Origin of the sequence: Achromobacter sp. LC458 (assembly GCF_001005835.2) — a bacterium.
Lineage (GTDB): Bacteria > Pseudomonadota > Gammaproteobacteria > Burkholderiales > Burkholderiaceae_B > Achromobacter > Achromobacter spanius_B.
The window spans coordinates 1-41,029 of sequence record NZ_LBHW02000046.1 but is presented as its reverse complement, the minus strand read 5'-3'; the positions used below and the strand labels follow the sequence as shown (position 1 = coordinate 41,029).

The following is a 41,029-nucleotide window of genomic DNA, read 5'->3' as shown; positions in this document are numbered from 1 at the left end:
TGTATAAGTGAGAACGCGGTCAAGCGTGATGACAGCTACTAGGCGTCACATCACGAATGTGATTAGATGTTCACGCAGTGCCAGGCAGTACACAAAGATTCGAGAGGTTGACGCTCAAGGCAACCACTCAAGCAGTTACGCTTGACGACCATAGCAAGGTGGTACCACTCCTTCCCATCCCGAACAGGACAGTGAAACGCCTTCGCGCCGATGATAGTGGACGGACGTCTGTGAAAGTAGGTCATCGTCAAGCTCTTATTCCTCAAAGCCCCGCCGTTTACGGTGGGGCTTTGTCTTTGGCGATAACAGTTCGAACTCAGGCTCAAAATGAGCTCGCAAATGAACGTCCAATTGACGCCGCAAGGGCGCTATCAATCACGCTGCAAGCCGCGCCAATGCTGAATGTGCCGAAATAACAACGCCCGTGGATGGGTGGGTATTGTGCGGTAAGATTGTCCGAGTCAATTCGTTGGAGCGTTATCGTGAGTGATCCCCAGACCCCCGTGCCCGGCACAACGTTGGACCTGCGCACGCTGACCCATGTGGCATACGGTTTATTCGCCCTGGGATTTCTGACAAGTGGAATTCTGGGCATTGCGACATTGGCGGCCGTGGTGCTGATGTACCTGAAACGCTCTGACGCCGCCGGCACGGTTTATGCCGGCCACTTCGATTGGATGTTGCGTACGTTCTGGTGGGCGATGCTGTGGCTGGCGATCAGCGCCATCGCGGTGTACATCTTCATTGGCTGGATCAGCTTGATCGCGACGGTCGTGTGGGTGCTGTATCGCTTGATCAAAGGCTGGCTGGCGCTGTTGGAAGGCAGCTCACCGACTCCCTACGCGTGATTGGGAAAAAGCGTCTTGTAGGCGCTTAGAAGGCCGGCAGAAATGCCGGCTTTTTTACGTCCACGAATTGGCTGTGATCGCGATGCCCTCGCAAAGACGCGTCGCGCGCAGACAGGCGTTAAGCGCGTCCCGACGCAGGGGCTTGGACGCACACACGAGCAGACACAACGGCCCGTCAAATGGGGCGCAAACAGGGCGATCCAAAGGTGCTGGGGCGGTATGGGGATTGAGCTTCGCCGCATCCACAGAACGTGGATTTGGGATGGTGCGCCGAAGATGGCGCAGCTGAACAGAGGGTTGGCTAGCCCGGCGAAAAGCCAGGGCGTCGCGACAATCCAGGAGGCAGGGACGTACGGGGTACGCCCTTTGCCTGCTTACTTCAGATGTGCGTTGACCAGTTTGGTCAGTTCGAACATCGTGACCTGATCTTTGCCAAAGATCGGGCGCAGCTTGGCATCGGCGTTGATGTTGCGCTTGTTGCTGGCATCTTGCAGGTTGTGCTTCTTGATGTATTCCCAGATCTTCTTGGTGACCTCGGTACGCGGCACGGCTTCCGAGCCGATGACAGCGGCCAACTCGGCGCTGGGGGTCAGGGGCTTCATGAATGCAGCGTTCGGCTTGCGCGCGGTCGCGGGTTTGGAGGTTGTGGCCATAATGCGGCGCTCCTTCTCTGGCTGTTGGAAAAATTGTCCTGCGGCCGGAGCATAACGTGTCTCTCTGGTAAAGACAAAGGCATTTATCCTCTGTAGCAACTAAAATATACGCACCGTCCCCTCTATCACGCCATTCTGTAACCTCCTATGTACGCACGATCTGCCTTGGAATCAATTCGACTTTTTCATGACGAGTTGACTGCGCTGCGACGCGATTTGCATGCCCACCCCGAACTGGGTTTCGAAGAGGTGCGAACCTCCGGGATCGTCGCCGGCGCGTTGGAAGCGTTGGGCATCGAAGTGCATCGGGGGATAGGCAAGACGGGCGTGGTCGGCGTGATACGTGGCCGCCGCTGCGACAGCGGCCGCATGATCGGGCTGCGCGCGGACATGGACGCCTTGCCGATGACCGAGGACAACGACTTTGGTCATAAGTCCACCAAACCTGGCTTGATGCACGGATGCGGTCATGACGGGCACACGGCGGTGCTGATCGGTGCCGCCAAATACCTGGCTCAGACGCGCAATTTTGACGGTACGGCGGTCTTGATTTTCCAACCCGCCGAGGAAGGCCGAGGTGGTGCGCGCGCGATGCTGGAGGATGGCCTTTTCGACACGTTTCCGTGTGATGCCATCTATGCCCTGCACAACTGGCCCGGCTTGCGGCCAGGTACCATCGGCATCAACCCTGGGCCGATGATGGCGGCGGCAGATCGTTTTGAGATCCAGATCACCGGGCGCGGCGGCCATGGCGCGCATCCTTATCAAACCATTGATCCGGTAACCATCGCCGGCCAGATCATCACGGCGCTCCAGACGATCGTATCGCGCAACGTGAACCCGCTGGATTCCGCCGTGGTGTCGATCGGGTCGATGCAGGCGGGCCATCCCGGCGCCATGAGCGTCATCCCGCGCGAAGCCAAGTTGGTGGGCACTGTGCGTACGTTTCGCAAGTCGGTCCAGGAAATGGTCGAGACTCGCATGCGAGAGCTGGTCACCGCAATCGCCAACGCGTTCGGCGGGACCGCTGAACTGATCTACGAACGCATCTATCCCGCCACCTTGAACACGCCGCAGCATGCGAACCTGGTGGCCGACATCGCCACCGAGATGATCGGCAAAGAAAACGTGGTGCGCGATCTGGTGCCGTCGATGGGCTCCGAAGATTTCTCGTTCATGTTGCAGAGCAAGCCAGGTGCATACTTCCGCCTGGGCCAAGGCGGCGCCGAGTCCGGCTGCGTGCTGCACAACTCTCATTTTGATTTCAACGATGCGGTCATTCCCCTGGGCAGCGCGATGTTCGCCGCGCTGGCAGAACGGGGCATGCCGCTGGCAGATTAAGAAGCCTCTTCCATGTCTACTCAAAGCACGACTCAGCTTACTATCACCCGCCCTGATGATTGGCACCTGCATCTGCGCGATGGCGCGGCGCTGGAAGCCGTGGTGGCCGACACCGCGCGCCAGTTTGCGCGAGCCATCATCATGCCGAATCTGAAGCCGCCGGTGACCACCACCGAGCAGGCGCTGGCGTATCGGGATCGCATCCTTCAAGCGTTGCGCAAGGCGGGTGGCAACGCCGACGCGTTCACTCCGCTGATGACGCTTTATCTGACGGACAACACCTCAGCCGAAGAGATCCGCAACGCGCAGGCATCCGGTCAGGTCTACGCGGTGAAGCTCTATCCCGCAGGTGCGACGACCAACTCGGACGCCGGCGTGACTGACTTGTTGGGCAAGTGCACGCAGGCCCTGGAAGCATTGGAAAAATGCGGAATGCCGCTGCTCGTGCACGGCGAGGTGACGGATCCTGCTATCGACGTATTCGACCGCGAAGCCGTTTTTGTCGAACGCGTCATGAAACCCTTGCGCCGCGCATTCCCAGCCTTGAAGGTCGTGTTCGAACACATCACGACGAAAGAAGGCGCCGAATATGTGCGTGATGCTGAAGGGCCGACGGCCGCGACGATCACCCCTCAGCACATGCTCTACAACCGCAACGCGATCTTCCAAGGTGGCGTGCGCCCGCATTGGTATTGCCTGCCAATCCTGAAGCGCGAAACGCACCGCCTTGCCCTGGTCGAGGCCGCCACCAGCGGCAGCCCCCGGTTTTTCCTGGGCACGGATAGCGCGCCGCACGCCCGCGGCTTGAAGGAACACGCCTGCGGCTGTGCGGGTTGCTACACCGCGTTGCACGCGATGGAGCTGTATGCGACCGCGTTTGATGCCGTGGGCAAGCTGGACAAGCTGGAAGGCTTTGCAAGCTTCCATGGTCCGGATTTTTATGGTCTGCCGCGCAATACCGGCACGCTGACGCTGGTGCGCGAAACGTATCAGGTGCCCGAAGAACTGGCATTCGGCAACACGACGCTGGTGCCGTTGGCGGCGGGCGAGGCGCTGGCTTGGCGCGCTCACGCTTGAGCGGCACGGGGCGCGCTCGGGCGCGGCCACTAACGTGAATCGGGGTGATCGGCATGTTGCCGATCACCCCGATTTTTTCCTGTGTCGCGGGCGGTCAATAGGCCGATATAGATGTGCCTATATATAGATGACCAAAATACAAGCTGCCGAAAAAGGTCGTGCCTGCGTTTTACAGCGTGCCGTCGCGGCGTGCTTCCAGCAATTCCCAACGCGCGAACTTTTCTTCAAGCTCGCCTTCCAGCTTGGCCAGTTCGCCGTTGATGCGCTCGACTTCCGCCGGCGCGTCGCGGTAGAGGCTGCCGTCCGCCAACTTGCCGGCCAGTTCCGCCTGCTGCGCCTCCAGCGCGGCGATGGCATCGGGAAGGCCTTCAAGCTCGCGCAGGTCCCATGCATTGATCTTGCTGGCCTTGGCCGGCTTGGCACGGGCCACCTTGGCGCGCGCGGCGCTTTCGTCAGCAGGCTTGGCGGTGGCATCCACATCGGCTTCCACTGCGGCAGGCGCGGGCCGCTGCGCCACCCATTCATCGTATCCGCCGACGTAATCGCGCCAGTGTCCGTCGCCTTCGTACGCGATGGTCTGCGTGACAACGTTGTTCAAAAACGCCCGGTCGTGGCTGACCAGCAGCACGGTGCCGGCATATTCCTGCAACAGCTCTTCCAGGAGCTCAAGCGTTTCGATGTCCAGGTCGTTGGTGGGTTCGTCCAGCACCAGCACGTTGGCAGGGCGGGCGAACAGGCGCGCCAACAGCAAGCGGGCGCGTTCGCCGCCGGAGAGGCTGCGCACGGGCGAGCCGGCGCGGGCGGGCGAGAACAGGAAGTCGCCCAGATAAGTCATCACGTGTTTGCGGGTGCCGCCGATTTCAACCCATTCGCTGCCCGGGCTGATGATGTCCACCAGCGACGCGTTTTCATCCAGCTGCGCGCGCATCTGATCGAAATACGCGACGGCCACATTGGTACCCATTCGCGTCGTGCCGCTGTCGGGCTGCATCTCGCCCAGGATGAGCTTGAGCAGCGTGGTCTTGCCGGCCCCGTTGGGCCCGATGATGCCGATGCGGTCGCCGCGCAGGATGGTGGTGGAGTAGTCGTTCACGACCACCTTGTCGCCGAAGGTCTTGCCGACATGCTCAAGCTCGGCCACCAGCTTGCCCGAACGTTGGCCCTCAGCCAGTGCCAACGAGACGTCGCCAATTCGCTCACGACGTTCAGCGCGCTGGACCCGCAGGCTTTCCAGGCGGCGCACGCGGCCTTCATTGCGCGTACGGCGGGCCTCGACACCCTTGCGGATCCAGACTTCTTCCTGCGCAAGCAGCTTATCGAAGCGGGCCTGTTCCAGGCGTTCAGATTCCAGCCATTGGGCCTTGCGTTCCTGCCACTGCGAGAAGTTGCCGGGAAAGCTCAGCAGGCGGCCGCGGTCCAGTTCGACGATGCGGGTGGTGACGGCGTCCAGAAAGCGCCGGTCGTGGGTGATGATGACGGCGGCGCCCCGCCAGCCGCGGAGCATCTCTTCCAGCCAGGCAATGCCTTCGAAGTCCAGATGGTTGGTGGGTTCGTCCAGTAGCAGAAGGTCGGGTTCTTCAACCAGGGCGCGCGCCAGGGCGACGCGCTTGCGCGTGCCGCCCGACAAGCCCGCGATCTGCACGTCAGCGGGCAAGCCCAGCTTTTCCAGCATGGCGCGTACGCGAGAAGGGCGTTGCCAGTCTTCATGGTCGCCTTCCACGTTGCAGACCACGTCGAATACGGTGGCGTTTTCGTCCAGCTCGGGTTCCTGTTCGACGGTGGCCACGCGCAACCCCGAGCTGCGGGCGATGTCGCCGTCGTCGGGCAGCGTGCGGCCGTCCAGCAGCCTGAGCAGCGACGACTTGCCGGCGCCATTGCGGCCAATCAGGCCGATGCGTTCGCCGGCCTGAATGGCGAAGTCGGCATGGTCCAGCAACGGGTGGTGGCCATAGGCCAGCTGAATGTCGGTCAGGGTGATGAGGGTAGCGAGGGCCATGTAGTCGGTCTTTTCTGCGGCTTCTAAGCGGATCAACGCGTATTGTCGCAGGAACCTCGGCAAGCCGTTGAATGGGCCAAGACCGGGGCGTGTCGGGGACAGTGCCGCTACCTGTAATAGAATACGAACCGCAAGACGGGTCGGGCGATCGCGGTGGATGCGAATCCATCGAGGAAGGTCCGGACTCCACAGGGCAGGATAACGGCTAACGGCCGTCCGGCCGCGTCCTCGGGCGCGGTTGAGGAATAGGGCCACAGAGACGAGACTGGGAAGCGGGCGCGCTTTGCGCGCACAGGTACGGCCATCTCCGTATCGCGTCGTTCGGCAACGAATGGCGGCGTCTCAGGGTGAAACGCGGCAACCTCTATCCGGAGCAACATCAAATAGGCATGCGTGCGGCCCTCGGGTCGCGAAGGGCGGCTCCGTCCAAGCATGCGGGTAGATGGCTAGAGCGGCTCAGCAATGATCCGCGCAGAGGAATGATCGTCCGCCAGGGCAACCTGGTGTACAGAATCCGGCCTATAGACCCGTCTTGCATCGAATATTCCCACTCGCGCGGCGCCGGGCATCAATGCCTGGCCGCGCGGCATGCGCCGGCGATTTTTTCCCGGCGCCAAAATGGGGCGTTCGGCGGGAAGCCTCGCCAACCGGTGCAAAGGGCGCGGCGTAAAACAATGCAAAGGCATCGTTAGCCGCTACTTCTGACGAAGGACTTTTAGTGTGTGCCGCAACCTCCTGATAAATCAGGAGGTTTTTCTTTTTGCGGTTTTACATATTGGCCTAAGTCCTTGTTGTGATTGAAAAAATTGCAACCACTCGCTTGACCGCCCCATTGCCATACCGTAGAGTGGGAAATAGTAGGAAATTGTGCAATTAAGTGGGGTAAAAGTGGTGTTTCAGGGAAGCAGCGCACTCACGCTGGATGCGAAGGGGCGGATCTCGATTCCGACCCGGCATCGTGACGCGCTCATGTCGCAGGCCGATGGCCGGCTGACCCTGACCCGCCACCCTGACGGCTGCTTGCTGGTGTACCCGCGGCCTGAATGGGAAAAGAAGCGCGAGCAGATCGCCGCTTTTCCCATGACGGCTCGTGCGTTGCAGCGGCTGTTGCTGGGCAACGCTCAGGATGTCGAACTGGATGGCTCCGGCCGGGTCCTGATCGCTCCTGAACTGCGCAACGCTTCCGGTATGACGCGCGATGTGATGCTGCTCGGTCTGGGCGCGCACTTCGAGCTGTGGGACGCCGCTACTCTGGCCAGCCGCGAGGCGGAAGACTTGGCCAAGGGTATGCCGGATGTGTTGAACCAGTTTTCGTTCTGAAAAATTTTATGGAATTCGAACATCGGCCCGTTCTGCTGGAGCCGACGGTGGACGCACTACTGCTGCCAGACTTCGGCGGCAAAGGCGCGACACGGTCGCACTCCCAGACCGAGCCGGATACGGCTACGCGGGCGGAGCGCGGCGTGTTTGTCGACGGCACCTTCGGCCGCGGCGGGCACAGTCGCGAACTGCTTGGGCGCTTGGGCAAGTCCGCGCGGCTGGTGGTGTTCGACAAGGACCCCGAGGCGATCGCGGTAGCCAATGCGTTGGCGGCTGCGGACCCGCGGGTCACGGTAATACATGGCGGCTTTGCCACCATGGCAGAAGAATTGCAGCAGCTCGGCATCGACAAGGTCGATGGCGTGATGCTGGATCTGGGCGTGTCGTCGCCTCAGATCGATGACGCCGAGCGCGGCTTCTCGTTCATGCGAGACGGCCCGCTCGATATGCGGATGGACACCACTCGTGGTCCCACGGTGGCGGAATGGCTGGCGCAAGCCAGTGTGGATGAGATGCGGGAGGTCATAGCGGATTATGGCGAAGAACGGTTTGCTTTTCAGGTTGCAAAGGCGATTGCTGCTCGCCGCGCAACAAGGCCGCTGTGCACCACGCTCGAGCTTGCCGAGTGCGTCGCCAGCGCCGTCCGCACGCGCGAAAAGGGGCAGCATCCGGCCACACGCACCTTTCAAGCTTTACGGATTTACATCAATCGGGAACTCGAAGAGCTCGCGCGCACCCTCGCGGCAGCTCTAGACCTGCTCGCCCCGGGAGGGAGGTTGGCGGTGATCAGCTTTCATTCGCTTGAAGACCGCATGGTCAAGCAGTGCATCGTGGCGGCGGCTCGGCCGGCCGCCGCGCATGCACGCCTGCCGCTGCGCGAAAGCGAGATGCCCCAGCCTATCCTCCGTTCCCTGGGAAGGGTCCAGGCCGAAGACGACGAAGTCTCCGGCAATGCCCGCGCCCGCTCTGCCGTCTTGCGGGTTGCCGAACGCACCGAAACACCGCTGCCCCCCGAGGGCGGTTTTGCGTTTGTGAAGATCGGCTCGTTGCCTGGCAGCGACCTGGCTCCGCCGCCTCGCCGCGGTGGCAAAGGGGGGCGGCGCTGATGGGTCGTGTCAACCTGATCGTTGCGGCGCTACTGATGCTGTCGGCCATTTCCCTGGTCACCAGCCGGTATCAGTCGCGCCAGCTTTTTGTTGAGCTGGGACGCGATCAGGCGCAGGCGCGCGACCTGGAAACCAACTGGCGCCGCTTGCAGCTTGAGCGCGCCGAGCTTGCCCGCAATGCGCGGGTGGACGCCATTGCACGCGACGGCCTGAAGATGATCTCCATCGTCCCGGACCGTACGCTGTATGTAAATCAGGCGTCCGGCGCTGCCACCGGAGGCGCGCAATGAAACGCGTTCCCTTCTTCGATAACCCTGTACTGCGCGGGCAACTGCCCACGTGGCGCGCGCGCCTGGTGCTGATTCTGCTGTTTGGCGGTTTCACGGTGCTGGCCGGGCGCGCCTTGTTCTTGCAGGGTTTGTCGACGGAGTTCCTGCAGCAGCAGGGCGAACGCCGCTACGAACGCACGCTGACGCTGGCCGCCACGCGCGGCAAGATCATGGACCGCAACGGCGCGGTGCTGGCCTCCAGTGTGCCGGCGCGCGCCATCTGGGCAATCCCGGAAGACGCCAAGCAAGGCACGCCCGCGCAAATGGATGCGCTGGCCAAGTTGCTGGAAACGCCCGTGGCCGACCTGCGCCATCGCCTGGTCGACGAAGACAAGAATTTCGTCTACTTGAAGCGCCAGGTCGCAATGGACGTGGCCGACAAGATCAAGCAGCTGAACATGCCGGGCATCCATCAGCAGCCCGAAACGCGCCGCTACTATCCCGACGGCGACGTCATGGCCCATGTGGTTGGCTTCAACAGCGTTGAAGATCAGGGCCAGGAAGGGGTTGAACTCACGTTCAACCAGCAATTGCAGGGCCGCCCGGGCAGCCGCCGCGTCATCAAGGACCGGCTGGGCCGCGTCATCGAAGACGTGCAGGCCGTGACTTTGCCCGTTGATGGCCGCGACCTGCGCCTGTCGATCGATACCCGCTTGCAGTACCTGGTGTTCAAGGAATTGAAGGACGCCATGGAAAAGCACCAGGCCAAGGGCGCCACCGCCGTGGTCGTGGACGTGCATACCGGCGAAATCCTGGCGTTGGCCAACGTGCCGACGTTTGACCCGAACAAGCGTGAAACCTTTCATGGTTCCAAGCTGCGCAACCAGGCCATTACCGATACGTTCGAACCCGGTTCGATCATGAAGCCGTTCACGGCCGCCTTGGCGCTGGACCTGGGCCGCATCACGACGTCGACCCTGTTCGAAACGGGCAACGGCCGCTTCACCTATCAAGGCAGCACGATCAGCGACGTCAGCCGCAACGGCACGCTGGACGTTGCCGGGGTGTTGCGCAAGTCCAGCAACATCGGCATGACCATGATTTCCGAGAAGCTGGAATCCCGTGAAATGTGGGACCGCTTCACCGAATTAGGCTTGGGCCAGGCCCCTCAAGTGGGATTCCCCGGCGCAGCGCCCGGCCGTTTGCGTCCCTGGGACCGTTGGCGCCTGATCGAAAAGGCCACCATGGCCTACGGCTACGGCCTGTCCGTGTCGCTGCTGCAAGTGGCGCGCGCTTACACCGTCTTCGCCCGTAACGGCGACATGGTGTCGCTGACGCTGGTCAAGCGCGACAGCGACCCGACCAGCGTCAAGATCTACACGCCCAAGACCACCGCCATGGTGCGCGCGATGCTCGAAGCCGCCGCCGGCCCCGAAGGCACCAAGGCAGCCCAGGTGCAGGGCTATCGCGTGGCCGGCAAGAGCGGCACCGCTCGCAAGATCGTGGACGGCAAATACAGCATGCAGCGCTATCGCAGCTCGTACGTGGGTTTTGCGCCAGTGTCCGATCCGAAGATCGTCGTGGCCGTGTCCATCGACGAGCCCACGGTTGGCGGTTATTACGGCGGCGCCATCGCCGCGCCGGTGTTCTCCCACATCGTGGGCGGAAGCCTCCGGTTGATGGGGGTGCGGCCCGACGCGCCTTTCGAATCCACGATTGTTGCTGGTCTCAAGGAGCCAGGCAGATGAGCGCCAACGGCTTCCTCTCTACCCCTGTCGCCACGGTTGCTGAAACCGTGGCGTGGTTGCATGCGCGCGTCTCGTTGACGGCGCATCTGAAACTGGACTCGCGCGATATCGAGCCGGGCGACGTGTTCGTTGCCTGCCCGGGCCTGACCAGCGACGGACGTCTCTATATAGATAAGGCATTGGCGCTTGGCGCCAGCGCCGTCTTGTTCGAAGCGCCCGCCACCGAAGCGCTTCAGAACGCCGCGTCGGGCACGCCGATGCTGCCGGTGACGGGGCTGCGCGCCTTGCTGGGCGAATTGGCCGACACCTGGTACGGCCGCCCGTCGGCCGCGCTGGCCGTGGTGGCCGTAACGGGCACTAACGGCAAGACCTCGTCGGTGCAATGGATTGCACACGCGCTCAGCCGCAACGACAAGCCTTGCGGCACCATCGGTACCTTGGGCGCCGTGCTGCCGGACGGCCGCACGCTGGGCGGCGACCTGACCACGCCCGACGTCCTGACTGTGCACCGCACGCTGGCCGCGATGCGCGACGCCGGCGCCCAGGCCGTGGCCATGGAAGCGTCGTCAATTGGTATCGAGCAAGGCCGCCTGGACGGTGTGCGCGTGGCGCTGGCCGCCTTCACCAACCTGACGCGCGACCATCTTGACTATCACGGCACGATGGAACGCTACGAAGCCGCCAAGGCGCGTTTGTTCCAATGGCCTGGCTTGACCGCCGCCGTCGTCAATGCCGACGACGAAGCCGGTCGCCGCCTGCTGGCAAGCCTGCCGCAAGGCATGGCCACGATGGGCTACAGCCTGAGCGATTCGCCCGACATCCCCGCCGCGATGCGCGCGCGGGATTTGCAGGCCACATCGCAGGGCCAGATCTTTACGCTGGTGTCCCCGCACGGCGAGGCCCAGATCGTGACGCGCCTGCTGGGCGCGCACAACGTGTCGAACCTGCTGTTGGTGGCCGGCGTGCTGTACAAGCTGGGCCTGCCGTTTGCACAGATCGCGCGCGAATTGGCCGCGACGGACCCGGTTGACGGGCGCTTGCAGACCGTGGAGCCGATAGCGGTGTCGCCCCAGTCTTCCGCTGGCCGGGGCGCGCTGGTGGTGGTGGACTACGCGCACACGCCGGATGCCTTGTCGCGCGCATTGACCGCGCTGCGCCCCGTGGCCATCGCCCGGTCCGGCCGCTTGATCTGCCTGTTTGGTTGCGGCGGCGAGCGCGATCCGGGCAAGCGCCCTGAAATGGGCCGTATCGCCGCGCAGCTGGCTGACCACGTTGTGGTGTCCAGCGACAATCCGCGCACCGAATCCCCGCAAGCCATCGTCGACCAGATCCTGGCCGGCATCCCGGACGCGGCGCGCGTCGACGCCCAGGTTGATCGCGCGCGCGCCATCATGCAGACCATCTGGTCCGCCTCGCCGGACGATGTCGTGCTGCTGGCGGGCAAGGGCCATGAAACGTACCAGGACGTCGGCGGCGAAAAACTGCCCTTTGATGACCGCGAGTGGGCGCGCCTGTCGCTGCTGCTGCCGCAGGTCAAGGGCGTGTCCACGGATACCCGCCGCATCGGCTCGGGCGAGTTGTTCGTGGCGCTGGTCGGCGAGAACTTCGACGCGCATAACTATCTGGACCAGGCCGAAGGCCGCGGCGCCTGCGCGGCCGTCGTGGCGCATGCGGTGCCCGACGCCCGGCTGCCGCAATTGGTGCTGGGCGATACCCGCATTGCGCTGATGCGCATCGGTGCCGCGTGGCGCGCGCAGTTCACGCTGCCCGTGGTGGCGGTGACCGGCAGCAACGGCAAGACGACCACCAAGGAAATGATCTCGGCGATGTTGGCCGAATGGCAGGGCGAGTCAGGCCGTTTGGCCACCGCCGGCAATTTGAACAACGACATCGGCGTGCCGCTGACGCTGCTGCGCCTGCGCGCTGAACATCGCGCCGCGGTGTTTGAACTGGGCATGAACCACCCGGGCGAAATCGCACAGTTGGCCGACATGGCCGCGCCCACGGTCGCGCTGGTGACCAACGCACAGCGCGAACACCAGGAATTCATGCACACCGTGGAAGCGGTGGCGCACGAAAACGGCGCTGCCATCGCTGCGTTGCCGGATGACGGCGTTGCCGTGTATCCCGGCGACGAACCCTATTGCGCCATTTGGGATGCGCTGGCTGAACCGCGCCGCGTGTTGCGCTTCGGCTTGCAGCCCGGGCTGGACGTCTACGCCGAGCAGATCCTTGCCGATGTGGGCTCGACCCGTTGCCGCGTTGTGACGCCGGTGGGCGTTGCGGACCTGGTCTTGCCCGTGCCCGGCCTGCACAACCTGCGCAATGCGCTGGCCGCCATCGCCAGCGCCATCGCAGCAGGCGCGCCGCTGGACGTTGCCGTGCGCGCGCTGGCGAGCTTTGCGCCGGTGGCCGGCCGCATGCAGCACAAACAATTAAGCGACGGAACGTTGCTGATCGATGACACCTACAATGCCAACCCCGATTCGGTTCGCGTGGCCATCGACGTGCTGGCGCGAATCGCCGGCACGCGTGTCCTGGTGTTGGGCGACATGGGTGAAATCGGGGACAACGGCCCCGCCTTGCACGCCGAGGCGGGCCACTATGCGCGCGAGCAAGGGCTTGACGCGTTGATCACGCTGGGCGATGCCAGCCGGGCGGCCGCGGCCGCATACGGACCCGGCGCGCAAGCGTGCACATCGGTAGACGAAGTGGTGGCCGCCTTGCGCGGCTTGCGCCCGTCCAGCGTATTGATAAAGGGATCGCGCTTTATGCGCATGGAGCGGGTAGTGAAGGCTTTTTCCACGAACGACGAACAGACGGCCAAGGCGCAGGGAGAGCAGCATGCTGCTTGAGCTAGCCCGTCTGCTTTCCGATGATGTGCGCGCCCTGGGCGTGTTCGAATACATCACGTTGCGCGCCGTGCTGGCGTGCGCGACGGCGTTGCTGATCGGCCTGGTGGCCGGTCCGCGTGTGATTCGCAAGTTGACCGAAATGAAGATCGGCCAGGCCGTGCGCGCCTATGGCCCGGAAACGCATCTGGTCAAGACCGGCACCCCCACGATGGGCGGCGTGCTGATCCTGATTTCCATCGCCATCAGCACCTTGCTGTGGGCCGACTGGACCAACCGCTTCGTGTGGGTGGTGCTGCTTGTCACGTTCGGCTTCGGCTGGATCGGCTGGATGGACGACTACCGCAAGGTTGTCTATCGCGATCCCGAAGGCATGCCCGCACGGCAAAAATTCTTCTGGCAGGCCACCATCGGCATGGTGGCCGCGGTGTACCTGGCGTTTGCCGTGTCGGCGCCCGCCAACACCGACCTGTGGCCCTTGTTCAAGGCCTGGGTGGGTAGCGGCTTCACGATGTCGCTGCCCACGCGTGCCGACTTGATCGTGCCGTTCTTCAAGTCCGTCAGCTATCCGCTGGGCGTGCTGGGGTTCGTGGCGCTGACCTGGGCCGTGATTGTCGGAACCAGCAATGCCGTGAACCTGACTGACGGGCTGGATGGCCTGGCGATCATGCCCACCGTGATGGTGGGCAGCGCGCTGGGCATCTTCGCCTACGTGGTCGGGCGCGTCGACTATTCCAAATACCTGCTGTTCCCCTACATACCCGGTGCGTCCGAACTCATGGTGCTGTGCGCGGCGATAGGGGGCGCGGGACTCGCCTTTTTATGGTTCAACGCGTATCCGGCCCAGGTCTTCATGGGCGACGTCGGCGCGCTTGCCCTGGGCGGCGCGCTGGGCACCATCGCGGTCATCGTGCGCCAGGAAATCGTGCTGTTCATCATGGGCGGCGTGTTCGTGGTGGAAACGCTGTCGGTGATGATCCAGGTGACGTGGTTCAAGTACACCAAGCGACGTTATGGAACAGGTCGACGCATATTCCGCATGGCCCCGCTGCATCATCACTTTGAAGTGGGCGGCTGGAAAGAAACCCAGGTGGTCGTGCGTTTCTGGATCATCAGCATGATGCTGGTGCTGATTGGCCTCTCAACCCTGAAGTTGCGATGAATACGATGGAAACCTCCCGCGCTGACGCGCCGCTTGTCCTGATCCTCGGATTGGGCGAGACGGGTGTCGCCGCCGCACGCTGGTGCGCCCGCCTGGGCGCCCGCTTGCGTGTGGCCGACACGCGCGCTGAACCGGGTGGCCTTGCCGCGCTGCAAGAGGCGCTGGCGCAAAGTGATGTGCAGTACCAGCTGGGATGCGATGCGTCGTTTGATCCCGCGCTGCTGGATGGCGTGACGCAAATCGTCCTCAGCCCCGGCCTGGCGCCCACGCAAGCACCCGCCGCCGATCTGCTGCGCGAGGCCGAGGCCCGCGGCATCGAGGTGGTTGGTGAAATCGAACTCTTTGCCCGCGCGTTGGCCGATCTGGCCGAAACGCGCGAATACCGTCCGCGCCTGTTGACCGTAACCGGCACCAACGGCAAGACCACCGTTACCGCTCTGACGCGCGACTTGATCGACGCCAGCGGCCTGTCGGTGGTGGCCGCCGGAAACATCAGCCCTGCCGCGCTGACCGCGCTGATGGACGCGCTGGACAACGATGCGCTGCCGCAGGTGTGGGTGCTGGAGCTGTCCAGCTTCCAACTGGAAACGACGCGCTCGTTGATGGCCGACGCCGCCGTCGTGCTGAACGTAACGCAAGACCACCTGGACTGGCATGGCGGCATGGACGCTTACGCTGCCGCCAAGGCCCGCATCCTGAAGATGGCGCGTATCGCCATCGTCAACCGTGATGACCCGCTTACCGTGGCCATGGTGCCCACGGTGAACGCGCTGAACGTGCGCAGCTTTGGCCGCGACATGCCCGAGCTGGTCGGCGACATGGGTCTTGAACTCGGGCAGGGCGTGGCTTGGCTGGTTGCCTGCGAACCCAGCGATTTCGACGAACCCGCACCGCCCACGCGCCGCAAGAAAGACGCGCCCGAACCCGTGCGTGCCAATGGCCGCAAAAGCCGCCTGATGCCGGTGGACGCGCTGCGCATTCGGGGCATCCACAACGCCTTGAACGCACTGGCCGCGTTGCAACTGGCCCGCTGCCTGGACCTGGGCTGGGGCGCCATGCTGCGTACCCTGCGCGAATACGCGGGCGAACCGCATCGCGCAGCGTTCGTGCGTCAGATCGGCGGTGTGGACTACATCAACGACAGCAAGGGCACCAACGTCGGTGCCACGGTGGCCGCGCTGGAAGGCCTGGGCCAACCAGTCGTGCTGATCGCCGGCGGGCAAGGCAAGGGCCAGGACTTTTCTCCGCTGATTCCCGTGGTGTCGCGCCATGCGCGCGCCGTCATGCTGATCGGCGTGGACGGCCCCGAGATCGGCCGTGTGCTGGCGCCCACCGGTGTCAACTGCATCACTGTTGATTCGTTGCATGCCGCCGTGCGCGGCGCGGCTGAATTGGCGCAGCCGGGCGACGCCGTGTTGCTGTCGCCCGCTTGCGCCAGCCTGGACATGTTCCGCAATTATCCGCACCGTGGGCAAGTGTTCATGGAAGAGGTCGAAGACCTGGCCCGTGATCGCGGAGAAGTGGCATGAGCCTGATCGCCGATCTCACCGCCAGCGTCAATGCCGTACGGCCCGGCCGTACCAAGATGCGCAACTTCGATCTGCCGCTGGTTATCGCGGCGTCGACCTTGTTGCTGCTGGGCTTGCTGATGGTGTATTCGGCGTCGATCGCGCTGGCCGATGGCCCGCGCTATGCGTCCTATGGCCGCTACTACTTCGTGATCCGCCATGGCCTGTTCGTCAGCGCCGGCCTGGTTGCGGGCGCGGTCGTTCTGGCCATCCCGATTCGGGTCTGGCAGCGCATGGCGGTGCCGCTGTTCGTGGTGGCGATGGTGCTGCTGGTAGCAGTGCTGATCCCCGGCATCGGCCGCGAAGTCAACGGCGCGCACCGCTGGATCCCGCTGGGTCCGCTGAATTTCCAGCCGTCTGAATTGATGAAGCTGGCGGCCCTGCTTTACGCCGCCGACTACACGGTGCGCAAGCAGGAACACATGCAGGCGTTTGCGCGCGGCTTTCTGCCGATGGCGTTTGCGCTGGCGGGCGTGGGCATGCTGCTGCTGCTTGAGCCCGACCTGGGCGCCTTCATGGTGATCGTGGCCATTGCCATCGGCATCCTGTTTTTGGGCGGCATCAACGGCAAGTACTTCAGCAGCCTGTTGGGCGTGCTGGTCAGCACCTTCCTGATGTTGATCTGGCTGTCGCCGTGGCGCCGTGCGCGTCTGTTCGCGTACCTGGACCCCTGGAACGAAGACAACGCCTACGGCAGCGCCTATCAGCTGTCGCACTCGTTGATTGCCCTGGGCCGTGGCGAATGGCTGGGCGTGGGTCTGGGCGCCAGTGTTGAAAAACTGCATTACCTGCCCGAAGCGCACACCGACTTCCTGATGGCGGTAGTGGGCGAAGAGCTGGGCTTTGCCGGCGTCATGCTGGTGATCACGCTGTTCGCCATCATCGTCTACCGCGGTTTCGATATCGGACGCCAGGCCATTGCCATGGAACGCACGTTCGCGGGTCTGGTGGCGCATGGCGTGGCGATGTGGTTCGGCGTGCAGTCCTTCATCAACATGGGCGTGTGCCTGGGCTTGCTGCCCACCAAGGGCCTGACCTTGCCGCTGATGAGCTACGGCGGTTCGGGCGTGGTGATGAATCTGTGCGCACTGGCCATGCTGATCCGGGTCGACGTGGAAAATCGCGTGATGATGCGTGGGGGACGGGTATGACCGCCGCGCGCACCATCCTGATCATGGCCGGCGGCACCGGCGGCCACATCATGCCCGGCCTGGCCGTGGCTGATGTGCTGCGCGCGCGTGGCTGGCGCGTGATGTGGTTGGGCAACCCCGACAAGATGGAAGGCAAGCTCGTGCCGCCGCGCGGTATTGAACTGGTGCCGCTGCGCTTTCAAGGCGTGCGTGGCAAGGGCGCGTCCGCGCTGCTGAAACTGCCGTTCCTGCTGCTGCGCGCCTTTGCGCAAGCCTGGTCGCGTCTGGCGGACGTGCGTCCCGACGTGGTGCTGGGCATGGGCGGCTACGTGGCGTTCCCCGGGGGCGTGATCGCGGCCCTGCGCGGCACGCCGCTGGTGGTGCACGAACAGAATGCCGTTGCCGGCACCGCGAACAAGTGCCTGGCAAAGATGTCGCGCCGCGTGCTCAGCGGGTTCCCGGGCGTGCTGCCCAAGGGCGAGGCGATGGGCAACCCGGTGCGCGCCGACCTGTGCGCGCTGCCCGATCCGGCCGTGCGTTACGCCAGCCGCTCCGGTCCGTTGCGCCTGCTTGTGGTGGGCGGAAGCCTGGGCGCGCAGGCGCTGAATATTGCCGTGCCGCAGGCGCTGGCGCGCTTGCCGCAAGAGCGCCGCCCGGTCGTTGTCCATCAGGCTGGCGAACAACATTTACCCGCGCTGCAACAAGCCTACGCCCAGGCGGGCGTGCAGGCCGACTGCCGCGCCTTCATCGAAGACATGGCGGGCGCCATGGGCGATGCCGACCTGCTGATCTGCCGCGCGGGCGCCATGACGGTGTCCGAAGTGGCTGCCGCGGGCGTCGCCGCCCTGTTCGTGCCACTGCCGCATGCCATCGATGACCACCAGACCGCCAATGCGCGCTTTTTGAGCGATGCAGAGGCCGCTTGGCTACAGCCACAATCCGCCCTGACGCCCGAGTGGCTGGCGGACTGGCTGGCCCAGCGTTCCCGACAAGAACTCCAGGCCGTCGCCGGCCGTGCGCGCGCGCATGCGCAGCCGGAAGCCGCGGCCCATATCGCCGATGTCTGCGAACAAGCAGCGGGGCGTTCATCATGAAACACAGAATTCAACATATCCATTTCGTGGGCATCGGCGGCTCGGGCATGAGCGGCATTGCCGAGGTCCTGCTCAACCTGGGCTACACGATCAGCGGTTCCGACCTGAACGAATCGGCGGTCACGCGCCGTCTGGCCGGTCTGGGCGTGAAGATCGCCATCGGCCATGTGGCCAGCAACGTCACTGGCGCGGCCGCCATCGTCACGTCCACCGCGGTGGCGGGCGACAACCCCGAGGTCATCGCTGCGCGCGCTGCGCGTATCCCCGTGGTGCCGCGCGCCATCATGCTGGCCGAGCTGATGCGCCTGAAGCGCGGCATCGCCGTGGCGGGCACGCATGGCAAGACCACCACCACCAGCCTGGTCGCCAGCGTGCTTGCCGCCGGCGACCTGGACCCCACCTTCGTGATCGGTGGCCGCTTGAATTCGGCCGGCGCCAACGCGCGGTTGGGGCAGGGCGACTACATCGTTGTCGAAGCGGATGAGTCCGACGCGTCGTTCCTGAATCTGCTGCCGGTGATGGCCATCGTGACCAACATCGACGCCGACCACATGGACACCTATGGGCACGATGTGGCGCGCCTGAAAAGCGCGTTCATCGAATTCACGCAGCGCCTGCCGTTCTACGGCAGCGCCGTGCTGTGCTCGGATGACGCCAATGTGCGCGAGATCATGCCCTTCGTGTCGCGCCCGATCACTACCTACGGCTTGAACGAAGACGCGCAGGTGCGCGCTTATGAAGTGCAGCCCTCCGGCACGCGCATGCGCTTTAACGTGCAGCGCACGCATCGCGACACGCTGCTGCCGCCGTTGCAAGTGGAACTGAACCTGCCCGGCCTGCATAACGTGCGCAACGCGCTGGCCGCGATTGCCGTCGCAACCGAGCTGGGCGTGTCCGATGACGCCATCCGCGATTCGCTGGCCGCCTTCAAGGGCGTGGGCCGCCGCTTCACCCAGACGGGCGAATTTCCGGTGCCGGCCAGCCATGGCGGCGGCACCTTCACGGTGATTGATGACTACGGCCATCACCCCGTGGAAATGGCCGCCACGCTGGCCGCCGCGCGCGGCGCCTGGCCCGATCGCCGGATCGTGCTGGCCTTTCAGCCGCACCGCTACACGCGTACGCGGGATTGCTTTGAAGATTTTGTACGGGTGCTGGGCACGGCCGACGCCGTGTTGCTGACCGAGGTCTACGCCGCCGGCGAGCCGCCGCTGGTGGCCGCCGACGGCCGTGCGCTGTCGCGCGCGTTGCGGGTGGCGGGCAAGGTCGAGCCAGTGTTCGTCGAAGACGTGGCTGAACTGCCGCAGGCTGTGGTCGACTTCGTGCGCAACGGCGACGTCGTGATCGTGATGGGAGCGGGTTCGATCAGCAAGGTCCCCGCCCAAGTAGGAGAACTGGCATGAGCGCGCAATTCGGCAAAGTGGGTGTGTTGTACGGCGGACGCTCCGCTGAACGCGAAGTGTCGCTGATGTCTGGCAAGGGCGTGCAGCAGGCGCTGGCCAGCGCCGGCGTGGACGCGCACCTGTTCGACACGGGCGAGCGCAGCCTGGCTGAGCTGGCCGCCGAAGGTTTTGACCGCGTCTTCATCGCGCTGCATGGCCGCTACGGCGAAGACGGCACGATCCAGGGCGCGCTGGAATTGCTGGGCATTCCGTACACGGGCAGCGGCCCGATGGCCTCCGCCCTGGCCATGGACAAGACCATGACCAAGCGCATGTGGCTGCAAAACGGCCTGCCCACGCCCGAATTCGAAGTGTTGGACGCCGACACGGAACTTCGCCTGGTGCCGGACCGTCTGAGCCTGCCGCTGATCATCAAGCCGCCGCATGAAGGGTCGACCGTGGGCATCACCAAGGTCGTGGGCTATTCCGACATGAAAGAAGCCTATGCCGCCGCCGCGCGTTTTGACAGCGAGGTGCTGGCCGAACAATTCATCACCGGCCGCGAGTTGACGGTGGCAGTGCTGGGTTCGGGCAAGGGCGCGCGCGCGCTGCCCGTCATCGAGATCGCCGCACCCGGTGGCAACTACGACTACGAACACAAGTATTTCTCGGACGACACGCAGTACTTCTGCCCGGCAACGCTGCCGGACGGCGTGGCTGAAGAAGTCGCCGCAATTGCCGTTAAGGCCTATCAGGCGCTGGGCTGCGAAGGCTGGGGCCGCGCCGACTTCATCCTCGACCGCGACAACCGGCCGTGGCTGCTTGAAATGAATACCTCGCCTGGCATGACCAGCCATTCTTTGGTGCCGATGGCCGCGAAGGCCGTGGGGATCAGCTACGCCGAACTCTGCGTGGCGATTTTGTCCGAGGCCTCGTGCAAAGTGCACAGCGCCCCGCGTAACGCTTGACCTGGATAATCCGTGTGGAACGACGCTCGCACTACCAACCTGATCGCCAACACGCTAGCCGTGCTGGCGGTTTGCGCCATGCTGATCGCGGGCGTGGTCTGGGTAGCGCAACGCCCGTTCTTCACGCTGACGGCCATCGAGCTGGAATCGATGCCGGACACCGAATTGCACTACGTGTCGCCGCAAGCGGTGCGCTCGGCCATCGCGGGTCGCTTCAAGGGCAACTTCTTCACGGTGGACCTGGACGACGCGCGCGAGATCTTCGAATCGGTGCCGTGGGTACGCCATGCCACCGTGCGCCGCATCTGGCCCAACGTGCTGCGGGTGCGGATCGAGGAACAGCAGCCCTTGGCGCTGTGGAACGAAAACCAGATGATCAACACCTGGGGCGAAGCGTTCACGGCCAACACGGGCGAGGTGGACGACGAAACCGTGCTGCCGCAGTTCTCGGGCCCCGAGGGCACGGAATCGCTGGTGGTGCAGCGCTACGCCGAATTGGCGCGGTGGTTCGCGCCGCTGGACATGCATGTCAAACAGTTGGAGCTGAGCCCGCGCTATGCCTGGCGGGTGGTGCTGTCCAACGGCATGCTGCTGGACCTGGGCCGCGACCCGGGCGCCGACGCGCCGGACCCGCATGGCCTGCCCGGCGCCTTGCCGTTCGCGGCTCGTATTCAACGCTTTGTGCAGGCGTGGCCCGTCGTGTCGGGGCGCCTGGAAGGGCGCACCATCACGCAGGCCGACCTGCGCTATCCGAATGGTTTCGCCCTGGCGCTGGCTCCGTTGCCCGCGTCGGAAACCAAATCCAAATCCACACCGAAACCTCCCAAGAAACGCTAACGCCATGACCCGTGACATCAAGGACCTTATCGTCGCCCTCGATATCGGCACCAGCAAGGTGGTGGCTGTGGTGGCTGAAATTTTGCCCGAAGGGCGATTCGAAGTGCTCGGCCTTGGCCAGCACGAATCGCGCGGCATGCGCAAGGGCGTGGTCGTCAACATCGAGACCACTGTGAATTCCATTCAGCGCGCGCTTGAAGAAGCCGAGCTGATGGCAGATTGCAAGATTCGCGACGTCTACACCGGCATTGCCGGCAGCCATATCCGCAGCTTCAATTCCAGCGGCATGGTCGCTGTGAAGGACAAAGAAGTCACCGCCACCGACGTTGCCCGCGTCATCGAGACCGCCAAGGCGGTGAACATCCCTACCGACCAGCAAGTGCTGCATGTGCTGACCCAGGAGTTCATCGTTGACGGCCAGGAAGACATCCGCGAGCCCATCGGCATGAGCGGCCTGCGCCTGGAAGTGCGCGTGCACATCGTGACGGGCGCGGTCAGCGCCGCGCAGAACATCGTCAAGTGCGTGCGCCGCTGCGGCCTGGAAGTGCAGGACCTGATCCTGCAACCGCTGGCCTCGAGCCTGGCCGTGCTGACGGCCGACGAAAAAGAACTGGGCGTCGTGCTGGTGGACATCGGCGGTGGCACCACCGATGTCGCCATCTTTACCGGCGGCGCCATTCGCCACACCGCGGTGTTGCCGATTGCCGGCGACCAGATCACCAACGACATCGCGGCCATGCTGCGCACGCCGACGCCGGACGCCGAAGAGATCAAGCTGCGCTACGGCGTGGCCAAGCAGGTGCTGGCCAGCCCGGACGAATCCGTCGAAGTGCCCGGCCTGGGCGATCGCGGCCCGCGCCAGGTCAAGCGCCAGGCCTTGGGCGCCGTGATCGAGCCGCGCGTCGAAGAACTGTTCACGCTGGTGCAGCAGGTGGTGCGCGATTCCGGCTACGAAGATCTGCTGGCTTCGGGCGTTGTCCTGACCGGTGGGTCGGCGCAGTTGCCCGGCATGATCGAACTGGCCGAGGACGTGTTCCTCAAGCCGGTGCGTGTGGCGGTACCCGAATACGAAGGAAGCTTGGCCGACGTGATGCGCAACCCGCGCTTCTCGACGGTCATGGGTTTGTTGCAGGAAGCACGGATGCAGCGTGTGCGAGGTCGCAAGGTCGCCGCTCAGACAGGCAATTTCAAAAGCCTGCTAGCGCGCATGAAGGAATGGTTCATGAATTAAAGAGGAAGGGGCAGGTTGGGGCCTGCTCCTTGGAACGCGTCGCGGCAGTATCGCGGGGCGGACCAGAAAGGGGAGGCGTCTCAAACCCGTCGCGGACCATAGCAGTCGGCATCGGCTTTGAGGCGATTCACAAAATATAGGTTGTTGGGGAATTTTTGTGATTTGCAAAATCGGACTTGTGAGGGAGTCATCATGATGAACTTTGAGATGCTTGAGAACAACACCAAAGGGACCGTAATCAAGGTCGTTGGTGTGGGCGGTGCGGGCGGCAATGCCGTCGCGCACATGATTCGCAGCGGCGTGCACGGCGTGGATTTCATCTGCGCCAACACCGATGCGCAAGCGCTGGCGGCAACCAATGCCCCGGTGCAGATTCGCTTGGGCCGTACCGGCCTGGGCGCGGGCGCCAAGCCCGAGCAAGGACGTGCGTCGGCTGAAACCGCGCGCGAGGAGATCCGTGCTGCGCTGAACGGCGCTCACATGGTCTTCATCACCGCCGGCATGGGCGGTGGCACCGGCACCGGCGCGGGTCCGGTCGTGGCCGAAGTGGCAAAGGAACTGGGCATCCTGACCGTTGGCGTGGTCACCAAGCCTTTCACGTTTGAAGGCAACAAGCGCCTGAAGATGGCCGAGGACGGCATTGCCGAACTGGCTAAGCACGTGCATTCGCTCATCGTGGTCCTCAACGAGAACCTCTATGAACTGATGGACGAGGACGCGACGCAGGAAGACTGCTTCCGTTCGGCCGACGATATCCTGCACAACGCTTGCGCGGGCATCGCCGAAATCATCAACGTCGAAGGTAACGTCAACGTCGACTTCGAAGACGTCAAGACGATCATGGGTGAGCAGGGCCAGGCCATGATGGGCACGGCATCGGCATCGGGCGCGGACCGCGCACGTGTCGCCGCCGAGCACGCCATTGCATGCCCGTTGTTGGAAGGCGTGGACTTGAACGGCGCGCGTGGCGTGCTGGTCAACATCACCGCCAGCCGCTCGCTGAAGATGCGCGAAACGCGCGAAATCATGGAGACGATCCGCAGCTACGCTTCGGACGACGCGACCGTGATTTTCGGTACGGCCTACGACGAATCCATGGGTGAAAACCTGCGCGTGACCGTGGTTGCAACCGGCCTGGGCCGTGCGCAAGCGCGTCCGCAACTGGTGCAAAGCACGGCTGAAGTGCTGCGTACCGGTACCGACAACATGCCCATGGGCACGATGCCGGCTGGTCAAGGTGGCGATTACCGCAATCTGGATATGCCGTCTGTCATGCGCAACCCGCGCAGCCAGGCGTCGGCCCAGGTGCGTGCGTTGGAAAGCTCGGGCATGGATCATTTCGACATCCCGGCATTCCTGCGCAAGCAGGCGGATTGAACGAAAGAGCCGACTACAGGCTCTGAATCGCAACTCCCTCATCTCCGGCTCGCTTGTCCCCGCGGGCGAGCCGGAGGCGGAGCGGTCCGTGTTTCCCTTGCACGGTTCTATAAAGGGACGGAAGTATCGGTCGATCCGGGTTGCTTGATGGCGCCAAGGATCGGACAGCGTTACAATACGTCAGTTACGCCGGCAATCTGTACTCTTCGTGCCGGCTTCCTGGCTCTAATACCCAAGCATCATGTTCCGACAGCGCAGCATTCAGAATCTCGTCCGCACGACAGGCGTCGGCGTCCACTCCGGACGGCGGGTAGAGCTCACCCTGCGTCCGGCACAGCCCAATACGGGCATTGTTTTCCACCGTGTTGATTTGCCCGAAGTCGTGGACCTGCCTGCTCAGGCCACCGGCGTGGGCGACACGCGCATGGCGTCCGTCCTGCAACAGGGCAACGTCCGCGTATCCACGGTAGAGCACCTGATGTCGGCTTTGGCCGGCCTGGGTATCGACAACCTGCATATCGACCTCACTGCCGAAGAAGTCCCCATCATGGACGGCAGTGCGGCAACCTTTGTTTATCTGTTGCGCTCGGCGGGCATCGTCGAGCAGAACGCGCCCAAGCAGTTCATCCGCGTCAAAAAGACGGTGGAAGTGCGCGAAGGCGAAGGCCGCAACGAAAAATGGGCGCGGCTGGAACCGCACGAAGGCTACGCATTGGCCTTCTCGATCGACTTCCGCCACCCCGCCATTGATTCCACCGCCAATTTTGCCGAGATCGATTTCGCCACGCATTCGTACGTGCGTGAAATTGCCCGCGCGCGCACGTTCGGTTTCGTCAATGAAGTGGAAGCGCTGCGCTCGATGGGCCTGGCCCGTGGCGGCAGCCTGGACAACGCTATCGTCATGGACGAATACCGGGTGCTGAACAGCGACGGGCTGCGCTATGACGATGAATTCGTGAAGCACAAGATCCTGGACGCCATCGGCGACCTGTATCTGTTGGGCAAGCCCCTGGTGGCCCGCTACGTGGCGTGCAAGTCGGGCCACGGCCTGAACAATCAGTTGGCCCGTGCGCTGCTCGCGCAGCAAGATGCCTGGGAACTGATCACCTATGAATCGCAGGCTGAAGCGCCGCAAGCCTTCCGCCACGAATGGAAGCTGGCGTAACGCCGGGTTCCTGACGGGATGCGGGCGGGGGCGCGATGCCCCGATTTCGTCCGTTTACCGCCTTGTCCGACCAATGGGCGGGGCCGGTCATCATCCCCTGATGCAACAGTCGCCATCCGGCTGCAAACCATCGTCGTAGTCCGACAAGAACTTGGTTTCGCTTCGTTTCCATGCGCCGTGCGCGCCGGACAAAGCCGGATAGCTTCAGCTACTCTTGTGATGCCTCAAGAGCTTGGCAACCGCGTCGGCCAACGGGCCGGGGCGCAGTTTTTCGTGCAGCGTCTCGAACGCGCCCAAGGCGGTATTGCCCAGGGGTTGCGCCTCTTTGGGAGGGCGTGGCTGACGGGCGCCGGGCTTCGGTAACCCCGCTTGTACCTTGACGGCAATTTCGTTAAGGTTCCAGCCTTGATCGGCCAGGGCACGCGCCACGCGCGGCGCCAACTGACGCATCTTGGCTGCGTGCGCGGCACTGGGCACCACAAGATGCAGGCACTGGTTTTCCAGTTTGCCCACCTGGCAGACGGCACCTAGCGGGGCGGGCAGAACCGCCGCCACCGCATACTGAATTTGCAAGTGCTTGCGGGCAGTCGCCAACACTCCGGCGCCCCGCATGTCATGACCCAGCCATCCCAGAGCGGTATTTTCTTTCCGCCGGCTGGAACTGGAACGTTGACGGTATGAAGTGGGTCTATTCATCCCGGCTCTAGAGAATTAGGAAGCAATCTTGAAAATCGTGATTATGCACGCCCGCGACGGGCGGGACGGGCATTTCACCCTGGGTGGCGCGCGGCTGGCGTTGCTGCTTGGGGCCGCTCTGATGACAGCCGCCATATTCGGCGCCGCGCTACAGCGCTACCTTACTCCCATCCTGCCGGCGGTACACACCGTGGGCTGGCCGCTGGCACAACAGCCGGGTCGCGATACCGATTTCCTGCGTGGAAACATGAACCTGCTGGCCGCCAAGGTAGGCGCCCTGCAAGCCAAGCTGGTCAGCATCGACGGCTTGGGCCAGCGCGTGGCCAAGGTGGCCGGCGTGGCGTACACCGACCCGGAACTAGCCAAGCAACTGGCCGTGGCGCAGCCCGAAGCGCTGACCCAGCCGGAAGCGACCCAGGTCATGGATGACCTGTTCACTGACCACCCGCCGCCCAGCGCGGCGTCCGCCGAAGCGCTGGGCCGCCAGCTGGACGAAATCCAGGCGCGGCTGGCGCAGCAATCCGACAACCTGAAGCTGCTGGACGCGGCGCTGACCAAGCGGTCGGCCGACCAGGCCCGCATGCCCACGGCGATGCCCATCACCGATTATCCCTATCTGAGTTCCTCCTACGGCTGGCGCCGCAATCCGGTGACGGGTCGCACCGCCATGCACGAAGGCCTGGACTTCGCGGCGCCTTCGGGCACCCCGATCCTGGCCGCTTCCGGCGGCGTGGTGCTGGAAGCCAAGTTCCAGCCCGGCTTTGGCAATATGGTCGAAATCGACCATGGCGACGGCCTGATCACGCGCTACGCGCATGCGTCGTCGCTGATGGTCAAGCAGGGGCAACTGGTGGAACGCGGCCAGCAAGTGGCTCGCGTGGGCAGTTCCGGCCGTTCGACCGGCCCGCATCTGCACTTTGAGGTCCGCCTTGCCGGACAACCGCTGGACCCCCGTTTGTTCCTGGGATCGCAGCAGAACGCGCCGCCCGCCGTGGCCCAGGCCGCCGCGACTGAACCTGCGGCGCGCTGACCGGTCAAACCGGTCATCTTCAGCACTCTGGCCATAGGGCCAGGCTATTACGCGCCAGGTGCGTTAAACTGGTTCGTTTCCCAGCGGACCCCCGCTCAACCAATAAATCAAAGTCACGGGAGGCGCTGCTCTTGCCCTTTGCAGGCGCGGCGTGGCTCGTGCGGCCGACATACGCATGGTTTCTCTGCTCAAAAAACTCATAGGTAGCCGCAACGACCGGCTGCTTAAGCAGTATCGCAAGCTGGTAACCCAGATCAATGGGCTCGAGCCCAAGATTTCCGCGCTTTCCGATGCGGAGCTGGCGGCCAAAACTGACGAATTCCGATCCCGATACGCCCAAGGTACGTCGCTTGACGACCTGCTGCCCGAAGCTTTCGCCGTCGTGCGCGAAGCCGGCAAGCGCGTGTTCGGGATGCGCCATTTCGACTCTCAGTTGCTGGGCGGCATCGCGCTGCACAGCGGCAAGATTGCCGAAATGCGCACGGGGGAAGGCAAAACGCTGATGGCGACGTTGCCCGTTTACCTGAATGCATGCGCCGGCAAGGGCGTGCACGTGGTGACGGTGAACGACTATCTTGCCCGCCGTGACGCGGAATGGATGGGGCGCCTGTACCACTTCCTGGGCATGACCACGGGCGTGGTGGTGCCGCAGCAGCCTAACGAAGAGAAAAAGGCCGCCTACGCCGCCGACATCACTTACGGCACCAATAACGAATTCGGCTTCGACTACCTGCGCGACAACATGGAATACCGTGTTGAGGACCGCCGCCAGCGCGTGCTGTTCTACGCCATCGTCGACGAAGTGGACTCGATCCTGATCGACGAAGCCCGTACGCCGCTGATCATTTCGGGCCAGGCCGAGGATCACACCGAGCTCTACATCCGCATGAACGCGGTGCCGCCGCTGCTCAAGCGCATGGCCAGCGAGCCCAAGCCGCAAGAGCCGGAACCCGAAGGCGATTACTGGGTCGACGAAAAAAGCCAGCAGGTTTACCTGTCGGAAGCCGGCCACGAGAATGCCGAGGCCATTTTGGCCCGCCTGGGCATCCTGCCGGAAGGCGAATCGCTGTACGACCCGCGCCACATTGCCCTGATGCACCACCTGATGGTGGCCTTGCGCGCCAACAACCTGTTCTTCCGCGATCAGCAATACGTGGTGCAGGACGGCGAAGTGGTGATCGTCGACGAATTCACGGGCCGCCTGATGGTGGGCCGCCGTTGGTCCGATGGCCTGCACCAGGCCGTTGAAGCCAAGGAAGGCGTGAAGATCCAGCACGAGAACCAGACGCTGGCATCCATCACGTTCCAGAACTACTTCCGCATGTACGAAAAGCTGTCCGGCATGACCGGTACGGCCGATACGGAAGCGTACGAATTCCAGGAAATCTACGGGCTTGAAACGGTCATCATCCCGACCAACAAGCCGATGATCCGCAAGGACCAGAACGATCAGGTCTTCAAGACCGATCCGGAAAAGTACAACGCGATCCTCGAAGACATCCGCGACTGCCACGAGCGCGGCCAGCCCGTGCTGGTGGGCACGACCAGCATTGAAAACTCCGAGCTGCTGTCGGGCCTGCTGAAAAAGGCCAAGCTGCCGCACGAAGTGCTGAACGCCAAGCAGCACGCCCGCGAAGCCGAGATCGTTGCCGAAGCCGGCAAGCCGGGTCACATCACCATCGCCACCAACATGGCCGGTCGGGGTACCGACATCGTGCTGGGCGGCAGTGTGGACAAGCAGGTCGACCTGATCCGCGCCGACGAATCGCTGTCGGAAGCCGAAAAGAATGCGCGCATCGAGAAGATCCGCGCTGAATGGAAGCCGCTGAACGAGCAGGTCAAGGCCGCTGGCGGCCTGCGCATCATCGGCACCGAGCGCCACGAATCGCGCCGTATCGACAACCAGCTGCGTGGCCGCGCCGGCCGCCAGGGTGACCCGGGTTCGTCCCGTTTCTACCTGTCGCTGGAAGACTCGCTGATGCGCATCTTCGCGGGCGACCGCGTGCGCGCCATCATGGAACGCCTGAAGCTGCCCGAGGGCGAGCCCATCGAGGCGGGCATGGTGACGCGTTCGATCGAAACCGCGCAGCGCAAGGTGGAAGGCCGCAACTTCGACATCCGCAAGCAATTGCTGGAATACGACGACGTTGCCAACGACCAGCGCAAGGTGCTGTATTCGCAGCGTAACGACGTGCTGGAAGCCGCCAGCGTCAGCGCCACGGTGAACAACCTGCGCGATGCCGCCGTGGTCGAACTGTTCAACACGTACGTGCCGCCGGAATCGGTCGAAGACCAATGGGATGTCCCCGGCCTGCAAAAGGCGCTGGAAGCCGACTGGCACTTGCACCTTCCGCTGACGGAAATGCTGGAGAAGGAATCCAACCTGACCGACGAAGACCTGCGCGAACGCGTGGTGGCCGCGGCGCGCGATGCGTACCAGGCCAAGGTTGACCAGGTGGGCGTTGAATCGTGGTCGCAGTTTGAACGTTCGATCATGCTGCAATCGATCGACACGCACTGGCGCGAACACTTGTCGTCGCTGGACTACCTGCGCCAGGGCATCCATCTGCGCGGTTACGCGCAGAAGAACCCCAAGCAGGAATACAAGCGCGAAGCCTTCGAACTGTTCTCGGGCATGCTGGATCGCATTCGCGACGACGTCGTGCGCGTGTTGATGACGGTGCGCGTGCAGTCGTCCGAGCAGGTCGAGCAAGCCGAAGCGGAAGCGGCGCAATCGCACGTGCAAAACGTGCAATACCACCACTCCGACTACGACGAGGCACTGGCCCAGACGGAATCGGACGACAGCGCGCAGCCCGTGCGCAACGCGCTGCCCAAGGTCGGCCGCAACGACCCGTGCCCGTGCGGCAGCGGCAAGAAGTACAAGCAGTGCCACGGCAAGCTGGTCTGATCAGGGGATAACGCCATGCTGCATTCTGTTGGCCGCACCGAATTCGACCACGCCGTCGTGATGGTGCGCGACCGGCTGGATGCGCTGGCGCCGCACTTTGAACGCCAGGGCTTTCACCTGAGCGACAAGGCGGTGCATAACCTGGGGTCCTGCAATCGGCTGATCGTGCTGGAAGGCACGTATGTGGAATTGCTGGGATGGCCGCCGGGGGCGCCGCCCGCCCGCAAGGAAATCGCGGATTCGCCGTTCGGGCTGGAAGCACTGGTGTTTCGCACCTATGACGCCGACGCCACCTACGAACGGCTCAAGGCCGCCGGGTTCGCCGTGAACCCTGTGCAAGAACTGACCCGCCCGGCGATGCTGGACGGCCAGGAAGTGCAGGCCAAGTTCCATACCGTGCGTTTTGCCGAGCAGCCCTTGCCCGGCATCCGCATGTATTTCTGCCGACACCTGACGCCGGAATGCGTGTGGTCGCCGGCATTGATGGCGCATCCTAATGGCGCGCGCAGCCTGATTCGCATCGACGCGCGCGCGGCGGATGCGCAAGCGGTGGCCGAGCGCCTGGCGCGGGTGGCGGACGTATCCGCCGAAGCTGCTTCGGGCGGCTGGGACGTACCGCTGGCCAATCTGCGCATTCACGTTCAGCAAGACGCGGCAGCGGTAACGCCCGTGTTGTCCACGCTGACGCTGGAAAACCGCGACGGCGCCCACTACACGCTCGATACCGGCCTGTAGCTTGCCAACGGGCGTGTCGGTCGCGCCGCGCCCGTTTTCTGACTTCCACACTTGTGATCCCCGGCTGCATTTTTCGCAGCCGTGTCGCGTTGCGTCCCTTTTTGGTCTCGCGGCGCCCGGACCCGCCTCTTGCGGGCAAACCCTGCTTGCAAGGCAAAGTGTATGCACTTTAGTATGCACTTCATCCCGCCGCATTTCCCCACCCCGATCTCCTCTATTTGCCAGCCGGATTCCGCTCCATGACGCAGTCGCCCACCGTCCATCGTCCCGCTGCCCGCACCTCCGCGGGCCAGGCCGAGCTGTACGGCGCGGTCAAGGCGATGGCGGTGCGCTTTGATTTCAAGCCCGGCGAACGCATCAACGAAGTTGAGCTGGCGCGCCGTTTGAACGTCAGCCGTACGCCGCTGCGGGAGGTGCTGAACCAGTTGATGGTTGAAGGCTTTCTGACCCGCTCGGTCAACCGCGGATTTATCGCTCGCTTGCTGGACGCCAAGCAGATTCACAGCCTGTACGAATACCGCGCGGTGCTGGAAGCGGGCATCGTGCGCGCCGCGTGCGAGCGTGCCAGCGACGAAGAACTGGCCCAGTTGCGGGCATTCGTCGATCGGTCGCGCGATGTGCCGGAAGACAGCGACGCCACCCGCTTGCTGGAACTGGACGAAGCGTTTCACCTGCATCTGGCGGGGCTGTCGCGCAATGAAGAATTCGTGCGGGCCCTGGAAAGCGTCAACGCCCGGATTCACTTCGTGCGCTGGATCGATATGCAGCAGGGCCGGCGCAGCCACACGCAGGGCGAACACCTGCGCATCGTGCAGGCGCTGGAACAGCGCGACATGGATGCGCTGCCCGCGCTGATGGGCGCGCATATCGGGCGCCGCCTGGATCAGATTACCGACGTGATACGCACAGGCTTTTCTACGATTTACATGCGGGACCAGGCCGAACCCGCCACGGTAGCGCCGGCCAACACCACAACAGCAGGGGAAAAATAATGAATCACACAATGAAGCGGATCCTGGCGGGCTTATGCACGCTGGCTGCCGCCGGGGGCGCCATGGTGGCCGCACCCGTCGCCGCCGAAGAACGGCCGTTGATCCTGGTGGTGCCGTACCCGCCGGGCGGCAGCACCGACATCCTGGCGCGCATCTTGCAGCCGCGTCTGTCCCAGCAACTGGGTGGGCGCGCGGTCGTGGTTGAAAACCGCCCCGGCGCGGCCAGCCAGATCGCCACCGCTTTCGTGGCGCGCGCCGAACCCGATGGCAATACGTTGCTGGTCAGCTTCGACAATCACGGCATCAACCCGGCCGTAAAGCCCAAGCTGCCCTACGACACCTTCAAGGACTTTGTTGCCATCTCGCAGACCGTGCGTTTTCCGCTGGTCATCGGCGCCAATCCCAATGTGCCCGGCAATAACCTGAAAGAGTTCCTGGCCGCAGCGGCGAAGGAATCGCCCAACAAATTCAACTACGCGTCCACCGGCGTGGGTTCGCTGAACCATCTGGCGCCCGAAGAACTCAAGCGCCTGTCGAAGGTTGAACTGCTGCATGTGCCGTATGGCGGCGGCGGCCCGGCCATCCAGGCCGTGGTGGGCGGGCAGGCCAATATGACGTGGCTGAGCTTTGCGGCGCTGCGCGGGCAGATCCAGGGCGGCAAGATCAAGCCCCTGGCCGTGGCCGGCGAAAAGCGCCTGCCTGAATTGCCCAACGTGCCGACGGTGATCGAATCGGGCTTTCCGGGCTTTGTCGCGTATTCCTGGAGCGGCATGTTCGCCCCGAAGGGCACGCCCGACGCGACCGTGAAAAAGCTGACGGCCGACTTCAAGGCGGTGCTGGCTGACCCGGACATCAAGAAGAAGGTAACGGAAGCGGGCTTCGAAATCGTGGCGTCGAACGGCCCCGAACTGGACGCCTACGTGAAGTCGGAATACGACCGCTGGAGCGCCTTCATCAAGAGCAGCAACATCAATCTGGATAACTGAGCGACGGTAAACCGGGCGGCGCGCCGCCCGGTCCCGTCCGCGATACTCGTGGAGATGACATGGAAAATTTGACCGGCGCCGAAGCCATGGTGCGGATGCTGCAACACAACGGCGTCAAACATATTTTTGGCCTGTGCGGCGACACCAGCCTGCCGTTCTACGACGCGCTGTACCGCCTGGATCACGGCATGCAGCACATCCTGACGCGCGACGAACGTAGCGCGGGCTACATGGCCGACGCCTATGCGCGCGTGACCGGCAAGGTCGGCGTGTGTGAAGGCCCCAGCGGTGGCGGCGCCACCTACCTCTTGCCCGGTTTGGTCGAAGCCAATGAATCGTCGATTCCGGTGTTGGGCATTACGTCCGACGTCGCCGTGGGTTCGCGTGGCAAGTATCCGTTGACGGAACTTGACCAGGAAGCGCTGTACCGCCCGCTGACAAAGTGGAACCGCACGATCGACCGCGCCGACCAGATCCCCGGCATGGTGCGCGCGGCGTTCCGCGCCATGACGACCGGCAAGCCCGGCGCGGCGCACCTGTGCTTTCCGTATGACGTGATGAAGCAGCAAGTGGACGCTTCCGACATCTGGGCGCAGCCCGAACACGGCCGCTTCCCCGCCATGCGCGTGGCGCCGGACCCCGCGGACGTGGCGCGTGCCGCGCAGCGCCTGGTGGGCGCGCGGTCGCCCGTCATCATCTGCGGTGGCGGTGTGGTCATCGCCGGCGCCAGCGGCGCGTTGCAGGAATTGGCCGAAGCGCTGAAGGCCGCCGTGTGCGTGACCGTGAGCGGGCAGGGCAGCCTGGCCGACACGCATCCCCTGAACGCGGGCGTGGTCGGCTCCAACGGCGGCGTGATGGCCACGCGCGACGTGGTCGCCGCAGCCGACGTGGTGCTGTTCGTGGGCTGCCGGGCCGGGTCCACGTCCACGGAACACTGGCGCTTCCCGAACCGCGACGTGCCGATCCTGCACATCGACGTCGATCCGATGGTGATCGGCGCCAACTACCTGACCGAAGTGGGCCTGGTGGGCGACGCCAAGCTGGCGTTGGAGGCCCTGGGCGCCGAAGTAGAGGCGCGTCTGGCGCACCGCAATTCGGACGCCGTGGATGGCGCTGTGCTGGCCGGCCGCGCCAAGGCCGCGCGTCGCGCGCAGTTGGAGCCGTTGGCCAACAGCCTCGAGGCCCCGATTCGTCCCGAGCGCGTCGTGCAATCGCTGAACCGGCTGCTGCCCGACGATGCCGTGGTGTGCGCGGACCCGGGCACGCCGTGCCCGTACTTTTCGGCGTACTACGACGTGTCGCGCCCCGGCCGGCATTTCATTACCAACCGCGCACATGGCGCGCTGGGCTTCTCGATGTCGGCCGCGCTGGGTGCGTGGGTGGGCCGCCCGCAGTCCAAATGCGTATCGGTCATGGGCGACGGCAGCTTCGGCTTTACCGTTGGCGAACTGGAAACCATCGTCCGCCACAAGGCGCCGTTGCTGATGATCGTGTTTTCCAATTCCGTCTACGGCTGGATCAAGGCCAGCCAGAAGGCCGGCTACGACGAGCGCTACTACAGCGTGGACTTCAACCGCACCGACCATGCCCGCATTGCCGAAGCCTATGGCGTGAAGGCATGGCGCGTGGAAGATCCCGCCAAGCTGGACGCCGCCATCAAGGCCGCCATGGAACATGACGGCCCGGCGCTGATCGACGTGGTGGCGCAGCCCTTGCAGGACGCGGCCGCGCCGGTCAGCCAGTGGATGGGCTGATTCGCGCCTGATCGCGCAGCGGTACCCAGGGCCCTTCGGGGCCCTTTTTTTTGCCTGCGCGCACTGCCGCTGGTCCTATACTGATCCGGTTTGGCGCGGCGACGCCGCGCGGTCTGCAACACATCAACGGGGAATCGGGCATGGATCTGGGGATCAGTGGCAAGACGGCTTTGGTGTTTGGTGGCAGCCGCGGCATGGGGCGCGCGTGCGCCTTGCAGCTGGCGCGCGAGGGCGTGGCGGTGACTATCGCGGCACGCAACCCGCAGACGCTAGAGCAGGCAGCCGCCGAGATCTCGAAGGAAACCGGCATCGGCGTGGGCTGGGTGTCGGCCGACTTGACCCAGGCAACTGGCCGCGATGCGGCGCTGGCGGCGTGCCCGCATCCGGACATCCTCGTCAATAACGCCGACGGCCCGCTGCCCGGCGATTTTCGTGATTGGTCCCGGGACGATTGGATCGCGGCGCTGGACGCCATGATGCTGGGCCCCATCGACATGATCCGGCGCGTGGTGGACGGCATGGTCGAGCGCCGTTTTGGCCGCATCGTCAATATCGTGTCGCGCAGCGTCAAGGCGCCGCATGCGGAACTTGGCCTGTCCAACGGCGCGCGTTCGGGGCTGATCGGTTTCGTGGGTGGCCTGGCGCGCCAGACCGTGCGGCACAACGTCACCATCAACAACCTGCTGCCAGGCGCCTTCGCCACGGATGCACAGATTCGCCACATCCAGGGCATGCTGGACGAGGCTGGCGGCAAGACGTTCGAGCAACTGTGGGACGAACGCGCGCGCAGCAACCCGGCAGGGCGTTACGGGCAGCCCGAGGAAGTGGGCGCGCTGTGCGCGTATCTGTGCTCGGCGCAGGCCGGCTATATGACCGCACAAAGCGTGCTGATCGATGGCGGCGGCTACCCCGGCACGTACTAGGCGCAAGCGGGGTCTCGCGCTGGACGCGCGCGGGACTAACAGGCAAGATTGGCACCCATGCCGTTCGAGAAAAAGCCCATGGACCAGACCGACATCAAGATATTGGGGTTGCTGCAAAAGGACGCCACGTGCTCGGTCGCGGAAATCGCCGAACAGGTGAATCTGTCGGTCACACCATGCTGGCGGCGAATTCAGAAGCTCAAGGACGACGGGGTCATTGCGCGCAACGCCATCTTGCTGGACCCGCGCGCGCTGGGGTTGAACCTGACCGTTTTTGTCTCGATCAAGACCAGCCAGCACAACGAAAAATGGACGCAAAGCCTGATCAACGCAGTCATGGCGTTGCCCAATGTCGTTGAATTTCACCGCATGGCGGGCGACATCGACTACCTGCTCAAGGTTGTGGTCGAGGACATGGCGGCGTATGACCGCTTCTACCGCCGGCTGATCGGCGCCGTGGACTTGCTGGACGTCAGCGCCAGCTTCTCGATGGAAATCATCAAAAGCACCACCGAATTACCGCTGGACGCGGTGTAGCGACGCGTCGCGCAAATTTTTTTCATTGCGGGCAGTCGAGGCGGATGCAAATTTCTTTCGGCGCGTTGCAAAACGCCTATCTCGCAATTCTTTTGCGCGGCCGTCGGCGTAGGATATCGCTCATTCCCTGCTGGGGAATGAATCGGGATATCAGAGGACCCTATGTCGTTCGCAGTACCCGCCGGCTGTGCCGGTCTGGAAAAAACGCGGCAAGCGCTATCGGTGGACGACCTGTTGGCCGGCTGGAACGGCGTCGACGACTTGTGGGTGTTCGCCTACGGTTCCCTGATCTGGCATCCCGGCTTTGCGTGGCGCGAACGCCGCCTGGCAACCGTGCGCGGCTATCACCGGTCCTTGTGCCTGTGGTCGCGCGATCATCGTGGTTCTCCTGACAACCCGGGGCTGGTGTTCGGCTTGAACCGGGGCGGTTGCTGCCGGGGCGTGGCGTATCAAATCGCCGCCGCCGATGTGCCCGACGTGTTCCAGGCGCTGTGGCGCCGCGAGATGGTGACGGGCGCCTATACGCCCCGCTGGCTGACTTGCCACACCGAATCCGCGCCGGTGCGCGGGCTGGTATTCCTGCTGAATCGCGCCTGCGACGAATATGCCGCCGATCTTTGCGACGATCGCCTGATCGCGTCCGTGCGCAGTGCCGTGGGGCACTCGGGGCCTTGCCTGGATTACGTGGTGGAAACCGAACGCGCGTTGCGCGCCCACGGGATCGACGACTGGCGGCTGGGCGATCTGGTGCGCAGGCTGGGCCAGGCGTTTTAAGCTTGCGCGTGGCGCCCTAGAAGTGCCAGCGTCCGAACATATACAGCACGTTGCCCGCGCCGGACGCGCCGGGGATATAGGTCGCGTAGAACATCGCGTCTTTGTAGCCCGCGCCCACCAGCGGCAGGATGCCCGGAAACGGCACGTAGCCCATGATGTCGTGCCGCGCGGTCAGGAAGACGGTATAGCCCGCGCCCAACCGGAAGTTCTCGCTGACCTGTCCAATTTTCAGGAAGCCATAGCCGGCGATGGGCTCGACCTTGCTGTGCGAATCCAGAAACGCCATGGCGTACAGGCCCTGCCAGTCGCCGTCTTCGTCGTAGATGCTGCGGCCATAGCCGCCGCCCCATGCCAGCTCGTTGAAGCTGTCGATTTTTTCTTTGCTGTACGTGGCGCGGTTGTGCCAGGCGTAGCCGGAAACGTAGAGGTCGTGGCCGCCTTCGGTCCAGATCTGGTCCAGGCGATTGCAAGCGGATTGCGCCCACGAGGGCAGGCCTTCACAGGCCTGCGCGGCGGCGGTGAAAGTCGAGAGCAGCAGACAGAGAATCGCTGCCCGAAATTTGGCGTTCATTGCGGGTAAATAGGGGTAAAGATGACAATTCGATGACTGTACATGTAGTCATCGCTGCATCCCTGTCAGATGGCTGTCATGCATCGGCGTGCGTAGCCACCGCCCCAGGAAGGGGGCGGCACACCAGCGCAAAAACAAGAATTTTCTGTGGTGGCCGAGCTACAGCAAGAAGATCGTGGCCAAGCCCAGAAAGATGAAGAAGCCCAATGAATCGGTGGCGAACGTCAGCAGCACCGACGACCCCATTGCAGGGTCCTTGCCGAACCGCGCGCGCACCATCGGCACCAGCACGCCCACCGATGCACCGACCAGCATGTTGCAGATCATCGCCGCCATCATCACCAGCGCGATCGACAGCGAATGCGAGATGACCCAGGCGAACAGCGCCGCCACCAGGCTGCCGCACAGGCCGACCAGCAACGTCACGAAAAGCTCACGCTTGACCAGCTGCCACAGGTTGCGCCCGGTGATCCGGCCCATGGCCAGCGCCCGGATGATCAGCGTCATGGTCTGGTTGCCGGAGTTGCCGCCGATACCCGCAACGATCGACATCAGAAACGCCAGGATCACGATCTGGCTGACCGTGCCTTCGAATTGGGATGCCACGAAAGACGCCGTGGCGGCGGTACAGAGGTTGAACAGCAGCCAGGGCGCGCGGTTGCGCAGCGCGGTGGTGACGGGCGCGAAGATGTCTTCTTCTTGCAGACCGGCACGCGACAGCGCTTGTTCTTGCGAGTCTTCACGCATCACGTCCACGACGTCCGCAATGGTGACGCGGCCGATCAGGCGGCCCTGGTCGTCCATTACCGGCGCGGACACCAGGTCGTAGCGTTCGAACGCGCCGGCGGCGTCGGCGTCGGAATCCAGCGGGTTCAGCGCCAGAAAGTCCGAGTTCATGACGGCGCGCACTTCCGTCTCGGGTTCGCTGACCAACAGGCGCGACAAGGGCAGAATGCCTTGCAGCTTGTCCTGGCGGTCCACGACGAAGATCTGGTCGGTGTGATCGGGTAGCTCGTGCAGGCGGCGCAGGTAGCGCAGCACCACTTCCAGCGTAACGTCCTCGCGCACACGGACCATTTCGAAGTCCATGATCGCGCCCACGCTGTCTTCCGGATAGCCCATGGCTTCCAGCAGCTGCGCACGTTCTTCTTCGGTCAGGCCCTTTTGCACTTCGGCCACCACGTCGGGCGGCAGGTCGGGCGCCAGGTCCGCCAACTCGTCGGCGTCCATGTTGCCGGTGGCGGCAACCAGGTCCTGGCGGTCCATCGCTTCGATCAGCGATTCGCGCACCCAGTCTTCGACTTCCAGCAGCACGTCGGCGTCGTGCTCGGGGCTGACCAGCTTCCAGATGGCCTGGCGTTCGTCCTTGGGCAGCGATTCCAGGATGAAGGCGATGTCGGCCGGGTGCAGGCCGTCAAGCAGCGTCTTGAGTTCGGCTTCGTGCTGGCGGTGGACCAGGTCTTCGACCAGCGGCGCCTTGGCATCGCCTTCTTCCTGGCGATGCACCAGGTCGGCCACCAACTGCTGGCGGCGCAGGCGTTCCTGCACTTCGGCCAGGGCGGTCTGGGCGTCTTCCGGGTCGAGGCGGCGGGGCGTCGCGGGCGGTTTCTGCGCGGCGGCGGACTGCGTCATGCGTTACGGCTCAAAGAGAAGGTAGGGGGCGGCTGCGCCGCGCTTCGTCGGTGGCGACGTAGGTCAGCGTGGCCTCGGTGACCTTGACGACTTCAGCGTCCAGGCGTTGGCGCTGCGCGTAGACCTCGACGGACACGGTGACCGAAGTGGTGCCGGTCTTGACGATGGCCGCGTAAAAGCTGAGCAGGTCGCCCACGAAGACGGGCTCTTTGAACTGGAAGGCGTTGACCGCCACGGTGGCGACCCGGCCGGCGGCGCGGCGCGCGGCGGGAATCGAGCCGGCGATGTCCACCTGGGCCATGATCCATCCGCCAAAAACGTCCCCGTGGATATTTGCGTCGGCCGGCATCGGCATGACGCGCAATACCGCGTCGCGATTGGCGGGCAAAGTCGTAAACGGGGTTTTCGGGCTGGAGGTCATGCGGCCGACTCCAATGCATGGGAACCAGCCGATTATGCAGGAAAAACGAGACAGCGGCGTGCGCGGCGCAGGCCGTCGCGGCGCTTTGCCGCGACGGCCTGAAAATCAGGTCGCCAACTTCACGATGCCGTAGCCGCCAACCAACAGCCAGGCATACAGAATGAGGCCCAGGGCCATCACGCGGGGGCCCGCCTTCTTGATCTGGGCAAAGCGCGTTTCGATGCCCAGGGCGGTCATGGCCATGGTCAGCGCAAAGATGTCCAGGCGGCGGATGGCGGCGATGGCGTCGGCGGGGATGATGTTCAGCGAATTGATGATGGCCAGCACCAGGAAGCCGACGGCGAACCACGGAATGGGCAGCTTGCCGCCCTTGGCCTGGCCGCCCGACTGGCTGGCCGCGCTGCGCAGATACATGCCCAACACCAGCAGCACCGGCACCAGCAGCGCCACGCGGGTCATCTTGACGATGGTGGCGACTTCGGTGGTGGCCGGGTCGATATTGCTGGCCGCGCCCACCACTTGCGCCACTTCGTGGATGGTGCCCCCGATATAGATGCCCAGCGCCTGCGTGTCCAGGCCGAGCCAGCCCGCGTGATAAAGAATCGGATACAGGAACATGGAGAGCGTGCCGAAAAGCACGACCGTGGCCACGGCGACCGCGCTTTTGTGGGGCGCCGCCCGCAGCGTGGGTTCGAACGCCAGCACCGCCGCCGCGCCGCAAATGGCGCTGCCGGCGGCGGTCAGCATGGCGGTGTCGCGGTCCAGGCCCAGCAGGCGTTGCCCCACGACCGTGCCAATTACCAACGTGCCCAGAACTACCGCGACCGACACGGCCAGGCCGGGCAGGCCCACGGCGGCGATCTGCTGGATGCTGATGTTCAGGCCGTAGAACGCCACGGCGATGCGCAACAGGCGGCGCGCCGTGAAGTTCACGCCCACGCCCCAGTCCGCCGGCATGGTGCCGCGCAGGAAATTGCCATACAGCATGCCGCAGACGATGCCCACGACCAGCGGCGAAAAACCCAGCTGGCGAATGGCGGGCAAGTCCGCCAGTTGCATCACGGCAGCCGCCATCAGGCCGACGAACAACACGCCGTTGAGCTTATCGCGCCAGGGTGTGGCGGTGGCCGGGGCGGCTGCGGCGGGTGCCGCCGAGGCGGGCAGGGGAACGGCGGTGCTGGAAGAGGTGCTCATGACGGGCCTTTGCGGCATATCTAAATAACTAGACGAAATATTAAGTCGCGGGTCGTTATTTGAAAAATCTTCAATTCGGATATGTAATATCGGAAATACTGATAATAAGCACCGCAATCCATGACCCCTGACCAGCTCCTCACATTCGCCTGCGTGGCCGATACCGGCAACATCAGCCGCGCGGCGCAGGTGCTGAATTTGTCTCAGCCGGCCGTATCCGGGCAGTTGCGTGCGCTACAAGATTGGTTTGGCGAACCGCTGTACCGGCGCAGCGGCCATGGCATTGCGCTGACCGAGGCCGGCGAGCGTCTGGCCGAACAGGCACGGCAGCTGCGGCAGGTGTACCGGCAGGCGCAGGCCGTGCGCGAATCGTGGCGCGGGCTGGAAACGGGTGCGTTGCGGCTGGGCGCCAGCACCACGCCCGCCAGCTATCTGCTGCCCCGGCTGGTGGCCGACTTCCGTTCCGCCTTTCCGGCGGTCAGCCTGCATCTGTCAGATGGCAATACCCGCGAAATTGTCGAGCGCTTGCCCGCGCTGGACCTGGCTTTTATTGAAGGGGATGTGCCCTCGGGGCTGCCCGCCGACACGGCCGTACATGCGTGGCGCCAGGACGAAGTGGTGGCGATCGTGCGCGCCGACCACGCGCTGGCGTCCAAGGGCGCGGTGACCTTGCGTGATCTGGCGGCGTCTGCCCTGGTCATGCGCGAGCCCGGGTCGGGCGTGCGTCGGCTGGTCGAGCGCGCCTTTGC

At 64.1% G+C, this 41,029-nt stretch carries 35 protein-coding genes, 1 rRNA gene and 1 other RNA gene; 30 read left to right on the top strand and 7 right to left on the bottom strand.

Going from position 1 to position 41,029, the window contains the following annotated elements:
• Positions 1-140 precede the first annotated feature (140 nt).
• Positions 141-253: ribosomal RNA gene (rrf, locus tag YH64_RS26120) — 5S ribosomal RNA — on the top strand.
• 175 nt (positions 254-428) lie between these two features.
• Positions 429-848, top strand: a complete 420-nt coding sequence (locus tag YH64_RS26115; protein ID WP_046804327.1) for a membrane protein — start codon at positions 429-431, stop codon at positions 846-848.
• 374 nt (positions 849-1,222) lie between these two features.
• Here YH64_RS26115 and YH64_RS26110 read toward each other — a convergent pair whose 3' ends face one another.
• A complete protein-coding gene (locus YH64_RS26110; protein ID WP_006217453.1) occupies positions 1,223-1,501 on the bottom strand; it encodes an SWIB/MDM2 domain-containing protein in 279 nt (92 codons plus the stop codon).
• A 147-nt stretch (positions 1,502-1,648) separates the two neighbouring features.
• Here YH64_RS26110 and YH64_RS26105 point away from each other — a divergent pair, with 147 nt between their 5' ends.
• Both YH64_RS26105 and pyrC read left to right on the top strand, forming a co-directional pair.
• Complete coding sequence (locus tag YH64_RS26105; RefSeq protein WP_046804326.1) at positions 1,649-2,842, top strand: M20 aminoacylase family protein; 1,194 nt, start codon at positions 1,649-1,651, stop codon at positions 2,840-2,842.
• A 12-nt stretch (positions 2,843-2,854) separates the two neighbouring features.
• A complete protein-coding gene (pyrC, locus tag YH64_RS26100) occupies positions 2,855-3,919 on the top strand; it encodes a dihydroorotase (protein ID WP_046804325.1) in 1,065 nt (354 codons plus the stop codon).
• A 169-nt stretch (positions 3,920-4,088) separates the two neighbouring features.
• Here pyrC and YH64_RS26095 read toward each other — a convergent pair whose 3' ends face one another.
• Positions 4,089-5,915 (bottom strand): ATP-binding cassette domain-containing protein, encoded by a 1,827-nt coding sequence (locus YH64_RS26095; protein WP_046804347.1) that lies wholly within the window; start codon positions 5,913-5,915, stop codon positions 4,089-4,091.
• Between the two features lie 132 nt (positions 5,916-6,047).
• Here YH64_RS26095 and rnpB point away from each other — a divergent pair.
• From rnpB to lpxC, 16 genes are all read left to right on the top strand, one after another.
• Positions 6,048-6,453, top strand: an RNA gene (gene rnpB, locus YH64_RS26090) — RNase P RNA component class A.
• A 353-nt stretch (positions 6,454-6,806) separates the two neighbouring features.
• A complete protein-coding gene (gene mraZ / locus YH64_RS26085) occupies positions 6,807-7,235 on the top strand; it encodes a division/cell wall cluster transcriptional repressor MraZ (protein WP_006226256.1) in 429 nt (142 codons plus the stop codon).
• A gap of 8 nt (positions 7,236-7,243) precedes the next feature.
• Positions 7,244-8,341 carry a 16S rRNA (cytosine(1402)-N(4))-methyltransferase RsmH gene (gene rsmH, locus YH64_RS26080; RefSeq protein WP_046804324.1) on the top strand — a complete coding sequence of 366 codons (1,098 nt, stop codon included), beginning with the start codon at positions 7,244-7,246 and terminating at the stop codon, positions 8,339-8,341.
• Positions 8,341-8,631: a cell division protein FtsL gene (ftsL, locus tag YH64_RS26075; protein ID WP_046804323.1), complete on the top strand. Its 291-nt coding sequence runs from the start codon at positions 8,341-8,343 to the stop codon at positions 8,629-8,631. The genes rsmH and ftsL overlap by 1 nt, the downstream gene beginning before the upstream one ends.
• Complete coding sequence (locus tag YH64_RS26070) at positions 8,628-10,358, top strand: penicillin-binding protein 2 (protein ID WP_046804322.1); 1,731 nt, start codon at positions 8,628-8,630, stop codon at positions 10,356-10,358. The genes ftsL and YH64_RS26070 overlap by 4 nt, the downstream gene beginning before the upstream one ends.
• On the top strand, positions 10,355-13,213 hold the full coding sequence (gene murF, locus YH64_RS26065; protein WP_046804321.1) for a bifunctional UDP-N-acetylmuramoyl-L-alanyl-D-glutamate--2,6-diaminopimelate ligase MurE/UDP-N-acetylmuramoyl-tripeptide--D-alanyl-D-alanine ligase MurF: 2,859 nt from the start codon (positions 10,355-10,357) through the stop codon (positions 13,211-13,213). Before YH64_RS26070 ends, murF begins: the two co-directional genes overlap by 4 nt.
• Positions 13,203-14,372: a phospho-N-acetylmuramoyl-pentapeptide-transferase gene (gene mraY / locus YH64_RS26060; protein ID WP_046804320.1), complete on the top strand. Its 1,170-nt coding sequence runs from the start codon at positions 13,203-13,205 to the stop codon at positions 14,370-14,372. The genes murF and mraY overlap by 11 nt, the downstream gene beginning before the upstream one ends.
• On the top strand, positions 14,369-15,901 hold the full coding sequence (murD, locus tag YH64_RS26055) for a UDP-N-acetylmuramoyl-L-alanine--D-glutamate ligase (RefSeq protein ID WP_046804319.1): 1,533 nt from the start codon (positions 14,369-14,371) through the stop codon (positions 15,899-15,901). Before mraY ends, murD begins: the two co-directional genes overlap by 4 nt.
• Complete coding sequence (ftsW, locus tag YH64_RS26050; protein ID WP_046804318.1) at positions 15,898-17,091, top strand: putative lipid II flippase FtsW; 1,194 nt, start codon at positions 15,898-15,900, stop codon at positions 17,089-17,091. Before murD ends, ftsW begins: the two co-directional genes overlap by 4 nt.
• Positions 17,088-18,164, top strand: coding sequence for an undecaprenyldiphospho-muramoylpentapeptide beta-N-acetylglucosaminyltransferase (murG, locus tag YH64_RS26045; protein WP_046804317.1), 1,077 nt, complete (start codon positions 17,088-17,090; stop codon positions 18,162-18,164). The genes ftsW and murG overlap by 4 nt, the downstream gene beginning before the upstream one ends.
• On the top strand, positions 18,161-19,567 hold the full coding sequence (gene murC, locus YH64_RS26040; protein WP_046804316.1) for a UDP-N-acetylmuramate--L-alanine ligase: 1,407 nt from the start codon (positions 18,161-18,163) through the stop codon (positions 19,565-19,567). The genes murG and murC overlap by 4 nt, the downstream gene beginning before the upstream one ends.
• Positions 19,564-20,514 (top strand): D-alanine--D-alanine ligase, encoded by a 951-nt coding sequence (locus YH64_RS26035; RefSeq protein WP_046804315.1) that lies wholly within the window; start codon positions 19,564-19,566, stop codon positions 20,512-20,514. The genes murC and YH64_RS26035 overlap by 4 nt, the downstream gene beginning before the upstream one ends.
• Before the next feature lie 12 nt (positions 20,515-20,526).
• Positions 20,527-21,351: a cell division protein FtsQ/DivIB gene (locus YH64_RS26030; RefSeq protein WP_046804314.1), complete on the top strand. Its 825-nt coding sequence runs from the start codon at positions 20,527-20,529 to the stop codon at positions 21,349-21,351.
• A gap of 4 nt (positions 21,352-21,355) precedes the next feature.
• Positions 21,356-22,582: a cell division protein FtsA gene (gene ftsA, locus YH64_RS26025; protein WP_006217473.1), complete on the top strand. Its 1,227-nt coding sequence runs from the start codon at positions 21,356-21,358 to the stop codon at positions 22,580-22,582.
• A 192-nt stretch (positions 22,583-22,774) separates the two neighbouring features.
• Entirely contained in the window at positions 22,775-23,959 is a 1,185-nt protein-coding gene (gene ftsZ / locus YH64_RS26020) for a cell division protein FtsZ (RefSeq protein ID WP_046804312.1), read from the top strand.
• 241 nt (positions 23,960-24,200) lie between these two features.
• A complete protein-coding gene (lpxC, locus tag YH64_RS26015; RefSeq protein WP_046804311.1) occupies positions 24,201-25,124 on the top strand; it encodes a UDP-3-O-acyl-N-acetylglucosamine deacetylase in 924 nt (307 codons plus the stop codon).
• Between the two features lie 204 nt (positions 25,125-25,328).
• Here lpxC and YH64_RS26010 read toward each other — a convergent pair whose 3' ends face one another.
• On the bottom strand, positions 25,329-25,736 hold the full coding sequence (locus YH64_RS26010; RefSeq protein ID WP_006217476.1) for a DciA family protein: 408 nt from the start codon (positions 25,734-25,736) through the stop codon (positions 25,329-25,331).
• Positions 25,737-25,863: 127 nt separating this feature from the next.
• On the opposite strand from YH64_RS26010, the gene YH64_RS26005 reads away from it, so the two are divergent.
• The 9 genes from YH64_RS26005 (at position 25,864) to YH64_RS25965 (ending at position 36,462) form a co-directional block, all read left to right on the top strand.
• Positions 25,864-26,850: a M23 family metallopeptidase gene (locus tag YH64_RS26005; protein ID WP_046804346.1), complete on the top strand. Its 987-nt coding sequence runs from the start codon at positions 25,864-25,866 to the stop codon at positions 26,848-26,850.
• 175 nt (positions 26,851-27,025) lie between these two features.
• A complete protein-coding gene (secA, locus tag YH64_RS26000; protein WP_046804309.1) occupies positions 27,026-29,761 on the top strand; it encodes a preprotein translocase subunit SecA in 2,736 nt (911 codons plus the stop codon).
• Positions 29,762-29,776: 15 nt separating this feature from the next.
• Positions 29,777-30,496, top strand: a complete 720-nt coding sequence (locus YH64_RS25995) for a VOC family protein (RefSeq protein WP_046804308.1) — start codon at positions 29,777-29,779, stop codon at positions 30,494-30,496.
• 239 nt (positions 30,497-30,735) lie between these two features.
• Positions 30,736-31,488 (top strand): GntR family transcriptional regulator, encoded by a 753-nt coding sequence (locus tag YH64_RS25990; protein ID WP_046804307.1) that lies wholly within the window; start codon positions 30,736-30,738, stop codon positions 31,486-31,488.
• The gene (locus tag YH64_RS25985; protein WP_046804306.1) at positions 31,488-32,474 is read left to right on the top strand and encodes a tripartite tricarboxylate transporter substrate binding protein; all 987 of its coding nucleotides are present in this window, start codon (positions 31,488-31,490) and stop codon (positions 32,472-32,474) included. Before YH64_RS25990 ends, YH64_RS25985 begins: the two co-directional genes overlap by 1 nt.
• A 59-nt stretch (positions 32,475-32,533) precedes the next feature.
• Positions 32,534-34,228 (top strand): thiamine pyrophosphate-binding protein, encoded by a 1,695-nt coding sequence (locus tag YH64_RS25980; protein WP_046804305.1) that lies wholly within the window; start codon positions 32,534-32,536, stop codon positions 34,226-34,228.
• Positions 34,229-34,368: 140 nt separating this feature from the next.
• Positions 34,369-35,151 (top strand): SDR family oxidoreductase, encoded by a 783-nt coding sequence (locus tag YH64_RS25975; protein ID WP_046804304.1) that lies wholly within the window; start codon positions 34,369-34,371, stop codon positions 35,149-35,151.
• Positions 35,152-35,229: 78 nt separating this feature from the next.
• On the top strand, positions 35,230-35,688 hold the full coding sequence (locus YH64_RS25970) for an Lrp/AsnC family transcriptional regulator (RefSeq protein ID WP_046804345.1): 459 nt from the start codon (positions 35,230-35,232) through the stop codon (positions 35,686-35,688).
• A gap of 162 nt (positions 35,689-35,850) precedes the next feature.
• Entirely contained in the window at positions 35,851-36,462 is a 612-nt protein-coding gene (locus YH64_RS25965; RefSeq protein WP_046804303.1) for a gamma-glutamylcyclotransferase, read from the top strand.
• A gap of 16 nt (positions 36,463-36,478) precedes the next feature.
• Here YH64_RS25965 and pagP read toward each other — a convergent pair whose 3' ends face one another.
• From pagP to YH64_RS25945, 4 genes are all read right to left on the bottom strand, one after another.
• Complete coding sequence (gene pagP / locus YH64_RS25960) at positions 36,479-37,033, bottom strand: lipid IV(A) palmitoyltransferase PagP (protein ID WP_046804302.1); 555 nt, start codon at positions 37,031-37,033, stop codon at positions 36,479-36,481.
• A gap of 159 nt (positions 37,034-37,192) precedes the next feature.
• Positions 37,193-38,665, bottom strand: coding sequence for a magnesium transporter (gene mgtE / locus YH64_RS25955; protein ID WP_046804301.1), 1,473 nt, complete (start codon positions 38,663-38,665; stop codon positions 37,193-37,195).
• A gap of 10 nt (positions 38,666-38,675) precedes the next feature.
• Positions 38,676-39,086: an acyl-CoA thioesterase gene (locus tag YH64_RS25950; protein WP_046804300.1), complete on the bottom strand. Its 411-nt coding sequence runs from the start codon at positions 39,084-39,086 to the stop codon at positions 38,676-38,678.
• Positions 39,087-39,191: 105 nt separating this feature from the next.
• Complete coding sequence (locus tag YH64_RS25945) at positions 39,192-40,280, bottom strand: YeiH family protein (protein ID WP_046804299.1); 1,089 nt, start codon at positions 40,278-40,280, stop codon at positions 39,192-39,194.
• A gap of 120 nt (positions 40,281-40,400) precedes the next feature.
• On the opposite strand from YH64_RS25945, the gene YH64_RS25940 reads away from it, so the two are divergent.
• The coding region (locus YH64_RS25940) for a LysR family transcriptional regulator (protein ID WP_143215547.1) at positions 40,401-41,029 on the top strand (629 nt) is incomplete at its 3' end.

Excerpts from the sequence above, each read along its gene's own strand:
- YH64_RS26115 (WP_046804327.1), top strand. The coding sequence starts at position 429 with ATGGGTGGGTATTGTGCGGTAAGATTGTCCGAGTCAATTCGTTGGAGC.
- YH64_RS26110 (WP_006217453.1), bottom strand. The coding sequence starts at position 1,501 with ATGGCCACAACCTCCAAACCCGCGACCGCGCGCAAGCCGAACGCTGCA.
- YH64_RS26105 (WP_046804326.1), top strand. The coding sequence starts at position 1,649 with ATGTACGCACGATCTGCCTTGGAATCAATTCGACTTTTTCATGACGAG.
- pyrC (WP_046804325.1), top strand. The coding sequence starts at position 2,855 with ATGTCTACTCAAAGCACGACTCAGCTTACTATCACCCGCCCTGATGAT.
- YH64_RS26095 (WP_046804347.1), bottom strand. The coding sequence starts at position 5,915 with ATGGCCCTCGCTACCCTCATCACCCTGACCGACATTCAGCTGGCCTAT.
- rsmH (WP_046804324.1), top strand. The coding sequence starts at position 7,244 with ATGGAATTCGAACATCGGCCCGTTCTGCTGGAGCCGACGGTGGACGCA.
- ftsL (WP_046804323.1), top strand. The coding sequence starts at position 8,341 with ATGGGTCGTGTCAACCTGATCGTTGCGGCGCTACTGATGCTGTCGGCC.
- YH64_RS26070 (WP_046804322.1), top strand. The coding sequence starts at position 8,628 with ATGAAACGCGTTCCCTTCTTCGATAACCCTGTACTGCGCGGGCAACTG.
- murF (WP_046804321.1), top strand. The coding sequence starts at position 10,355 with ATGAGCGCCAACGGCTTCCTCTCTACCCCTGTCGCCACGGTTGCTGAA.
- mraY (WP_046804320.1), top strand. The coding sequence starts at position 13,203 with ATGCTGCTTGAGCTAGCCCGTCTGCTTTCCGATGATGTGCGCGCCCTG.
- murD (WP_046804319.1), top strand. The coding sequence starts at position 14,369 with ATGAATACGATGGAAACCTCCCGCGCTGACGCGCCGCTTGTCCTGATC.
- ftsW (WP_046804318.1), top strand. The coding sequence starts at position 15,898 with ATGAGCCTGATCGCCGATCTCACCGCCAGCGTCAATGCCGTACGGCCC.
- murG (WP_046804317.1), top strand. The coding sequence starts at position 17,088 with ATGACCGCCGCGCGCACCATCCTGATCATGGCCGGCGGCACCGGCGGC.
- murC (WP_046804316.1), top strand. The coding sequence starts at position 18,161 with ATGAAACACAGAATTCAACATATCCATTTCGTGGGCATCGGCGGCTCG.
- YH64_RS26035 (WP_046804315.1), top strand. The coding sequence starts at position 19,564 with ATGAGCGCGCAATTCGGCAAAGTGGGTGTGTTGTACGGCGGACGCTCC.
- ftsA (WP_006217473.1), top strand. The coding sequence starts at position 21,356 with ATGACCCGTGACATCAAGGACCTTATCGTCGCCCTCGATATCGGCACC.
- ftsZ (WP_046804312.1), top strand. The coding sequence starts at position 22,775 with ATGATGAACTTTGAGATGCTTGAGAACAACACCAAAGGGACCGTAATC.
- lpxC (WP_046804311.1), top strand. The coding sequence starts at position 24,201 with ATGTTCCGACAGCGCAGCATTCAGAATCTCGTCCGCACGACAGGCGTC.
- YH64_RS26010 (WP_006217476.1), bottom strand. The coding sequence starts at position 25,736 with ATGCGGGGCGCCGGAGTGTTGGCGACTGCCCGCAAGCACTTGCAAATT.
- YH64_RS26005 (WP_046804346.1), top strand. The coding sequence starts at position 25,864 with ATGCACGCCCGCGACGGGCGGGACGGGCATTTCACCCTGGGTGGCGCG.
- secA (WP_046804309.1), top strand. The coding sequence starts at position 27,026 with ATGGTTTCTCTGCTCAAAAAACTCATAGGTAGCCGCAACGACCGGCTG.
- YH64_RS25995 (WP_046804308.1), top strand. The coding sequence starts at position 29,777 with ATGCTGCATTCTGTTGGCCGCACCGAATTCGACCACGCCGTCGTGATG.
- YH64_RS25990 (WP_046804307.1), top strand. The coding sequence starts at position 30,736 with ATGACGCAGTCGCCCACCGTCCATCGTCCCGCTGCCCGCACCTCCGCG.
- YH64_RS25985 (WP_046804306.1), top strand. The coding sequence starts at position 31,488 with ATGAATCACACAATGAAGCGGATCCTGGCGGGCTTATGCACGCTGGCT.
- YH64_RS25980 (WP_046804305.1), top strand. The coding sequence starts at position 32,534 with ATGGAAAATTTGACCGGCGCCGAAGCCATGGTGCGGATGCTGCAACAC.
- YH64_RS25975 (WP_046804304.1), top strand. The coding sequence starts at position 34,369 with ATGGATCTGGGGATCAGTGGCAAGACGGCTTTGGTGTTTGGTGGCAGC.
- YH64_RS25970 (WP_046804345.1), top strand. The coding sequence starts at position 35,230 with ATGGACCAGACCGACATCAAGATATTGGGGTTGCTGCAAAAGGACGCC.
- YH64_RS25965 (WP_046804303.1), top strand. The coding sequence starts at position 35,851 with ATGTCGTTCGCAGTACCCGCCGGCTGTGCCGGTCTGGAAAAAACGCGG.
- pagP (WP_046804302.1), bottom strand. The coding sequence starts at position 37,033 with ATGAACGCCAAATTTCGGGCAGCGATTCTCTGTCTGCTGCTCTCGACT.
- mgtE (WP_046804301.1), bottom strand. The coding sequence starts at position 38,665 with ATGACGCAGTCCGCCGCCGCGCAGAAACCGCCCGCGACGCCCCGCCGC.
- YH64_RS25950 (WP_046804300.1), bottom strand. The coding sequence starts at position 39,086 with ATGACCTCCAGCCCGAAAACCCCGTTTACGACTTTGCCCGCCAATCGC.
- YH64_RS25945 (WP_046804299.1), bottom strand. The coding sequence starts at position 40,280 with ATGAGCACCTCTTCCAGCACCGCCGTTCCCCTGCCCGCCTCGGCGGCA.